Annotated in this window: 53 protein-coding genes and 1 pseudogene (1 of these 54 running past the window's edge); 25 read left to right on the top strand and 29 right to left on the bottom strand. The window is 48.7% G+C overall.

Annotation, left to right across the window (positions count from 1 at the left end):
- The 6 genes from serS to lrp all read right to left on the bottom strand — a co-directional run.
- On the bottom strand, nt 1–743 hold the 5' portion of the coding sequence (gene serS / locus D9T21_RS03115; RefSeq protein WP_123323680.1) for a serine--tRNA ligase. The gene continues 547 nt to the left of window position 1, outside the view; the window shows 743 of its 1,290 coding nt (coding positions 1–743); its start codon is at nt 741–743; its stop codon lies off the left edge, out of view.
- A gap of 10 nt (nt 744–753) precedes the next feature.
- Nucleotides 754–1,137, bottom strand: a complete 384-nt coding sequence (gene crcB, locus D9T21_RS03110; RefSeq protein WP_123323679.1) for a fluoride efflux transporter CrcB — start codon at nt 1,135–1,137, stop codon at nt 754–756.
- On the bottom strand, nt 1,137–2,453 hold the full coding sequence (locus D9T21_RS03105; RefSeq protein ID WP_123323678.1) for a replication-associated recombination protein A: 1,317 nt from the start codon (nt 2,451–2,453) through the stop codon (nt 1,137–1,139). The genes crcB and D9T21_RS03105 overlap by 1 nt, the downstream gene beginning before the upstream one ends.
- Nucleotides 2,450–3,064, bottom strand: coding sequence for an outer membrane lipoprotein periplasmic chaperone LolA (lolA, locus tag D9T21_RS03100; RefSeq protein ID WP_123323677.1), 615 nt, complete (start codon nt 3,062–3,064; stop codon nt 2,450–2,452). The genes D9T21_RS03105 and lolA overlap by 4 nt, the downstream gene beginning before the upstream one ends.
- Before the next feature lie 13 nt (nt 3,065–3,077).
- Nucleotides 3,078–5,612, bottom strand: a complete 2,535-nt coding sequence (locus tag D9T21_RS03095; RefSeq protein WP_123323676.1) for a DNA translocase FtsK — start codon at nt 5,610–5,612, stop codon at nt 3,078–3,080.
- Between the two features lie 131 nt (nt 5,613–5,743).
- Complete coding sequence (gene lrp, locus D9T21_RS03090) at nt 5,744–6,229, bottom strand: leucine-responsive transcriptional regulator Lrp (RefSeq protein ID WP_105935280.1); 486 nt, start codon at nt 6,227–6,229, stop codon at nt 5,744–5,746.
- A 133-nt stretch (nt 6,230–6,362) separates the two neighbouring features.
- Between lrp and ald the strand changes: the two genes are divergently transcribed.
- Both ald and D9T21_RS03080 read left to right on the top strand, forming a co-directional pair.
- Complete coding sequence (gene ald / locus D9T21_RS03085) at nt 6,363–7,490, top strand: alanine dehydrogenase (RefSeq protein WP_123323675.1); 1,128 nt, start codon at nt 6,363–6,365, stop codon at nt 7,488–7,490.
- Between the two features lie 187 nt (nt 7,491–7,677).
- Entirely contained in the window at nt 7,678–8,784 is a 1,107-nt protein-coding gene (locus D9T21_RS03080; protein ID WP_123323674.1) for a helix-turn-helix domain-containing protein, read from the top strand.
- Here D9T21_RS03080 and D9T21_RS03075 read toward each other — a convergent pair.
- From D9T21_RS03075 to gyrA, 10 genes are all read right to left on the bottom strand, one after another.
- On the bottom strand, nt 8,781–9,623 hold the full coding sequence (locus tag D9T21_RS03075; RefSeq protein ID WP_241155608.1) for a DUF2306 domain-containing protein: 843 nt from the start codon (nt 9,621–9,623) through the stop codon (nt 8,781–8,783). The two genes, D9T21_RS03080 and D9T21_RS03075, sit on opposite strands and share 4 nt — an antisense overlap.
- Nucleotides 9,624–9,801: 178 nt before the next feature.
- Nucleotides 9,802–10,500, bottom strand: coding sequence for an orotidine-5'-phosphate decarboxylase (gene pyrF, locus D9T21_RS03070; RefSeq protein WP_123323673.1), 699 nt, complete (start codon nt 10,498–10,500; stop codon nt 9,802–9,804).
- A 5-nt stretch (nt 10,501–10,505) separates the two neighbouring features.
- Nucleotides 10,506–11,666 (bottom strand): lipopolysaccharide assembly protein LapB, encoded by a 1,161-nt coding sequence (lapB, locus tag D9T21_RS03065; RefSeq protein WP_123323672.1) that lies wholly within the window; start codon nt 11,664–11,666, stop codon nt 10,506–10,508.
- Between the two features lie 4 nt (nt 11,667–11,670).
- A complete protein-coding gene (locus D9T21_RS03060) occupies nt 11,671–11,925 on the bottom strand; it encodes a lipopolysaccharide assembly protein LapA domain-containing protein (RefSeq protein ID WP_105935274.1) in 255 nt (84 codons plus the stop codon).
- Nucleotides 11,926–12,047: 122 nt separating this feature from the next.
- Entirely contained in the window at nt 12,048–12,335 is a 288-nt protein-coding gene (ihfB, locus tag D9T21_RS03055) for an integration host factor subunit beta (protein WP_070176179.1), read from the bottom strand.
- Between the two features lie 86 nt (nt 12,336–12,421).
- Complete coding sequence (gene rpsA / locus D9T21_RS03050) at nt 12,422–14,092, bottom strand: 30S ribosomal protein S1 (protein ID WP_123323739.1); 1,671 nt, start codon at nt 14,090–14,092, stop codon at nt 12,422–12,424.
- A gap of 117 nt (nt 14,093–14,209) precedes the next feature.
- The gene (gene cmk, locus D9T21_RS03045; protein WP_105935273.1) at nt 14,210–14,881 is read right to left on the bottom strand and encodes a (d)CMP kinase; all 672 of its coding nucleotides are present in this window, start codon (nt 14,879–14,881) and stop codon (nt 14,210–14,212) included.
- A gap of 180 nt (nt 14,882–15,061) precedes the next feature.
- Nucleotides 15,062–16,351 carry a 3-phosphoshikimate 1-carboxyvinyltransferase gene (gene aroA / locus D9T21_RS03040; RefSeq protein ID WP_123323671.1) on the bottom strand — a complete coding sequence of 430 codons (1,290 nt, stop codon included), beginning with the start codon at nt 16,349–16,351 and terminating at the stop codon, nt 15,062–15,064.
- On the bottom strand, nt 16,348–17,433 hold the full coding sequence (gene serC / locus D9T21_RS03035; protein ID WP_123323670.1) for a 3-phosphoserine/phosphohydroxythreonine transaminase: 1,086 nt from the start codon (nt 17,431–17,433) through the stop codon (nt 16,348–16,350). The genes aroA and serC overlap by 4 nt, the downstream gene beginning before the upstream one ends.
- A gap of 136 nt (nt 17,434–17,569) precedes the next feature.
- Nucleotides 17,570–20,251: a DNA topoisomerase (ATP-hydrolyzing) subunit A gene (gene gyrA, locus D9T21_RS03030; RefSeq protein ID WP_123323669.1), complete on the bottom strand. Its 2,682-nt coding sequence runs from the start codon at nt 20,249–20,251 to the stop codon at nt 17,570–17,572.
- A 290-nt stretch (nt 20,252–20,541) separates the two neighbouring features.
- Here gyrA and ubiG point away from each other — a divergent pair, with 290 nt between their 5' ends.
- From ubiG to yfaE, 4 genes are all read left to right on the top strand, one after another.
- The gene (ubiG, locus tag D9T21_RS03025; protein ID WP_123323668.1) at nt 20,542–21,255 is read left to right on the top strand and encodes a bifunctional 2-polyprenyl-6-hydroxyphenol methylase/3-demethylubiquinol 3-O-methyltransferase UbiG; all 714 of its coding nucleotides are present in this window, start codon (nt 20,542–20,544) and stop codon (nt 21,253–21,255) included.
- A 428-nt stretch (nt 21,256–21,683) separates the two neighbouring features.
- Nucleotides 21,684–24,005, top strand: coding sequence for a class 1a ribonucleoside-diphosphate reductase subunit alpha (gene nrdA, locus D9T21_RS03020; RefSeq protein WP_123323667.1), 2,322 nt, complete (start codon nt 21,684–21,686; stop codon nt 24,003–24,005).
- A gap of 63 nt (nt 24,006–24,068) precedes the next feature.
- A complete protein-coding gene (gene nrdB, locus D9T21_RS03015; protein WP_123323666.1) occupies nt 24,069–25,199 on the top strand; it encodes a class Ia ribonucleoside-diphosphate reductase subunit beta in 1,131 nt (376 codons plus the stop codon).
- A 10-nt stretch (nt 25,200–25,209) separates the two neighbouring features.
- A complete protein-coding gene (yfaE, locus tag D9T21_RS03010) occupies nt 25,210–25,482 on the top strand; it encodes a class I ribonucleotide reductase maintenance protein YfaE (RefSeq protein WP_123323665.1) in 273 nt (90 codons plus the stop codon).
- A gap of 3 nt (nt 25,483–25,485) precedes the next feature.
- On the opposite strand, the gene D9T21_RS22675 is transcribed toward yfaE, so the two are convergent.
- The 6 genes and pseudogenes from D9T21_RS22675 to dapA form a co-directional block, all read right to left on the bottom strand.
- Nucleotides 25,486–26,457, bottom strand: a complete 972-nt coding sequence (locus D9T21_RS22675) for a flagellin (RefSeq protein ID WP_164464559.1) — start codon at nt 26,455–26,457, stop codon at nt 25,486–25,488.
- Nucleotides 26,458–26,540: 83 nt separating this feature from the next.
- Nucleotides 26,541–26,912: pseudogene (locus D9T21_RS03005) on the bottom strand (flagellin N-terminal helical domain-containing protein); the annotation flags it as partial.
- Between the two features lie 243 nt (nt 26,913–27,155).
- A complete protein-coding gene (locus D9T21_RS03000) occupies nt 27,156–28,001 on the bottom strand; it encodes a DMT family transporter (RefSeq protein WP_123323664.1) in 846 nt (281 codons plus the stop codon).
- Nucleotides 28,002–28,180: 179 nt separating this feature from the next.
- On the bottom strand, nt 28,181–28,894 hold the full coding sequence (gene purC, locus D9T21_RS02995; protein WP_123323663.1) for a phosphoribosylaminoimidazolesuccinocarboxamide synthase: 714 nt from the start codon (nt 28,892–28,894) through the stop codon (nt 28,181–28,183).
- Nucleotides 28,895–28,907: 13 nt separating this feature from the next.
- Nucleotides 28,908–30,023: an outer membrane protein assembly factor BamC gene (bamC, locus tag D9T21_RS02990; protein WP_123323662.1), complete on the bottom strand. Its 1,116-nt coding sequence runs from the start codon at nt 30,021–30,023 to the stop codon at nt 28,908–28,910.
- 9 nt (nt 30,024–30,032) lie between these two features.
- The gene (gene dapA, locus D9T21_RS02985; protein WP_123323661.1) at nt 30,033–30,917 is read right to left on the bottom strand and encodes a 4-hydroxy-tetrahydrodipicolinate synthase; all 885 of its coding nucleotides are present in this window, start codon (nt 30,915–30,917) and stop codon (nt 30,033–30,035) included.
- Nucleotides 30,918–31,155: 238 nt separating this feature from the next.
- On the opposite strand from dapA, the gene D9T21_RS02980 reads away from it, so the two are divergent.
- The 4 genes from D9T21_RS02980 to D9T21_RS02965 all read left to right on the top strand — a co-directional run bounded on the left by D9T21_RS02980 (nt 31,156) and on the right by D9T21_RS02965 (nt 34,363).
- Nucleotides 31,156–31,689, top strand: a complete 534-nt coding sequence (locus D9T21_RS02980; RefSeq protein ID WP_123323660.1) for a glycine cleavage system transcriptional repressor — start codon at nt 31,156–31,158, stop codon at nt 31,687–31,689.
- Nucleotides 31,690–31,693: 4 nt separating this feature from the next.
- Complete coding sequence (bcp, locus tag D9T21_RS02975; RefSeq protein ID WP_105933244.1) at nt 31,694–32,164, top strand: thioredoxin-dependent thiol peroxidase; 471 nt, start codon at nt 31,694–31,696, stop codon at nt 32,162–32,164.
- A gap of 111 nt (nt 32,165–32,275) precedes the next feature.
- Nucleotides 32,276–33,154, top strand: coding sequence for a dienelactone hydrolase family protein (locus tag D9T21_RS02970; protein ID WP_123323659.1), 879 nt, complete (start codon nt 32,276–32,278; stop codon nt 33,152–33,154).
- 603 nt (nt 33,155–33,757) lie between these two features.
- Nucleotides 33,758–34,363, top strand: a complete 606-nt coding sequence (locus D9T21_RS02965; protein WP_123323658.1) for a PEP-CTERM sorting domain-containing protein — start codon at nt 33,758–33,760, stop codon at nt 34,361–34,363.
- A gap of 306 nt (nt 34,364–34,669) precedes the next feature.
- On the opposite strand, the gene D9T21_RS02960 is transcribed toward D9T21_RS02965, so the two are convergent.
- Nucleotides 34,670–35,731, bottom strand: coding sequence for an AI-2E family transporter (locus D9T21_RS02960; protein ID WP_123323657.1), 1,062 nt, complete (start codon nt 35,729–35,731; stop codon nt 34,670–34,672).
- A 305-nt stretch (nt 35,732–36,036) separates the two neighbouring features.
- Here D9T21_RS02960 and bepA point away from each other — a divergent pair, with 305 nt between their 5' ends.
- Nucleotides 36,037–37,506: a beta-barrel assembly-enhancing protease gene (bepA, locus tag D9T21_RS02955; protein WP_123323656.1), complete on the top strand. Its 1,470-nt coding sequence runs from the start codon at nt 36,037–36,039 to the stop codon at nt 37,504–37,506.
- Here bepA and D9T21_RS02950 read toward each other — a convergent pair.
- Complete coding sequence (locus tag D9T21_RS02950; protein WP_164464561.1) at nt 37,492–38,004, bottom strand: TlpA family protein disulfide reductase; 513 nt, start codon at nt 38,002–38,004, stop codon at nt 37,492–37,494. The two genes, bepA and D9T21_RS02950, sit on opposite strands and share 15 nt — an antisense overlap.
- A 72-nt stretch (nt 38,005–38,076) precedes the next feature.
- On the opposite strand from D9T21_RS02950, the gene arsC reads away from it, so the two are divergent.
- The 4 genes from arsC to D9T21_RS02930 are packed head-to-tail and all read left to right on the top strand — an operon-like array spanning nt 38,077 to nt 41,412.
- On the top strand, nt 38,077–38,430 hold the full coding sequence (gene arsC / locus D9T21_RS02945; RefSeq protein WP_123323654.1) for an arsenate reductase (glutaredoxin): 354 nt from the start codon (nt 38,077–38,079) through the stop codon (nt 38,428–38,430).
- A 2-nt stretch (nt 38,431–38,432) separates the two neighbouring features.
- Nucleotides 38,433–39,047: an NAD(P)H:quinone oxidoreductase gene (wrbA, locus tag D9T21_RS02940; protein ID WP_123323653.1), complete on the top strand. Its 615-nt coding sequence runs from the start codon at nt 38,433–38,435 to the stop codon at nt 39,045–39,047.
- A 5-nt stretch (nt 39,048–39,052) separates the two neighbouring features.
- A complete protein-coding gene (locus tag D9T21_RS02935; protein WP_123323738.1) occupies nt 39,053–39,472 on the top strand; it encodes a DUF2069 domain-containing protein in 420 nt (139 codons plus the stop codon).
- Nucleotides 39,445–41,412 (top strand): hypothetical protein, encoded by a 1,968-nt coding sequence (locus D9T21_RS02930; RefSeq protein WP_123323652.1) that lies wholly within the window; start codon nt 39,445–39,447, stop codon nt 41,410–41,412. The genes D9T21_RS02935 and D9T21_RS02930 overlap by 28 nt, the downstream gene beginning before the upstream one ends.
- Here the strand turns inward: D9T21_RS02930 and hda are convergent.
- On the bottom strand, nt 41,409–42,164 hold the full coding sequence (gene hda / locus D9T21_RS02925; RefSeq protein ID WP_123323651.1) for a DnaA regulatory inactivator Hda: 756 nt from the start codon (nt 42,162–42,164) through the stop codon (nt 41,409–41,411). The two genes, D9T21_RS02930 and hda, sit on opposite strands and share 4 nt — an antisense overlap.
- A gap of 2 nt (nt 42,165–42,166) precedes the next feature.
- A complete protein-coding gene (locus D9T21_RS02920; protein ID WP_164464560.1) occupies nt 42,167–43,441 on the bottom strand; it encodes a DUF2066 domain-containing protein in 1,275 nt (424 codons plus the stop codon).
- Between the two features lie 313 nt (nt 43,442–43,754).
- On the opposite strand from D9T21_RS02920, the gene purM reads away from it, so the two are divergent.
- The 4 genes from purM (at nt 43,755) to fadE (ending at nt 48,792) form a co-directional block, all read left to right on the top strand.
- Nucleotides 43,755–44,792 carry a phosphoribosylformylglycinamidine cyclo-ligase gene (gene purM, locus D9T21_RS02915; protein ID WP_123323737.1) on the top strand — a complete coding sequence of 346 codons (1,038 nt, stop codon included), beginning with the start codon at nt 43,755–43,757 and terminating at the stop codon, nt 44,790–44,792.
- A 4-nt stretch (nt 44,793–44,796) separates the two neighbouring features.
- Nucleotides 44,797–45,444 carry a phosphoribosylglycinamide formyltransferase gene (purN, locus tag D9T21_RS02910; RefSeq protein WP_123323649.1) on the top strand — a complete coding sequence of 216 codons (648 nt, stop codon included), beginning with the start codon at nt 44,797–44,799 and terminating at the stop codon, nt 45,442–45,444.
- Nucleotides 45,404–46,171: a DUF3108 domain-containing protein gene (locus D9T21_RS02905; RefSeq protein WP_123323648.1), complete on the top strand. Its 768-nt coding sequence runs from the start codon at nt 45,404–45,406 to the stop codon at nt 46,169–46,171. Before purN ends, D9T21_RS02905 begins: the two co-directional genes overlap by 41 nt.
- Before the next feature lie 197 nt (nt 46,172–46,368).
- Entirely contained in the window at nt 46,369–48,792 is a 2,424-nt protein-coding gene (gene fadE, locus D9T21_RS02900) for an acyl-CoA dehydrogenase FadE (RefSeq protein ID WP_123323647.1), read from the top strand.
- An 80-nt stretch (nt 48,793–48,872) separates the two neighbouring features.
- Here fadE and add read toward each other — a convergent pair whose 3' ends face one another.
- Both add and D9T21_RS02890 read right to left on the bottom strand, forming a co-directional pair.
- Nucleotides 48,873–49,874 carry an adenosine deaminase gene (add, locus tag D9T21_RS02895; RefSeq protein ID WP_123323646.1) on the bottom strand — a complete coding sequence of 334 codons (1,002 nt, stop codon included), beginning with the start codon at nt 49,872–49,874 and terminating at the stop codon, nt 48,873–48,875.
- 6 nt (nt 49,875–49,880) lie between these two features.
- On the bottom strand, nt 49,881–50,513 hold the full coding sequence (locus D9T21_RS02890; RefSeq protein WP_123323645.1) for a response regulator transcription factor: 633 nt from the start codon (nt 50,511–50,513) through the stop codon (nt 49,881–49,883).
- 173 nt (nt 50,514–50,686) lie between these two features.
- On the opposite strand from D9T21_RS02890, the gene cmoA reads away from it, so the two are divergent.
- The 6 genes from cmoA (at nt 50,687) to D9T21_RS02860 (ending at nt 57,284) form a co-directional block, all read left to right on the top strand.
- Nucleotides 50,687–51,415: a carboxy-S-adenosyl-L-methionine synthase CmoA gene (gene cmoA, locus D9T21_RS02885; RefSeq protein WP_123323644.1), complete on the top strand. Its 729-nt coding sequence runs from the start codon at nt 50,687–50,689 to the stop codon at nt 51,413–51,415.
- Between the two features lie 16 nt (nt 51,416–51,431).
- Nucleotides 51,432–52,409 (top strand): tRNA 5-methoxyuridine(34)/uridine 5-oxyacetic acid(34) synthase CmoB, encoded by a 978-nt coding sequence (gene cmoB, locus D9T21_RS02880; protein WP_123323643.1) that lies wholly within the window; start codon nt 51,432–51,434, stop codon nt 52,407–52,409.
- 158 nt (nt 52,410–52,567) lie between these two features.
- Nucleotides 52,568–53,446 carry a kinase gene (locus tag D9T21_RS02875; RefSeq protein ID WP_123323642.1) on the top strand — a complete coding sequence of 293 codons (879 nt, stop codon included), beginning with the start codon at nt 52,568–52,570 and terminating at the stop codon, nt 53,444–53,446.
- Nucleotides 53,446–54,270, top strand: a complete 825-nt coding sequence (locus D9T21_RS02870) for an HAD-IIB family hydrolase (protein ID WP_123323641.1) — start codon at nt 53,446–53,448, stop codon at nt 54,268–54,270. Before D9T21_RS02875 ends, D9T21_RS02870 begins: the two co-directional genes overlap by 1 nt.
- Nucleotides 54,271–54,278: 8 nt before the next feature.
- Nucleotides 54,279–55,502: a glycosyltransferase family protein gene (locus D9T21_RS02865; protein WP_123323640.1), complete on the top strand. Its 1,224-nt coding sequence runs from the start codon at nt 54,279–54,281 to the stop codon at nt 55,500–55,502.
- Between the two features lie 3 nt (nt 55,503–55,505).
- Nucleotides 55,506–57,284, top strand: coding sequence for a sugar phosphorylase (locus D9T21_RS02860; protein WP_123323639.1), 1,779 nt, complete (start codon nt 55,506–55,508; stop codon nt 57,282–57,284).
- A 28-nt stretch (nt 57,285–57,312) separates the two neighbouring features.
- On the opposite strand, the gene D9T21_RS02855 is transcribed toward D9T21_RS02860, so the two are convergent.
- Nucleotides 57,313–57,642, bottom strand: coding sequence for a hypothetical protein (locus tag D9T21_RS02855; protein ID WP_123323638.1), 330 nt, complete (start codon nt 57,640–57,642; stop codon nt 57,313–57,315).
- Nucleotides 57,643–57,671 lie beyond the last annotated feature (29 nt).

The raw sequence follows: 57,671 nt of genomic DNA, 5'->3' as shown, positions 1-57,671 counted from the left end.
TCATCACGAGCAAGGTTGGTTAACGGTACCTCTGCAGTAGGGATCAAAGACAGGCCCTGGCCCTCTTCTGTGGCTGGCTGGGTGTGAAATAAATCCTCACCAAATTTAGGTAGCTGACCGGTGCCGTAAAGGCTGTCTGCATTCACCAGGTACGGCACATACATTTCGGTATAGCCGTGTTCCGCAGTATGTGTATCCAGCATGAACTGAGCCAGAGCACGGTGTAAGCGAGCAAACTTGTCGCGCATCACCACAAAGCGGCTGCCAGTTAATTTAACTGAAGCTTCAAAATCCAGCCCTTTATTAAGGCTTTCGGCAATATCAACATGATCTTTCACTTGAAAATCAAAGCTTGGGATCTCGCCCCAGGTGCTGATCTCAACGTTTTCGTCTTCGTCTTTACCTACCGGCACACTTTCGTGCGGCAGGTTAGGAATACCTTGCATGAGCGCGGTAACTTCAGCCAGTACTTCATCTAATTCAGCTTTTGCAGCATCCAGCTTGTCACCCAGATCAGAGACTTCGGCCAGTAGAGGCGCAATATCTTCACCTTGTGCTTTGGCTTTACCAATGGATTTACTTCGCGTGTTGCGTTCATTTTGCAAATCTTGGGTTTTGATTTGTAATGCCTTACGTTTTTCTTCGAGGGCATTAAAAGCGTCAACATCCAGAGAAAAACCCCGGCTGGCCAGTCGTTCAGCCGTTGTTTCGATGTCGCTTCGCAAACACTTTGGATCTAACATGTTATTTTCTTTATCCTTTGGTTAATTCCACTGCCAGCCATGCTGCAAGCAGGCAGGCACACACATTCAATAAAATATTGGCCAGCGCCTTTATCCACAAACCGTTTTCCAGCAGTGTTAAGGTTTCTATGGTAAAGGTTGAAAAGGTTGTCAGCGCCCCTAGCATACCTACCCCAATCAGCGCCCGGTATGGCTGTTCGGCTATCTCGCCCCGCTCAATAAAGCCGTATAACACCGCCAGTAAAAACGAGCCGATAATATTGACGGCAAGTGTACCAAAGGGCAACGCTTTTCCAAACCAGGAATCCACTAATCCGGTACAGAAAAAGCGCAAGCAGGCCCCTACGGCGCCGCCGGAGGCAATAAACAGGTAAATTGAGAGCGTGTGTGACATTAGCCGTTCCGTTTTTGTTGGCTTTGATTATTTAACTGGTCAAGGTAGTCGCGTTTGGCTTTAAGCTGTTTTTCCAGGCCCCGTTCACTGGGCTCATAATAACGGGCATCAGCAATTTCCGGAGGTAAATAGCATTCTCCGGCGGCAAACGCATTTGGTTCATTATGGGCATAACGGTATTCAGCTCCGTGGCCCATTTCTCTTAATAACTTGGTCGGTGCATTCCGCAGGTGTACCGGTACCGGATAATCGGGTTTATCCCGTGCATCCTGCTTAGCCTGGCTAAAGGCCATATACACAGCGTTACTTTTGGCTGCCAGCGCGCAATAGACTGCCGCCTGAGCAATCGCACGTTCACCTTCTGCTGGCCCTACACGATGATATACGTCCCAGGCATTCACACACAACTGCATGGCCCGTGGGTCGGCATTGCCGATGTCTTCAGAAGATATTGCCAGAAGACGGCGTGCCACGTAAAGCGCATCACCGCCACCATTTAAAATTCGTGCATACCAATAAAGGGCTGCATCGGGATCAGAGCCCCGAACGGATTTATGGAACGCCGAAATGAGATCGTAAAATGTATCGCCCTGCTTATCATAACTGGCAACCTTTTCACCCACCGCCTGCTCAACATCATTAAGGCTTATCTGCGATGCATTGGTAAAATCACTGGCCAGTTCAAGATAGGTTAACAACCGTCGTCCGTCGCCGCCGGATAAACCAATCAGCGCATTTCTGGCATCGTCAGCCAGGGTCAGGTTACGTTCGCCGAGTCCACGCTCAGTATCGGCCAGAGCTCGGTCGAGCAACGCATCGAGAGCTTCATCATCAATGCCTTTTAGTACATAAACCCGAACCCGGGATAACAATGCATTGTTAAGCTCAAAAGACGGGTTTTCAGTGGTAGCGCCAACAAAGGTTACCACCCCGGACTCCACAAAAGGTAAAAAGGCATCCTGCTGCGATTTATTAAAACGATGTACTTCATCAACAAACAACAGCGTGCGCTCGCCCATGGATTTATTTTGCTCGGCCTCATCCATGGCTGCACGTATTTCCTTCACCCCGGAAGTAACCGCAGAGAGCTTTATCACCTGCGCATTGGTATACACCGCAATCAGTTCTGCCATGGTGGTTTTACCGGTGCCCGGTGGCCCCCATAACACCATGGAATGACAATGAGACGACTCGAGCATTTTGCGTAACGGTTTGCCCGGCCCCACCAGGTGGCTCTGGCCTACGTATTCATCCAGAGTAACCGGCCGCATACGGGCCGCCAGCGGCGCGTAGGTTTGCTGACTAAACAAACTCATGGGCGCTGGTCATCTACCATAAAGCTTTCCGGCACGTCAGCAATAAATGCGGAAGGGAAAATCGGCGTATTAAATTCGCGCTCACTAAAGTTAATGGCACTTTGCTGGCCCTGACTGTCGAGCATGATCAGGTTGGCCAGGCCTTTATCATCAAAACTTAAACTCAGCGTACGGATCTGACCGCCCTCGGCTTTTGCCGAAACGGTATAGCTGTTGGGTTGGGTTGCATTAACCGTATATTGTTGCCAGGTAGCGTCGTCGTTACTGGTTAACAACACCATAGGATTATTATCAATCGCCTGGGCCTGTGACATCACCGTGACCTGCTCTACCCACTCATCGATATGCCAGACGGCCGAACCATCGGCTATCAGCACGGTTTCATCCGGCGACAGTGTTTCCCAGCGCAGTTTATCCGGCCGGGCCATGGTTAGATTACCTGTAGCTTCATGAACGACTTCACCGTTTTCATCGGTGACTGACTGAGTAAATGCAGCCTTGAAGGACTCCAGTCCGGCTAACTTTGTTTTTAACGCGTCGGCATCATCGGCCAGCGCAGATACAGAGAAAAATGACAGAGCGACTAAAGCTCCGCTAAACAATGATTTCATAAACGACTTCCTGTTAGTCTCTCGGTGGCGGTGGTGCCAGCACTTCACGGTTACCGTTATGGCCCGCGGGGGTAACGACACCACTTTGTTCCATTTGTTCAACCAGACGCGCTGCGCGGTTGTAACCAATACGGAATTTACGCTGAACACTGGACACCGATGCACGGCGGGTTTCGGTAACAAACGCCACGGCTTCATCGTAAAATGCATCCACTTCCTGATCGCCGCCTTCCGGTTGTTCACCAGGTAACAGTACTTCAGCGGTGGACTCAGGGTTAAGGATCTCATCGATGTATTCCGGTTCACCGCGTTTCTTCCAGTCGGCAACTACGGCGTGTACCTCATGGTCGTCGACAAACGCACCGTGCACACGGGTAGGTACCGGACTACCCGGTGGTAAATACAACATATCACCCATACCCAACAGCGTTTCAGCGCCCTGCTGGTCGAGGATGGTGCGCGAGTCAATTTTACTCGACACCTGAAAAGCAATTCGCGTGGGGATGTTAGCTTTAATTAAGCCGGTAATAACATCAACCGACGGGCGCTGGGTAGCCAGCACCAGGTGAATACCCGCAGCCCGGGCTTTCTGTGCAATCCGGGCAATAAGCTCTTCTACTTTTTTGCCCACAATCATCATCATGTCGGCAAATTCGTCAACCACCACCACAATAGATGGCAGTTTTTCCAGATCCGGCGCTTCTTCCAGCATGCTGTCTTCAGTACGCCATAGCGGATCCTTAATTGGCTCACCGTCGGCAATAGCCTGCTTGATTTTAGCGTTATAGCCTTTGAGGTTTCTTACACCTAAAGCCGACATCAGCTTATAGCGACGTTCCATTTCTCCCACACACCAACGCAGGGCATTGGCGGCTTCTTTCATATCGGTGACCACTTCGGCCAACAGGTGCGGGATCCCTTCGTACACCGATAATTCAAGCATTTTCGGGTCAATCATGATCATCCGCACGTCTTCCGGCGTGGACTTGTACAATAAGCTGAGGATCATTACGTTAACCCCCACCGACTTACCCGAACCGGTGGTACCGGCTACCAGCAAGTGCGGCATTTTGGCAAGATCCACCACGACCGGGTCGCCGCTGATATCGGCACCCAGTACCATAGTAAGTGCCGAGGCATTCGACTGAAAAGCTTCGCACTCAATGACTTCACTCATGCGCACCATTTCGCGCTTTTTATTCGGTAATTCAAGGCCGATCACCGACTTACCCGGGATAACTTCTACCACACGAACAGACGTGGCCGACATTTCACGGGCTAAATCTTTAGAAAGGCTGGTGATTTTGCTTACCTTCACACCCGGTGCCAGGTCAATTTCAAAACGGGTGATCACCGGGCCGGGATAAACCCCAACAACAGCGGCATCAATATTAAAGTTTGCCAGCTTTTCTTCTACCAGACGGGACACAATATCCAGTTCTTCCTGGGTGATAGGGTTTTCCTTTTTGTCTGGTCGGTCGAGCAACTCAAACGATGGCATCGGGCCAATGTCTTCATCACCATCTGACTCACCACGTGGCGGCCGGATTTGTTTCGCCCCTCTGGCAGCAGGCTGTTGCGGCAGTGGTGGCATTGGCGAGGACGTTTTATTCGGCTCAGTGGTAGTCGCCTGCTCAGCGGCCGGATCAGCTACCGCTTCATTTACAAACCGGGGCCCATCGGCACTAAAGGACTCCCCTGCCCCATCGTCGGTATCCACAATAAAGGGTGGTAAATCGTCTTCTTCGTCGTCATCCGTGGCGAATATTTCATCAGGGATTGAAAATGTTGGTTCGCTGCGTTCAGTTTTAACCTGTTGGCTTTGCTTAGGCGGCGTTTTCTCCGCCGGTTTTTCCGAAGGTGGCTCGGCACGTAAACTGGTAATGTTCAGCTCATCACTGTCTTTCTCTTTATCAGCCGATTTATTAGGTAACGATAAGGCAGGCATATTCAGCGCCAGCAGCTTTTGCGGCGCAGCAATGGATTTACGGCCTATCCACAGCGTACTTTCACCGAGTTTATCAACAATAAGCAGCCAGGAAATGCCGGTCAGCAACGTAAAGCCCACGCAACAGAAGCACAGCAGTAACAGTACTGTGCCAGCTACATTAAAGTAAGGGATTAGCGCTGAGCTGATTACATCGCCAATCAGGCCGCCAGCGGTGAAGCTGAACAGGTCGTCAAAATTTATACTGAAGATGCCGGTAAGGCCCAGCAATATCAGGATCGCGCCAATCAGGCGCAAACCTATGGTCAGGTAGTCAAGCTCCCGCCAGGTTTTAATATTATGGAAAACAAACCAGCCAATAAACGCACAGCAAAATGGTGTGGCATAGGCCAAATAGCCGAAGGTAAAGAAGAACAGATCGGCAGTCCAGGCACCCGTTGGGCCAACCCAGTTATGGACATCGTTCTGCAGGCCAGCCTGACTCCAGCCCGGATCGCCCGGGTGAAAAGAGGCTAACGCCAATAATAAAAAGAACGCCAGAGCACAGGCAATAATAATACCTGTCTCCCATATGCGTTGAACGCCAGAAAGTCGCACCATATCCCTAAATATCTCTCTTTGCCGCTGTTATTAATACACCGGTCATTGGTTTTATTTTTGCGCACGTACCCGGGTCACAGAAGCGGCTGGCTTCAGCGGGTGACCCAAAAGTTTATCATACCATCCTGACCTTATTTTGTATTAATTCGCAGGCTATTGGTACTTTTAACTTCTTCCATTACCACGTAAGTGCGTGACGCACTGACGCCAGGCAGCCGCAATAAGGTATCACCCAACAATTTGCGGTAGCTCGACATATCAGCCACCCGGGCTTTAAGCAGAAAATCAAAGTTGCCCGATACCAGGTGACACTCTTGTATATCATCGTGCTGCTGAACCGCAGCTGAAAATTCGGCAAAAATATCTACCGAAGTTTTAGTTAAGGTAATCTCGACAAACACCAGCATGGCCGCGCCTAGCTGATGCGGATCCAGATGCGCATGATAGCCTTTTATATAGCCCTGGGTTTCTAGCCGCTTTACCCTTTCCAAACAGGGACTTGGACTTAATCCCACCTGTTTTGCCAGCTCAACGTTAGAAATCCGCCCGTCTTTTTGCAGCATCGAAAGTATGTTGCGGTCTATTCTGTCAAGGTGTTTGGGCGTTTTTACCAGCATATTAAATTCTCCAAAAGGCCATTTTAGAAGAATATTACACTGGCATTGAAAAAACTACAGCAGATATATTTTAAAACCTTCCGATATACTAGCATCATTAGTAACTCAATTATTTAAACAGGCAGAGATAACTATGTTAGTGGGTGTACCAAAAGAAATTAAAAACCACGAGTACCGTGTAGGCTTAACCCCGGCAGCGGTTAAAGAGTTCGTGATGCACGGTCATAAGGTAATGGTAGAAACCAATGCCGGTACCGCCATTGGCTTTACCGATGAAATGTATGTTGAGGCTGGCGCCAGCATTGCTGCCAGTGCTGAACAGGTTTTCGCCGAAGCGGAAATGATTGTAAAGGTAAAAGAGCCACAGCCACAGGAATGTAAGCAACTGAGCCGTGGTCAGACACTTTATACCTACCTGCACCTGGCACCCGATCCAACTCAGACTGAGTTACTGATTGAATCCGGCGCTACCTGTATCGCATATGAAACGGTTACCGATGCTCGTGGTGGCTTGCCATTACTGGCACCAATGAGTGAAGTGGCTGGCCGCATGTCGGTTCAGGCCGGTACGCATTATCTTGAAAAAGCCCACGGCGGTAGCGGCACCCTGCTTGGTGGCGTACCTGGTGTTGCACCGGGTAAAGTGCTGGTTATTGGTGGCGGTGTGGTTGGTACTCAGGCTGCTAAAATGGCATTAGGCCTTGGCGCGGATGTAACTATTCTGGACCGTTCACTACCACGTTTACGCCAGTTAGACGATATCTTTAACGGTCAGGTAAAAACCGTGTACTCAACGGTTGATGCTATTGAGCATTATTCAGCGTCTGCTGATTTGGTGGTTGGTGCTGTACTTATCCCGGGTGCGGCAGCGCCAAAACTGCTTAATGAGCAACATATTGCCAATATGAAAAAAGGCTCTGTAGTTGTAGACGTAGCTATCGACCAGGGCGGTTGTTTTGCTACCTCAAAAGCTACCACTCACCAGGATCCGGTTTATATCGTCGACGGCGTGGTTCACTATTGTGTTGCGAACATGCCTGGCGGCGTGGCCCGTACCTCTACCATGGCACTGAACAATGCAACATTGCCATTTGGCTTGGCGCTGGCCAACAAAGGACCTAAACAAGCCATGATGGAAGATATCCACCTGTTGAACGGCCTGAATGTTCATGAAGGTAAAGTCACCTATAAAGCGGTTGTTGAAGCTTTGGGTGATCAGTTGGGTATTCAGTACACCCCTGCTATGGATGCACTGGCTTAAGTCGCTAAATTTATGGGGTCAGAGTTAATTAATTTACTCTGACCCCATGATTGACGTAAATAAACGGGACCAGATGGTCCCGTTTTTATTGAAACAAAGACTAACAATTGCTCGCTTGCAAGCACCCTGCTTTGCCCTACCATAAGATCATCTTTTATTGTTAACACACTCCTTGTGTGGCCTGCTTATGTGGCTTAATTACGCTTATTACGTACTTTTGTTTTGCACTCTAACCGTGATGCTGGCGCAGCTAAGTTTCAGACCGGTTCGGGTGGAGCACATTCTTACCGCTATTTTCAGTGGCTCCCTCGCCATGGTAGCGCTGCAGGTGTTAACTGCTCAGGCAGATAGTCCCTATCAGTATGTGTTTGCATTAGGCACCTGCGCTACCTGTAATGTGATCTGGCTCATCTCCCGTGCGTTGTTCCGCGGTGGCGAGTCACTTGCTATTCAGCATTATGCGCTGGCCGCCTCTATTGCTTTGCTGGTTATGACAAGCCGTAGTCTGGAGCTGATGGAATCGGTTAACTGGTTAACAGCTGATAACACTGGTTGGATTAAAGGCGCAGTTTCAGAAATCACTCAGTTGCTGTCCTCCACTATTCTGGCACTGGCCTTTTGGGAAGCTGTGCGCGGTTTTACTCAGGCAAGCAAAACCTCACAGTACCAGCGATTATTGTTTGCCGGCAGTTTTTTTACCGGTGTATTTAGTTGCACCGTAGTGGCCGAAGGTATTTTGGCCAGCGATGTCAGCCGTCAGGTTAAACCCTGGCTTGTGGTGAGTTCCGCACTGCTTAATACCCTGGTAACTTTTATTATTTTACTCTGGCAACATCACTCACGCAGGCATACCAGTAATATATCCCAAATCAGTTCTGGCACCGAAAACTTAGCCGGGACAATCCTCGCAGATGATGAGAAGGTGTTTAAGCAAATCAGGCAGTTGATGGAGCAGGACCAACGCTTTTTACAGCACGACTTAAAAACCATTGATATTGCCAATGTCCTACAGGTATCTGAATACAGAATAAGCCGGGCAATAAGGGCTATGAGCGCTGCGGCCAATGTGAATCAGTTTATCAATAGCTACCGAATTAGTTACGCCAAGCAACTGCTCACCTCCAGGCACAGTGAACAATGGACAATACTGGTTATAAGCATGGAGTCCGGGTTTGCCTCACTGGCACCGTTTAACCGAGCATTTAAAGCCAGTGAGGGCTGTACGCCAAATCAGTATCGTCTGCGTTATCTGAATAAAGAAGCCGTTACCAGCAACCCGGTTGTGCCAAATTAATAGCCAACAATCCGTGGCCCCCACATCATCATAGTAGCCGCGGCGGTACCAATCAAAGTGATTAGTATGGCAATGCACACTGCAATGGTGGCAGTAACGCGGCTGCCTACCGTATCACGTGCGCGGGCCCTGAAAATAAGCTCTGCAATAAACATGGGCAACAGGTAAGAAGCAAACGACAGAATAACATCAGCCGGCCCATCCAAATTTGCACTGTTCCCCTGTGGTCCCTGATTGAGCATAAACCAGCCCATCAGAAGCAATCGAAAGGTCCAGACTCCGTTAATTAAAATAAACGCATGCACGGCAAAACGCTGATGACGCGAGAAATCCCGTTGCACTGCATAGCGCCAGGCAAAATAAACCATTACCGGAATAAGCAGACCATTCACGGTAACCCCCAGCGCGCCTAAATCACTAAGGCGACTGCCTGTTACCCAGGTAAGATACAGGCCACCAATGGCGCCCAACATGCCAAAGGTCAGATATACACGGCCATTGATACGGTGGAACCGCGGGAAATGCTGCCTGATTGCGGGAAATAGCTGGAAGGTGCCGCTCAGACTAATCAGCATCACGGGTATCACATGGAGCAAAAGAATGGCGTTATTAATGGTGTCGCCATTTACGTATCCCCTGATCATATAAGCGTAACGAGACTCATCCAACTGCCCGGTTATCAGCGGCAGCGTAAATTGTACGAGGATGTATAATGCAAATATCCACTGCCCGGTGAGAATAATCCCCACCCAGGCTTTTACCATTAAATCGAACTTATCATTTAGCCTCAATTGGTATGATGGCTGTGAGTTCAAATCAGAAGAGATAACTCGTGACATATAAAGCCCTTTCAACATTAAACAGGCTTTAAGCATGCCAATTTCGACATAAATCGCTTATTGAATTTGGAATCTGATCGTCAAAAGTTAAAAAATGGATGAATAAATATTTAAGTTCAAGGGTCAGAGTAAGTTTACTCTGACCCCTTGAAGATTTATTGATTTGTTCTTAGGTGATTCAGGCCAGGCTCTGATTTACCGCCTGCAAAGCGGCTAATGGGTTTTCGGCCTGGGTAATTGGCCGGCCCATTACCAGGTAGCTTACACCGGCGTCGATGGCATCAACCGGTGTCATCACCCTTTTCTGATCGCCCACATCTGCCCCGGCAGGACGAATTCCAGGTGTTACTAACAGAAACTCGTCATTATGCGTTTCGCGTAACATTACGGCTTCTTTGGCAGAGCAAACAACACCATCCAGGCCACTGTCTGCGGTTAACTGCGCAAGCTTTTTAACCTGCCCGGCTGGTGACACCTCTGGTACCACATCATTTAACTGCGCCTGGTCCATACTGGTCAGCACCGTTACCGCAATCAGCTTGGTTTGCGGATGAGAAGAGCCGGCAATAGCACTTTTAGCCGCCTTCATCATTTCCATTCCGCCACTGGCGTGAACGTTTACCATCCACACGCCCATTTCCGCGGCCGCTTTACAAGCTTTGGCTACGGTGTTGGGAATATCATGAAATTTTAAATCCAGAAAAATATCAAACCCTTTGGCGATGAGCGATTTTACAAACTCAGGCCCGAACAGGGTAAACATCTCTTTGCCGACTTTAAGCTTACAGGCAGCAGGATCCAGTTGATCTACCAGGGCCATAGCCTTATCGGCATCATCGAAATCCAATGCGACTATCACACGGGCTTCTTGGTTCATTCTCTTTACTCTCCGTCTAGACCTCTAATGGGGTTAACAACCCCCCACTTTTTACAGGATGGGCACAGCCAATATAATTTACGACCAGAAAAACCGCAGCTTTTACAGCGGTATCTTGGTCGCTGCTCAATTTGTTTGGCAACCAGCTGTCTTAACTGCTGGTAAGTCGCTTTGGCATTGGCATCATCACTTAACTCACAGTACAACTGCATCAGGCGATGGAAGCCACGCATAGTAGGCGTTTTTTGCAGTTGCTCAAACAGATAATCGGCGGCATGCTGCACTTCTCCTTTATTGGAAAGTACATCCACCATAGCCAGGTACAAGGTGGCACTTTGCACCCAGTTATCATTTAACAGTTGTTCGAAATTCTGCCAGTCACCGGTTTCACTGGCAATTTGCTCGAGTAGCGGTACCGCTTCGATAAACCAGTTTTTATCGCGATTAGCGACCTGCACCAGGTATTCACCAGCCTCTTTTAAGCGACCCTGATCAAAGGTGACTTCACCCAACATTAACCATGGTCTGACGGCCTGTTCATCTACATTTACCGCCTTTTGTAACACCTTAAGCGCAGCGGGTATATCATCATTATCCAGCTCAAGCTGTGCTTGTTCACAATAGAAATGGGCCAGCTTGCTACGAATGCTGTCGTTCTCGGCCAGCATTTTTTCAGCCAGCTCGATAGCACGGCCCCACTCTTTGGTAGTTTGATAAATAGCAAACAGCTGCTGCTGAGCAAATTCGAAATGCTTGTCGGAATTTAGCAAACTAACAAACGCGCCTTCTGCACGCTCAAGAAAACCCGCCTGCATATAGTCCCTGCCCAGCTCTTTAAGCGCCAGTTCGCGCTGGGTAGACTGGATTTCATCGCGGCTTACCAGGTTCTGGTGAACGCGGATGGCGCGGTCTATTTCGCCACGCTGACGGTAAAAGTTGCCCATGGCGATATGGGTTTCCACCGTATCGCTATTGACGTTAATCATTTTAATTAACGTATCAACGGCTCGGTCGGGCTGATCAGAAAGCAGGAAATTTAAACCACGAAAATAATGTTTGGAAAGAATACTGGATTGTTTGCGCTGGGCCTGACGAACACTGTTGCGGCCCATTATGTAACCATAACCGGCTGCTACTGGCAGCAGTAAGAATAACAGCTCCAGCATAGGCTTATTCTTTCTGCAGCTTGTTAAGCTTAGCCTGTGCCCGCATGAGCTTAACTCTGAGCGTAAGCCAGCTGCTCAGAATAGCCAGAACGCCAACGACAACGCCAAGTCCTAATGCAATAGCAATCAGAGTGGCGACCGTCATATCAGCCTTAGCAATCAGGTAATTTACTGATATTACAGCATCATTTTGAGAACCAACGGCAATCGCCAGTACCAGAATCGCAATAATGCAGAGTAAAAATGCCAAGCCTTTCAAATGCGTGATCCTAAATGAAGAAATTAAAATCAGGATAACAAAATGTGGATAGTGTTACAGCATTCACATACAAAAAAAGCACTGATAACAGTGCTTTTTATTTCTATCTGTGCAGATAATAATCAGGCGATTGATTCATTCACCCGGTCACGTAACTCTTTGCCAGGCTTAAAGTGCGGAACGTATTTACCGTCCAACTCCACCGTTTCGCCGGTTTTAGGGTTACGACCCACGCGAGGCGCGCGGTAATGCAAAGAAAAACTACCAAATCCGCGGATTTCGATACGGTCACCTTTTTGTAAGGTTTGCGCCATCTGCTCCAACATTTCTTTGATAGCTGTTTCTAATTCTTTTGCCGGGATGTGGCGTGCCTGATCAGCGAGCCGCTCAATTAATTCAGACTTGGTCATGTGTAAACCTCTTTGTCATTCAATCCATCAAACAGCTACATCAACAGGTATACGGCATTTACCGTATACCTGTTGTATCAAAAAGCTTATTCGCCTTTTGCTGCTTTGAAAGCTTCAGCCATCGCGTTAGCAAAACCACCATCATCCTGTTGGTTTACTTTCTCAATCGCTTCTTTCTCGTCAGCCTGGTCTTTCGCTTTAACAGACAGGTTTACGATGCGGTTCTTACGGTCAACACCGGTGTACTTCGCTTCGATGCTGTCGCCAACGTTAGCAACTTCAGACGCGTCTTCGATACGGTCGCGAGAAAGATCAGCTACACGGATGTAACCGTCAACTTCTTCAGCCAGGTTTACAGTAACGCCTTTGGCATCAACTGCTGTAACTGTACCAGTAACGATAGCACCTTTCTTGGTATCTGTCAGATACTTGTTGAACGGATCTTCTTCGATTTGCTTAACGCCTAAAGAAATACGCTCACGCTCTGGGTCGACTTGCAGAACAACCGCTGAGATCTCGTCGCCTTTCTTATAATCACGAACTGCGTCTTCACCAGACTTGTTCCATGAAATGTCAGAAAGGTGAACCAGACCGTCGATGCCGCCGTCAAGGCCGATGAAGATACCGAAGTCAGTGATTGACTTGATCTTACCAGACACTTTGTCACCTTTTTCGTGTGACTTAGCGAAAGTTTCCCAAGGGTTATCGATGCACTGCTTAAGACCCAGAGAAATACGACGACGTTCTTCGTCGATTTCCAGAACCATAACTTCAACAGAATCGCCCAGGTTAACAACCTTAGATGGGTGAATGTTCTTGTTAGTCCAATCCATTTCAGAAACGTGAACCAGACCTTCAACACCGTCTTCGATCTCTACGAAACAACCGTAGTCAGTCAGGTTAGTTACCTGGCCAGTGATCTTAGTGCCTTCCGGGTAACGCTGTGCAATTTCTTGCCATGGATCGTTGCCCATTTGCTTCATGCCCAGAGATACACGTTGCTTTTCTTTGTCGAACTTCAGAACTTTAACGTTGATTTCGTCACCAACATTCACGATTTCACTTGGGTGCTTAACGCGCTTCCAAGCCATGTCAGTGATGTGCAGCAGGCCGTCAACACCGCCCAGATCTACGAACGCACCATAGTCTGTCAGGTTCTTAACAATACCTTTAACTTCGTGACCTTCTTCCAGGTTAGCCAGAAGAGTTTCACGCTCTGCACTGCTTTCTGCTTCGATAACAGCACGACGAGAAACAACAACGTTGTTACGCTTGGCGTCTAACTTGATTACCTTAAACTCAAGCTCTTTGCCTTCCAGGTGAGTGGTGTCGCGTACAGGGCGTACGTCAACCAGTGAACCTGGCAGGAATGCGCGAACACTGTTAACTTCAACAGTGAAACCGCCTTTAACTTTACCGTTGATAACGCCTTTGATAGTGGCTTTATCGTCGTAAGCTTTTTCCAGCTCAACCCACGCTTCGTGACGCTTAGCTTTTTCACGAGACAGGATAGTTTCACCAAAGCCGTCTTCTACAGCGTCTAACGCTACGTCGACTTCGTCACCGATTGCGATTTCTAATTCGCCTTCAGCATTTTTAAATTGTTCAGCTGGGATAGCACTTTCTGATTTGAGACCTGCGTCAACAAGAACGATGTCTTTATCAATTGAAACTACGGTACCCTTTACAATTGAACCTGGACGAGTTTCAAGTTCTTGTAAGCTCTCTTCAAAAAGTTGTGCAAAATTTTCAGTCATATGATTTAGTAAATAATTTAAGTTGACATCCACATTTCTATCCGGATAACGTGGGGTTATTAAACAAAGTCGTCACTCCCTGTGACAACGATTGCGATGGTGAAACCGACTCCGGCCTTACAGCCTGGAATTGATAATTTCCATTGCACTTTCAAAGACTTGGTTAATATCCAAATCTGTTGAATCGATCACTACAGCGTCTTCTGCCGGTACCAATGGCGCAATGGAACGATTCGCATCGCGATCATCCCGGGCTTTGATATCGGTTAAAAGGCGCGCAATATTAACATCCAGACCTTTATCTTTCAACTGATTATAGCGACGCTCCGCGCGGGCTTCAGCGCTGGCGGTCAGGAATAATTTTACGTTGGCATCAGGGAACACTACGGTGCCCATATCACGACCGTCGGCCACCAGGCCGGGATCTTGCTGAAACGCACGCTGGCGGCGTAACAGCGCCTCGCGAACCCTGGCAAGGGACGCAATTTGTGACGCTACAGCGCCGACCTCTTCGGTGCGAATATCGTCAGTGACGTCTTCACCTTCCAGCACTACACGGCGCTGCTCGTTGTCAATTTCAAAACTGACGTCAAGGCCTGAGGCCAGCGGAACAACAGCACTTTCATCGTCGATCGGAAGATCATGATGCATGGCGGCAACGGCCAGTACGCGGTAAATCGCGCCACTGTCCAGTAAGTGCCAGCCGAGCTTTTCTGCGATTAATGCGCTTAGTGTGCCTTTCCCTGCCCCACTAGGACCATCTACCGTTACTACGGGTATTGGATGCATACCTGCTCCAGTTATTTAATAAAATGTTAATAAGAACTCGAAAACGGCGGCAATTATACCCGTGTAGGCTCAATTGGCAATGATACACGTCAATAAATACCCGGGCATAATACCTAAGTCTGTAGCTAATGCGCGCTGGTCCTGAGACCAGCGCGATTGATAGTAGAGGATAAATCTGTCTTATCGATGACAGATTGTGGCAAAGCGGGTGAAATAATCAGGGAATGTTTTAGCGGTACAACCCGGATCGTTAATCGTTACCGGTGTATCACTCAGAGATACCAGTGAAAAACACATGGCAATGCGGTGATCATTATAGGTATCAATGGCAGCGTGTTGTAATGCAGCGCCTGGCGTTACCCGAATATAATCGTGCCCTTCTTCTACTTCCACACCCAGTTTACGCAGCTCAGTGGCCATTGCAAATAACCGGTCGGTTTCTTTAACCCGCCAGTTATAAATGTTGCGGATGCAGGTTTCACCCTCGGCAAATAATGCCGTGGTAGCAATGGTCATGGCAGCATCAGGGATATGGTTCATATCCATGTCCACGCCTTTAAGCGGCGCACCATGAATCACGATACAATCGTCAAACCATTCCACTTTAGCGCCCATGGCTTCCAGCACATCAGCAAAGCGAATGTCGCCCTGGATGCTTTGCTTGCCAATACCCGTTACTTTTACCGTACCGCCTTTAATTGCGCCAGCCGCCAGGAAATAAGACGCAGATGAAGCATCCCCTTCCACCATAAAGGTTTCAGGTGCCACATACTGCTGCCCGGCTTTGATCACAAAGCGCTGATAATCCTGATTTTCTACCGGCACGCCAAATTTGGCCATGGTATCCAGGGTAATATCGATATAAGGCTTCGACACTAACTCGCCTTTAATGGCGATAGTGGTGTCTTCCGCAAATAACGGTGCGGCCATTAACAGCGCCGTAAGAAACTGGCTCGATACACTGCCATCCACAGACAGCTCGCCGCCCTTTAACTGACTACCGTTAATTTTTAGCGGTGGATAACCGGCATTTTTTAAATACTCAATATCCGCACCCGCTTCCAGCAGCGCATCGACTAAATCGCCAATTGGACGCTCTTCCATGCGGGGTTCGCCGGTCAGTTCAACGGTGACATTTGATGCGGCCAGTGCTGCACATAACGGGCGCATGGCGGTACCGGCATTGCCTAAAAACAGGCTAAGCGGTGTATCAACCGAGAAAGCGCCGCCTAAGCCGGTGACCCTACACTCAGTTTTGTCATCACTTAAGCTGTACTCAACACCCAGTAATTTAAGGGCATCCAGCATGTGGCGGATATCGTCACTGTCGAGCAGATTGGTCAGGCGGGTTTCGCCCTTTGCCAGTGCCGCCAGTAATAAAGCCCGGTTAGACAGACTCTTCGAGCCCGGCACGTTGACGGTACCGTCGATTTTGTTGACCGGCTGTAACGTTAACTGCTCTGCACTCATGCGTGATGCTCCTCGAAGTCCTTCATAAAGCTCACCAGGGCTTCTACCCCATCAATGGACATAGCGTTATAAATACTGGCACGCATACCGCCTACCGAGCGGTGACCTTTAAGGGCCATTAAACCGGCTTCTTTGGACTTTTCCAGGAACACTTTATCCAGTGCCGGATCGGCCAGATGGAAAGGTACGTTCATAATCGAACGGTTTTCCGGATGCACGTTATTACGGTAGAACGACGAGTCATCAATGGCTTTATACAATGTATCTGCTTTGTGCTGATTGAGGCTGGCCATGGCTTCTACACCGCCCTGGGCTTTCAGCCATTTAAATACCAGCCCCGCCAGGTACCATGAAAAGGTTGGCGGAGTGTTATACATGGAGTCATTTTTGGCCATCAGTTCGTAATCGAAAATCGACGGCGTGCTTTGGCGGGCCTTACCGACCAGATCTTCACGAACAATCACTACCGATAAGCCAGACGGGCCAATGTTCTTCTGCGCACCGGCATAGATAATACCGTACTTGCTCACGTCTACCGGGCCAGACAGAATGTTTGACGACATATCGGCAACCAGCGGCACATCGCCAGCTTCTGGTAACCATTTATAGGCAATGCCATCCACGGTTTCATTAGGACAGAAATGCAGATAAGCGGCGCTTTGATCGATGTCGGCAGCGGCTGGCTTTGGCATAAACTGATAACCGTTGTGATCAACTACTTCGCCAATCACTTTGGCATTATTATATTTTGAAGCTTCTGCAACCGCGCCTTTCGACCAGGAACCACTCACCAGATGCAGTGAGGTATCGTCCTGATTTGAAATATTCAGCGGTACCGCAGCAAACTGCCCACGACCGCCGCCTTGCAGAAACAGTACCTTGTAGTTATCCGGTACGTTCATCAGGTCGCGCAGGTCCTGTTCGGCCGTTGCGGCAATTTCGATAAAGTCTGCACCGCGGTGGCTAACTTCCATCACCGAGCAGCCACTGTCACGCCAGTTAATAAATTCCTGTTGTGCCTGCGCCATCACTGCGGGAGGCAGCATGGCCGGGCCAGCACTAAAATTGAATACGTTTTTCATGAGCTTCTTAAATACTGTCAGGAAGCATTATCACCTGCCTGCAAGGTTGTTACAGGTGGCATAATGCTTACATACACTAAAAAACAAGCGGCACTAAGAGCCGCTTGCGATGCTTGTTGTATCCTTTAACGCAGGATTATTCGTCTGTCGTTGACTCGTCTGCGCCGTCTTGTGCGGCGTTTGTATCGACGGCTTCGGCTTCATCGCCTTCAGCTTCTATTAATTCGGCGTCTTCGATCTCTTCGATGCGTTGTAATGCTACCAGTTGCTCGTTTTCACCAGTACGGATCAGCCTAACACCCTGGGTATTTCGCCCAACGGTAGACACTTCACTCACACGGGTTCTTACCAGCGTACCGGCATTACTGATCAGCATGATTTCGTCGTTTTCATCTACCTGTACCGCGCCAACAACCTTGCCGTTACGATCAGAGACTTTAATCGACACAACACCCTGAGTTGCTCGGCTCTTGGCCGGGTAATCTTCCAGCGGTGTGCGTTTACCGTAGCCGTTTTCGGTAGCGGTCAGTACCGCTCCTTCACCACGAGGTACGATTAACGACACGACTTTCTGGCCATCTGGCATCTTAATACCACGAACACCTGTTGCAGTACGGCCCATTGGACGCAGTGCCAGTAGCTCTTCACCAGTTTCCGGATCCAGTTTAACGGCGCCGGTTTCAGAATCACGCAGCTTCTCGTTAAAACGAACCACCTTACCGGCATCAGAGAACAGCATGATGTCATCATCGCCATGGGTAATCGCAACACCAATCAGCTCGTCACCCTCATTCAGGTTCACTGCGATGATACCGCTTGAGCGAGGACGTGAGTACATGGTCAGGCTGGTTTTCTTCACCACACCATTGGCCGTAGCCATCAGTACGAACTTGTCTTCCTCAAATTCCTTAATCGGCAGGATAGCGGTGATACGCTCATCATCTTCCAGCGGCAGAATGTTTACAATCGGACGACCACGGGCATTACGGCTGGCCAGTGGTAATTGATAAACCTTAAGCCAGTACAGACGGCCTCGGGTTGAGAAACACAGGATATGATCGTGGGTATTGGCAACCAGCAGCTTCTCAATGAAATCTTCATCTTTCATCTTGGTAGCTGACTTACCGCGACCACCACGACGCTGCGCTTCGTACTCAGACAATTTCTGGTACTTCACGTAACCTTCGTGAGACAACGTGACAACCACTTCTTCACGTTCAATCAGATCTTCTAAATCAATATCGTGGCTGGCTGCGGTGATTTCTGTACGGCGCTCATCGCCAAACTCATCACGCACTTTTTCCAGCTCTTCGCGAATTACTTCCATCAGGCGCTCAGGGCTACCCAGAATGTGCAGTAACTCGGCAATCAGCTCGAGCAGTTGCTTGTATTCGTCGAGGATTTTTTCGTGTTCAAGACCGGTTAACTTGTGTAAACGCAGGTCCAGAATCGCCTGAGCCTGTTGCTCAGTCAGGTAGTATTTACCGTCGCGGATACCAAATTCCGGCTCCAGCCAATCAGGGCGCGCCGCATCATTACCAGCACGTTGCAGCATTTCCGCTACATCACCCAGCTCCCAGCCAGACGCCACTAACGCTTGTTTGGCTTCTGAAGGACTTGGTGAGGCTTTGATCAGTTCAATGACCGGGTCGATATTAACCAGTGCAATGGCCAGGCCTTCAAGGATATGCGCGCGGTCACGGGCTTTACGCAGTTCGTAGACTGTTCTGCGGGTAACCACCTCACGGCGGTGTAAGATAAACGCCTGCAGAATTTCCTTAAGGTTAAACACTTTTGGCTGGTTGTTATCCAGCGCCACCATGTTAATACCAAATACGGTTTGCATCTGAGTATTAGCATACAGGTGGTTAAGCAGCACTTCGGCCGACTCGTTACGTTTCACTTCAACCACAATACGCATACCGTCTTTATCAGACTCGTCACGCAGTGCAGAAACGCCTTCGATACGTTTTTCTTTTACCAGCTCGGCAATCTTCTCGATTAAGCGGGCTTTGTTTACCTGATACGGAATTTCCGTAACGATAATGGTTTCTTTACCGTTGTCTTCGGTTTCGATTTCGGCACGGGCACGCATATAGATTTTGCCACGCCCGGTACGATAGGCATCCACGATACCTTTACGGCCACTAATTAAAGCGGCGGTTGGAAAATCCGGACCCGGGATGTGCTCCATTAACTGATCGACATCCAGTGATGGCTCGTCAATTAATGCAATACAGCCGTTTACAATTTCGGTGAGGTTATGCGGTGGAATGTTGGTTGCCATCCCTACGGCAATACCTGAAGACCCGTTTACCAGCAGGTTGGGAATTTTGGTGGGTAACACATCCGGAATGTGCTCGGTGCCATCATAGTTTGGCACGAAGTCCACGGTTTCTTTGTCTAAATCAGCAAGCAGTTCGTGGGCAATTTTTGCCATACGCACTTCGGTGTAACGCATTGCTGCGGCGGAGTCGCCGTCGACCGAACCAAAGTTACCCTGTCCGTCAACCAGCATGTAGCGCAAGGAGAAAGGCTGCGCCATCCGAACGATGGTATCGTATACGGCAGAATCACCGTGGGGGTGATATTTACCGATGACGTCACCCACTACACGGGCAGACTTTTTATAAGGTTTGTTAAAGTCATTCTTCAACTCATTCATGGCAAACAGTACACGGCGGTGTACCGGTTTTAAGCCATCACGTACGTCGGGCAGCGCGCGCCCAACGATAACGCTCATCGCATAATCCAGATACGACGTTTTGAGCTCTTCCTCTATATTAACGGGGAGAATTTCTTTGGCGTTATCAGTCATAAACTGCTTGGTCCCTTATTATAAGTTTGTCGCAATCCTGCAGATACCTGACGATCCTGCGTCCGGATCCCCTTGGATCACGCATTGGGGGTCTTCTAAATAACCAATGAGTTTATCACCCAAATCAGCATTTATGTAGTGATTAATGCATCCTTACCATCAGTTATCTCCTAAGCGTTTAAATTTTGCGCGATTGCTAAACCCGGCTGCAAATAAGCCATGTGCAGATTGCCGATTTGCGGTAATGTAAAGCGGATTTTTAACTTCAGGTAAGATGAAAACTCACGCTCATGACAGAAACACAGCAAAATGTAGATCAAACGGAAATCGACAAGTTTTCTGAAATCGCTGCCCATTGGTGGGACCCACAAGGCCAGTTTAAACCCTTGCATGCTATCAACCCGCTACGCCTTTCCTTTATAGAGGAAAAGTGCGCAGGCGTATTTGGCAAGAAAATCCTCGATGTAGGCTGTGGCGGCGGCATTCTTGCTGAATCGCTGGCTGTTCGAGGTGCCGAGGTTACCGGCATCGACATGGCCAGTGCCTCACTGGAAATTGCTCAGCTACACAGTCTGGAAACAGGTGTTAAAGTAGATTATCGCTGCGTGAGTGTTGAAACCCTGGCAGACGAACAGCCTGAATCCTATGACGTAGTAACCTGTATGGAGATGCTTGAGCACGTGCCCGACCCGGCCTCGGTGATTAGTGCCTGTGCCAAACTGGTTAAGCCTGGCGGTAAGGTGTTTTTCTCTACCTTAAATCGCAATCTTAAAGCCTATCTTATGGGCATTGTGGCAGCTGAATATGTATTACAATGGGTGCCTAAGGGCACGCACCAGTATCAACGTTTTCTCAAACCATCTGAGCTAATGAAAATTGCCGATCAGGCGGGCCTGTTTACCCGATCTGCCACCGGTTTGCATTTTGATCCCTTCAATCAGGCGTTCGTATTATCGGATCGTAACGTTGACGTCAACTACATATTGCAATGTGAAAAATCTTGACGACACACAATATATAGTGTCCATGTTTATAGCTTGGCACTATATATCGCATATTTATAAAAATTAAATATTCGGAATAAATTGTTTTAAGCGATCGCAAAAAAAATCTAAAGTGCTTGCATTCAGTCAAATCTTGCTTTGTTCAAACCTAAAAGGTTAGTCAATACTAACCTTTTGCCAGCCTTGATTTGATCGTTGATTTAAGCACCAGATATTGGGTTGCATTAAAGCCAAAACCTCACTATCTTGTGGTTATCCGATAGCAGTCTTGTTTAAAAAACCGACTGATGCAGGTATTTCTCAGGCGGATTAAACATTCACGGATCGAAGCGATCGCCGATGGATCCCTTCGAAATTAATAATTTAAAACAAATTGGGCAGTGCAAACTTGCCCCGCGAACAGCGCTAACTGACAAACGGCCACTAAAATGAATAACAATTTATCTGTCACCAAACGCAATGGTGAAAAAGAGCCCATTGATCTGGAGAAAATTCACAAAGTAATTACCTGGGCAGCAAAGGGACTCAACAATGTCTCGGTATCACAGGTAGAAATTAAAGCCCACATTCAGTTTTACGACGGTATCAAAACCGCCGAGATCCATGAAACCCTCATTAAATCAGCAGCAGATCTGATCTCAACTGATGCACCGGATTACCAGTATCTGGCAGCTCGTCTGGCGATTTTCCACCTACGTAAAAAGGCGTTTGGTGAATTCGAGCCACCTAAGTTGTTTAATCATGTGGCCCGTATGGTTGATATGGGTAAGTATGATACTCACCTGTTAGAAGACTACACGCCGGAAGAATTCGCCGAGATGGATAGCTATATCGATCACTGGCGTGACATGAACTTCAGCTATGCGGCCGTTAAACAGCTGGAAGGTAAATACCTGGTTCAGAACCGTGTAACGGGTGAGATCTACGAAAGTGCTCAGTTCCTGTATATTCTGGTAGCGGCCTGTTTGTTTGCCAACTACCCGAAAGAGACCCGTTTACAATACGTTCGTCGTTTTTACGATGCAACGTCTACGTTTAAGCTATCTCTGCCAACCCCGATCATGTCGGGCGTGCGGACCCCTACCCGTCAGTTCAGCTCTTGTGTATTAATTGAAACCGGCGACAGCCTTGATTCAATTAACGCCACAGCCAGTGCCATTGTTAAGTACGTGAGTCAGCGTGCCGGTATCGGTGTTAATGCTGGTCGTATCCGTGCACTGGGCAGCCCTATCCGCGGCGGTGAAGCGTTCCACACAGGTTGTATTCCTTTTTATAAGTACTTCCAGACGGCGGTTAAGAGCTGCTCTCAGGGTGGCGTCCGTGGTGGTGCAGCAACGCTGTTCTATCCGTTGTGGCATATGGAAGTTGAATCACTGCTGGTACTGAAAAATAACCGTGGTGTAGAAGAAAACCGTGTACGTCACCTCGACTACGGCGTGCAGTTTAACAAGCTGATGTATCAGCGCATGATGAAAGATGACTACATCACGCTGTTCAGCCCGTCAGACGTACCCGGCCTGTACGATGCATTCTTCGCCGACCAGCCTAAGTTTGAAGAACTGTACGTTAAGTACGAGCAGGACGAGTCAATCCGCAAAAAACGCATTAAAGCCATGGAACTGTTTGGCTTGTTTATGCAGGAACGTGCCAGCACTGGCCGTATTTATCTGCAAAACGTGGATCACTGTAATACCCACAGCCCGTTCGATCCAAAAGTGGCACCGGTTCGTCAGAGCAACCTGTGTCTGGAAATCGCGTTACCTACCAAGCCACTTGAGCATGTTAACGACGAAAACGGTGAAATCGCCCTATGTACGCTGTCTGCCTTTAACTTAGGCGCCATTAAGTCTCTGGATGAGTTTGAGGAACTGTCTGACCTGGCCGTTCGCGCACTCGACAGCCTGCTGGATTATCAGGACTACCCGGTACCTGCTGCTTACAACGCCACCATGAACCGCCGTACCCTGGGTATAGGGGTAATTAACTTTGCTTATTACCTGGCGAAGAACGGCGTTAAATATTCTGATTTCAGTGCTAACAGCCTGGTACATAAAACCTTTGAAGCCATGCAGTATCACCTGCTTAAAGCCTCAAACAATCTGGCTAAAGAAAAAGGCGCATGTCCTAAGTTTAACGAAACCACGTATTCACAAGGCATTCTGCCGATTGATACGTACAAAAAGGACCTCGACGCTATTTGCAATGAACCACTGCATCTTGACTGGGAAAGTCTGCGCAAAGACATCGTAGAGCACGGCTTACGTAACTCTACCCTGTCGGCACTGATGCCATCAGAGACCTCATCGCAGATCTCTAACGCCACCAATGGTATTGAGCCACCACGCGGCCATATCAGCGTTAAGTCCAGCAAAGATGGCGTACTTAAACAGGTAGTACCGGAATATGAGCGTTTTAAAGACCAGTACGAACTGCTGTGGGATATCCCCTCTAACGATGGTTATCTGCAACTGTGCGGCATTATGCAAAAGTTTGTTGATCAGACGATTTCTGCCAATACCAGCTACAACCCGTCTATGTACGAAAACGGCAAAGTGCCAATGCGCTTACTGTTAAAAGACTTATTAACCGCGTACAAGCTGGGCGTTAAAACCCTGTACTACCATAACACCCGTGATGGTGCAGCGGACGCGCCGGTTGAGTCGACAACCGCAACAGCGTCTAAACCAGCAGCCCAGGAAGTGGTTATCGAAGAAGATGACGACTGTGCCGGCGGCGCTTGTAAAATATAATAATTGTTCATTTGCCCGGCTTATGCCGGGCGTCTTATTGCGCTAGTGAAGTGATAATAAAATATGAAATACACCACGTTTAATCAGCAAAATGTGAATCAGCTCGACGAGCCGATGTTTTTTGGTAATCCGGTTAACGTAGCCCGTTACGACCAACAAAAACACTCGATCTTTGAAAAGCTCATCGAAAAGCAAATTAGTTTTTTCTGGCGTCCGGAAGAAGTGGATGTCACCCGTGACCGGGTCGACTTTCAAAAGCTGACCGAGCCGGAAAAGCACATTTTTATTTCTAACCTGAAATATCAGACGCTGCTTGATTCTGTGCAGGGCCGCAGCCCGAATATCGCATTCCTGCCGATTATCTCGTTGCCGGAACTGGAAACCTGGGTAGAGACATGGTCTTTCTTTGAAACCATCCACTCTCGCTCTTACACGCATATTCTGCGTAACCTGTTTACCGATCCGAGCAGTATCTTTGAAGATATCGTGGTGAACGACGAAATTAAACGTCGTGCAACAGACATCTCCAAGTATTACGACGACCTGATCTATGCCACTCAGCTTTGGCAAACTCAGGGCGAAGGCATGTACACCAACGAAGGTCAGCCCTACCCGGTTAACATGCGCGAGCTGAAGAAAAAGCTCTACCTGTGTATGAACTCAGTAAATGCACTGGAAGCGATTCGTTTTTATGTATCCTTTGCCTGTACTTTCGCGTTTGCAGAGCGTGAGCTGATGGAAGGTAACTCCAAGATTATCCGTCTGATTGCCCGCGATGAAAACCTGCATCTGACCTCCACTCAGCATATCCTGAACCTGTGGGCCAAAGGCAAGGACGACCCGGAGATGGCAGAAATCGCCGAGGAATGCGCCGAGGAAGCCAAATCTATCTTTATGAAAGCGGTAGAGCAGGAAAAGCAATGGGCAGAGTACCTGTTCCAGCATGGCTCTATGATTGGCCTGAATAAAGAAATTCTGTGTCAGTATGTTGAATACATTGCTAACCAGCGTATGGCCGTTATCGGCATGGGTCAGCCCTATGACGTTACCTCTAACCCGCTGCCATGGATGAATAACTACCTGATCTCCGACAATGTTCAGGTGGCACCACAGGAATCTGAAATCAGCTCATACCTGGTAGGTCAGATTGATTCAGCCGTTAGCGAAGACGACTTTGCCGATTTCGAACTCTAAATAACCGGCAATGACCGACCGCGACAACACCTACCGTATCGACATTGTCGATACGGTAACGGTGACCGCTTCTCCCGATAAAACGCTGCTGGAAAGCCTTGAATCTCAACAGATTGACGTGCAATACCATTGCCGCGAGGGATTTTGTGGTGCCTGCCGCACCACCTTGCTGGAAGGCGAAGTGGAATACACTACAGATCCCCTCGCCTTTATTGACGACGATGAAATCCTGCCCTGCTGCTGCAAACCAACAAGCCATTTAAAAATTAAACTGGGTTTCTAGCACCTAGCCATTCAATAACGTTAAGGCTATTTCCGGTTGCTGGTTAGCCTGACTCAGTAGTGACTGACTGGCCTGCTGAATGATTTGATTTCTCGCCAGGCTGGCCGTTTCGTTGGCGTAGTCTGTATCTCTTATTTGTGATTGTGCCGCACGAGTGTTTTCGGCATGAATCGACAGATTCCGTAAATTGGATTGCATGGCATTCTGCACAGCACCATAACCAGCCCGCTTTTCACCAATATCATCAATAGCGCCGGACAGCGCATTCAGAGCAATTTCTGCCTGCTGTTGGGTACTTAACGATAAGCCGGTAAGCCCCAAATCGGCTGCTGTAGCCGGTGTTTTGGCAATTTCATGGTAATCCTGGGGCCTGTTTATTGCTGCAGATGTGGTAATTTTAACGTCTTCTTCGGGATTTTCATCAGCCAGTTCAGCCTCCTGAATGGCAGCACTGGCCACACCGCCCAACCGATCCCAGGATATTCTGCCCTGATAAGAACTCCCTGAACTCTGCCCAGAGACTGCCAGAATGATATCCTGATTAGTTGTACCGGTTAACGTAATGATTTCTACATCAGTCTCGCCGGTGAAAATACGGCCGTCATTATCCAGATCTCCGTCGCCACTATAAGTCACTGTGGTACCCACAGCATTCGCAGCATTAATGTTACTGGCGTCATAAGTGGCTCCGGCATCAAATCCATTACCGGTAGTTAAAAACGTCGAATCAATATTGCTTAAATCAACACCGAGATCCTGCCAGTTGAAATCAGCCAGCGGATCACCGACTGCCGATACTTCTACTCCGGCTAAATGCTCGCCGCCGGTGGTGAACAGGTGAATATCATCATCCAGACTATAAGAATCAAAGGTAAAGCGGATATTTTCGGAATCTGCCGGAATAAAGTAAAAATCATTGCCGCTGCCACTAAAAGGCAGATTATTCACTATTTGCTGACCAGAGCCCAATGTCACATTGTCTGGTGAGTTATCTGCAAATAACAATGTAGTGGGTGATAATAATGGATGACGACCAAACGCTTCTGTCTCGTAAGCTATGCGATCTCGCTTTTTAATTGCTGAAACTCTTTGTCTAATGCCAGGCGATCGCTATCAGAGTGAATACCATTTTGCGCCTGCACGGCAAGTTGGCGCATGCGCTGCGCAGCCATATTGACCTCGTCTAATGCCCCTTCTGCAATCTGCGCGTAGCTAATACCATCATTAAGATTACGCACCACCTGACGGGTTGATATCACATCACTTTGCAACCGATCAGCTATTTGTAACCCGGCCGCGTCATCGGCCGCGCTGTTGATGCGAAAGCCGGAGGAAAGGCGTTCAAAAGACTGGTTCAGTCGGTTTGTTACCGACAACAACTGACGCTGAATATTGAGCGCCGACGAATTGTGACCAACAACTAGAGACATCTTACATGATTACTTCACGACTTCCTGATATCCATATCGGCCAGCCGTCTTTATACTTTAGTGTTAGTTTTATTTAACTTGTTGATAAAAATAACAAAGCTAACAAGTTTCTTAATATTCAGAATTAAAACGTATCACCACTAGCCGTTGAAAGTCATATTGTTAAGTTAGTTTGGAAGTACAACTGACTTTCTGTGCTAGCAGTTAGCCAGAGGAACAATGGGTTTTTAGTATAAAAAGTTATCAATTAGCTATCTTTTTCACCCAAATAACCATGGCAACCCCACCAATAACGGCCAGAGAGCTTAAGATGATCCTCAGCGTGACCGGTTCATCTAAGAACAACCATCCGGCAAAAACCGCCAGCACTGGCACGGATAATTGTAATGTTGCGGCTTTAATCGCCGCTATGTGCACCAGAATGCTGTACCACAAGGCATAACCTAATGCCGAGGCAATAGCACCCGAGGCAACGGCGTAAGCCATGCCTTCAGCATGAAACTCCCCGCCCGGCCAGAATATTACCAGCAATACCAGCGCCAGCGGCGTGGCGCGGATGAAATTACCGGCGGTAGCTTCAATGGGAAATTTGGCGCCCTTACCCTTTAACGAATAAACACCCCAGGCTATGCCTGCCGCCAGCATCATCAGTGCGCTGGAAAGCTGTGGTACTGCCGCATTAGGTAGCAGGAGCAGTATCAGTCCAATCAGGGCGAGCAGAAATCCGCCCCATTGCAACGCGCTCATTCTTTCGCCTTTAAACAACCCCCAACTGATCATAGTCACCTGCACTGCGCCAAAGAGCAGCAAAGCACCGGCTCCTGTAGTCATGCTGACATAGGCAAACGAAAAGCCGGCAGCATACACAAACAGCGCTATCGCCGAAGCCATATTACCTTCCTGTAGCGGTTTTTGGTTACGCATAACCACCAGAAGGGTTAACATCAGCGCACCACTGGTTAATCGCCAGAAGGTAAAGGATGCCGGGTCGATATCGGTTTCTACCAGCGCCATCCGGCAAAGCAGCGAATTAGCGGCAAAGGCTGTCATTGCCAGCGCAGCGAGTAATACCAGTTTAATCAGTGCCATAGGATGTCCTGCTCAGCATTTTTACTCATAGTTACATATTGTTAACTAAATTCAATACCACTTTGCGCCTATTCTGCACCCGGGTAATTTTATGGTTATTAGAGACCATGCCCGGCGCACGACAAAAAAATACCCGCACACTGGCGGGTTTTTAAAATAGCTAGGGTGTCAGAACACGCTTAAAGCTTTAAGCCTAAGCGTTCTGCCACTTCTATATAGGTTTCAACCACTGAGCCGAGGCCCTGGCGGAAACGGTCTTTATCCATCTTCTTGCGGGTTTCTTTATCCCACAAACGGCAACCGTCTGGCGTAAACTCATCACCCAGTACAATGTTACCAGCGATGTCCACACCAAATTCCAGTTTATAATCCACTAAAATCATACCGCCCTGGTCGAACAATGCTTTAAGTACATCGTTTACGGCGAATGTCAGCTCTTTCATGCGGGCTACCTGAGCGGCAGTGGCCCAGCCAAATGACTCAATATGGTAATCATTCACCATTGGGTCGTGCAGCGCGTCATTCTTAAGGAAGAATTCAAACACCGGTGGATTCAGTAACTGACCTTCTTCCACACCCAGACGGCGAACCAGAGAACCTGCGGCTACGTTACGCACAACGCACTCTACCGGGATCATATCCAGCTTTTTAACCAGTGACTCGGTGTCTGATAGCAGTGATTCTACCTGCGTAGCAATACCGGCCTCTTCCAGCTTGGTCATGATAAAGTGGTTAAACTTATTATTGACCTCGCCTTTACGATCTAACTGTTCGATTTTTTCACCATCGAAGGCCGAAGTATCGTTGCGAAACAATAAAATTAACTTTTCACTGTCGTCTGTGTGATAAACAGTTTTCGCTTTACCTCGATAAAGCTCGTCGCGTTTTTCCATTATAGGTCTCGTATTAAATGTCTAAGCCGTCTTCGGTCATTACCTGTTCAAAAGGTTTGAACAGATCAGCAACCTGTTTGGCATCAAATGGTGTGCTTTCATTATCCATAAAGGTGATAGACGTTTTAGGGCCTAATTTTGTCACCTTCAGGCGATAGTCTTCATAATCCAGCAACTGTGCATCGTCTGACGAAAACAGGTCACGCCACCAACTCACCTGCTCATCAGTATACTGCACAAAAATCAATCCGTTCGACTTATCTAAATCTTTTACGTTGAAACCCAGTTTACGCAATACCAGTTGGATACGCGGCCAGGCAATGTCGTAGTTAGCATCTAACACGAAAGCCGGGTTACCGTCGTCATCAAAGCCCATTTCCATATCCAGACCCTGGCGGATTTGGGCAATACGGCGGTTGGTTTCAAGTTGGTTCAGGTATTCGTAGTGGCTGATTACCCGGTTTAACACCATGACTTCATCACGGCGCTTTTCCATGGCATTTAAGTCTTCCACAGACTTATCGCCACGCTCATAATCCATCAGTGCAACGCTCAGCTGCGCAGTACGACCATGGGGCTTTAACTCAACATCAAACTTATAGCGCCCTTTGCCAGCTACTTCACCTTCATCCGAAGACCAGTCGAACCAGCCGCCATTACCTTCTTCGGTGCTGGCCGGGGCAACGTTCATCCAGCCGGTGATTAACTCACCCTGCTCCGGGCTGAAGTTTTCAACACTGATGCCTCGTTCTTCCAGATAACCAATCAGCGAGTTCCAGATTGTTTTATCCAGTGTTTCTGTATCTCTTACCTGATCCAGCAGCACAGTGGCGCCTTTAGAGCCCTCTTCTACGTGTGAACCCTGTACCAGCGGGATCACCAGTGCTGGCGGTACTACTTCAAGGTTACGTCCCACCAGAGTGGAGTCGGCAGACTGTTGTAAAGCCGGAATATTGTAGTCGCTGGTAAATTCCGGCGCATCAAGTTCGGTCGGCACTTGCAACTGCGTGCGTTCTTTAGATTTTAAGTATTCGTAACTACCAGAGGCGGTCACGCGTTCTTGTTGTGAAGCACAAGCAGTAAGAACAAGGCTGGCAATACCGCTGACCAAAGCCAGTTTTTTATTCATAGTTATCTCTTATTCTGAAATTAAAGCGTATTCATGTAACAACGCTTCGATGCTTTTTTGGCTCGCAAGTTCCGGTAAAACCATCGGTAAACGTAAAAATGGGCTTTTCATCATACCCATTTTATACAATGCCCACTTTGGGATCACCGGGTTTGGTTCAATAAACAGTGCAGAATGCAGCTTTTCGATGCTGGCGTTAAGCTCGCGGCAACGGGCGTTATCGCCGGCCAGCGCTGCTTCACACATTTGAGCAATAGCTGCCGGCACCACATTGGCCGTAACAGAAATCACGCCGTGACCGCCTTCGCATAAAAATTCACATGAAGTGCCGTCATCGCCGCTCAGCAACACAAAGTCATCGTCTACCAATGCCCGGGTGGCTTTTAAACGGGCAATATCGCCGGTAGCGTCTTTGAGGCCAACAATTTTAGGGTGTTTGGCCAGTTCTGCTACGGTCTCAGGTAACATATCGGCAACGGTGCGGCCTGGTACGTTATATAGAAGTACCGGTAAGTCAGTGGCGTCGGCTACTGCCTCAAAATGGGCAATCATGCCTTTTTGCTGAGGCTTGTTGTAATAAGGTACAACACTCAGGAAACCATCAATTCCTAGGCCAGCCATCTGCTCGCTCAGAAAAATCGCTTCAGAGGTGGAGTTTGCCCCACTTCCGGCAATAATTTTGGTTCTGCCCGCAGCGGCTTCTACCGTTTGTCTGACAACTTCAATATGTTCATCAAAAGGCAGCGTGGCGGATTCGCCGGTAGTGCCTACCGACACAATACCATGAGTGCCCTGTTGGATATGAAACTCAACCAATTCCCGCAGCGCAGGATAATCAATTTGGCCGTCATCAAACATTGGGGTGACAAGCGCAACGTAACTACCGGTAAACATATTCTCTCCACTTTTTGCGAGCGCACATGGTAATTGCCGCACTGGTTAAAAACAAGCATTTGAACGCGCGGATCGCATATTATTACCAGAAACTGACGGTTTTTATTTTTGCTGCCGGTGTTTTAAAACCGTTTAACTCTCACTGCAGGTTTTCAGGGTGACAAAATCATCCCTGCGGCCGATTCGACTTTGGCCACGGCTATGTTAGAATCTGCGCCCCTTAATATGAGTCAGGTCCATGAAACAACAGTTAATTGCGGTTATCTTAGGTACCGACCAGGTGGGTATTCTCAGTGATATTGCCACACTGGTCAGCGAATCGGATTGCAATATTCTTGACAGCAGACATGCTATTTACGGTCAGGAATTTTCGTTAACGATGATTATCGAAGGCACCCATAACGCCATCACCCGGGTAGAACTCAGCATCCCTGAGATGTGCCAGCGCCGTGATCTGTTATCGATTCTGAAACGTACTCGCGAACACACCAAACAAAATCTGACTCACCTCTACGATGTTGAATTTAATGGTGTGGATAACCCGGGGCAGATCCAGGCCATTACCCGCTTTTTTGCCGACCAGCAGGTCTCTATCAGCGCCTTTCGTCAAACCACCAGTGTGGATGATGAAACCGGCCATAAGATGATGCGGTTTAAGCTGGTGGTGAATATCCCTGACGATGTTGCCATGCCGGAGTTTCGCTACAACCTGAATTTGCTGTGTCAGGTGCTACACCTGACATCCAATATTATTGATAAACATAAGGGATAATAATATGAATACGCTTTCTGCCGGTGATGCAGCGCCGCTTTTTAGTCTGCCCGATCAGGACGGTAACCCGGTTTCTCTGGAATCACTAAAAGGCAAAAAAGTACTGGTTTACTTTTATCCTAAAGCCATGACCCCAGGCTGCACCGTTCAGGCCCAGGGCCTGCGCGACATCCAGAACGAACTGCAACAAAACAATGTCGTAGTGCTAGGTATCAGCCCGGACGCAGTGAAACGTCTGCCAAAGTTCATCGAAAAAGAACAGTTAAACTTTACCTTGTTATCCGATGAAGACCATACCGTTGCCGATGCCTTTGGCGTATGGGGCCCGAAAAAATTTATGGGTAAAGAATACGATGGCATCCATCGCATTACCTTCTTAATTGACGAAGAAGGTAATGTTGAACAGGTCTTTAATAAGTTTAAGACCAAGGAACATCACCTGGTGATCCTCAATTACCTGAATAACGGCGAATAACGCCGCTAATTGGCAGGTCGCCCGGCCTGCCATAACAGTTCCTGCCAGTTCAATCTTTACCCGTCATTTCAACGTATACTGTTCCTCTGCCCCCCTTATTGAGGAAACACCATGTGTGATAATTCAACCGAACAGGATATTCAGCGTTTTACCGAGCAAGGCGGAAAATTAAATCGCCGGCAGTTTAATCAGCTACTGGCACTGGGCACGTTAAGTGCCGTATTACCTCAGTTTGCTGTTGCTGATGAAAGCATTATGCAGCAGGAAGTGACTGTAAAGACCCCGCACGGCAACGCAGACTGTTTATTTACGGCACCGAAAACCGGGCAACATCCGGCCGTGGTAATGTGGCCAGACATCAAGGGCCGCAGAGCAGCCTTTGATCTGATGGGACAGCGCCTTGCTGCACAGGGTTATGCCGTCTTAGTGGTCAATCCTTTTTATCGGGATGTCAGCGGAGCGGCCTTACCTGAAGGGGTAGAATTTCCTTCCCAGCAGGCCTGGCAGGTCCTCTCCCCTATGCGTGAAAAACTCACTCAGCCAGCAGTAGTCAGTGATGCCGAAGCATTCTTTGCTTTTCTTGATCAGCAGTCTGCGGTGGATGCCAAACGTCAGGGTGCATTAATGGGTTATTGCATGAGTGGTTCGTTTACCATGTTTGCTGCCGCAGCCATGCCCAAACGAATTGGCGCCATTGCCAGTTTCCATGGCGGCGGACTGGCAACAGATAAGCAGGATAGTCCTCACCACACTATTAGTGAGTCGGATGCGCTGGCCCTGCACGCTATTGCAGAGAATGACAATGAGCGATCACCGCAGATGCAGCCCATGCTGAAAGAAGCTTATCAGGCAGCCGGACTGACCGCCCATATAGAGGTATACCCCAACACCCTGCATGGCTGGACGCCACCGGACTCCAAGGTATACAACGAAAAACAGGCCGAACGCGCCTGGCAACAAACTCTGGCGTTATTTAAACAAGCATTATAAATTTCTTATTAAATCAAAGGGGTCATGCTGACCCCCTGCTGCAACTCAAAAATTCATTTTTAAATGTGTGCATAAAACATGTGTTGCCAATTTCAGCGTGCTTATGATTATTGCCATAGTTCTTTTCAACATGGTCTGACACTCACTACGTGCTCTTCACATCGATAAAAAACTACGCCTTCTAACATTAATCAACACTAATCGTGACCACGTAAAAGTCTGATTATCCACTTAAACGAGCATTACTATCCCAGGTCTCTCTTTTTATGCGTTCAGCATATATTTGTGGTGAGGCTACATTTATAGAGACAAATTTTATGCATTCTCGACTTTGGATTTCATTTCGACTGAAATGCGATAGCACCTTGTGTCCAGACTAAATTTCAAACGACTTAAAAATTGAAGTTTCATAAGAAGGTGCAAGAGTGACCTCTCATCCCAATACACCAAAAGTATAATGTCAGGTTTATTTACATTAAATAACATATCTAATGACCACAACAATACTTTCTTAATGAATTTCAGAACTTTAAGTTATTGGCATATATTTCGCTTAATCAATCTGGACGTTAATATATAGTTAAAGTTGTAGGAAGAGTGAACATGAGAAGTTTGTTAGTTTTTGTTTGTTGTATCTTAGCCACTTCAGCCAATGCTGGATTAATTACTTATTCCAATGAGACTGATTTTATAACCGATGCAGGCACAAGTGGTACTGTTATTGATTTTGAAAATGCCACTGATGTGATGCCCAGTTTTAGCGAGTCGGGTGTCGTATTTGATACGAATGGATTTGAGTCTAATGATATATTGCTAGGTGATTATGCAGGCACGGGGTCACAGCAGATTTATTCTAACTATTTTGTAAACAACCTGACTATTTCATTTTTAAATACTGGTATCAACGCATTTGGTACTGAAATTTATTCTCTGTATTCAGCGAGTACAATTTCGATTGATTTGTTTTTGTCTGACAACACCATTGAGTCTTTGAGTATAGATTCTTCAGATGGTTATTTTGGCGCTATTTTGAGTGGCGGCACTTACGTTAGACAAATAACGATGTTTTCAAACAGCGACCAAGCAGAAGGCTTGGATAATTTCTACTTCACCACAACTTCTGTTAATTCAGTACCAGAACCATCAACTTTGGGTGTGTTGGCTTTAACACTTGCTGGTATGGTGTTTTCCCGGAAAAGAAAAAGTTGATCAACTCTGATTAAATTAAAAAAGGTCTGCGCATAGCAGACCTTTTTTGGATCGTTTTATCATTAAAGCTAAACTGAAACTGCTACTACTATGTTTAGAATCAAACGGCCCTCTCATCTTGCAAACTGTGAACGTCCTAACTGAGCAAAAGTCCATCATATACTTATTAACGATGTGCACAAATTACTCAAAAACCATCTATCACTCAGCTATAACAAGCGTCTACTTAATGAGGTGATTTAAGTTGGGCAAATAAACACCAGCATCGCATCTGGTTTTATTTTTCATTGCTAATTCAGGCTCTATCTATTGTGTAATTTCAGGCGAGGACGACCAGGCGGTCACCACCGCTTTTACCAGTGTAGCCAGTGGAATAGCAAAAAATACGCCCCAGAAGCCCCATAAACCGCCAAAGAACAACACAGCGATAATGATGTATAAGGGATGCAGACTAACCGCTTCCGAGAATAAAATTGGCACCAGCAGGTTACCATCCAGCGCCTGGATAATGCCGTAGGCGACCATCAGGTACCAGAATTCCGGGGAAATGCCCCACTGAAACATGGCCACTACGCCAACCGGGATGGTTACCACGGCAGCACCGATGTACGGTATCAGCACTGAAAGGCCAACCAGTACACCCAGCAACAAGGCGTAGCGCAGATCCATAATGGCAAATGTTACGCACGACACCGCACCGACAATGATAATTTCAATCACTTTACCGCGAATGTAATTAGCAATCTGTACGTTCATCTCGTTACCCACCTGAGCAATCAGGCGACGTTCCTTGGGCAGGATACGAGAGATGCTGTCGGTGAAATACTGTTTGTCTTTCAGCATAAAGAACACCATCAGCGGCACCAGAATAAAGTAAATCAATAAGGCTGCCACACTGGTGATAGAGCCGATAGACGCCGATAACGCCTGCTCACCAAAATCTACCAGACGCTGATTAGCCCCTTCCATCATTTCGTAGATATGCGAAAACTGTACGTATTCCGGGTATTTATCCGGTAGGGTCAGTAACCAGGACTGGGCGTTTTGCCAGATGGTCGGTAATTCCTGCGCCAGACTAACACTTTGTTTGGTAACCACCGGGACCAGGCCAATGGCCAGTAACACCATGATTAATATAAAACACAATAACACCAGCCCTACCGCGGGCGAACGTCCCAGTCCCATTCGGTTTAACTGTGTTACCGGCCAGTCGAGCAGATAGGCAATCACCGCTGCCACAATAACCGGCATCAGCATGTCGCCCCACAGCAGCAACAATGCACTACTGATTAAAATAAGGATAAGCAGCATCGCTGCATCAGGGTCGGAAAACTTGCGTTTGTACCAGCGCCCAAAAACACTAAACATTCATCATTCCTTCACGCATTTTCGCCAGCAGTAGGGTTACTGCCCGGCGCCAAAGCTAACTACCGGCACTCAACAATAAAGAGCGTTACTATACCGACAAACACTTGAATTGTAACGCATAGAACTTGCACCCGGGCCCACCATGTGGTGTGATCAGACCATCTGCACCATTGCGGTTTTGCCTTATCAGGCTTGTAAGCAATGGCATTAAAAGGGTGAAATCTGAAATATATTATCAAATTCAGGGAACTGAATGCTGTCAGATTGTCGTATATATAGCAGTATCAGGCTTTATTTGAGGGAAAATGAGACAATTTTTTCGATCCGGTATCCTGGGTGTGTCGATGGGCATAGCTACGGCTTTGTTGCCGGTTTCCTCTGTTGGCCAGTCAATCGGTAGCGATAAAAACACGCTGCCGGATATCGGCGTAGTGGCATCAGAGGTCCTTACTCTGGATAAAGAAATGCTGGTTGGCGATGCCATTATGCGGCAAATGCGCGGCCAGGCACCGGTTATTGACGATCCGGTACTTACCGAATACATTCAGGATCTGGGTAACCGGCTGGTCCTGCAGGCCGAAAACACCAAGTTTCCCTTTGAGTTTTTCATTATTAACAACAGCGTAATGAACGCCTTTGCTTTTTATGGCGGTCACGTTGGCGTACATTCCGGCATTATCACCCGGGCCGATACCGAAAGTGAGGTAGCCTCAGTGCTCGCCCACGAGGTAACCCACGTTACCCAGCGCCATCTGGCCCGCAGAGCATTATCGCAACAGCGCAGCTCACCGTTACAGATTGCCTCTATGCTAGGCAGTATCCTGCTGGCCATGGCTAATCCGGAAGCCGGTATTGCTGCCATGCAAACCTCTACGGCTGTAGCAAACCAGCTGAACATTGATTACACCCGCTCTAACGAGCAGGAAGCCGACCGTATTGGCATTGATATTTTGTATCAGGCCGGTTTCGATCCGAAAGCTGCCTCAACCTTTTTTGGTAAAATGGCCGAAGAGTATCGCACCAGTTCCAGACCACCCGAACGGCTGCTCACCCACCCCTTAACCGAAAAACGGATCGCCGATGCCCGTAATCGCATGCGCCGTTACCCGGACGTGAGACTGCGCCCCAGCTTGTCGTTTAATCTGGCCAAGGCCCGCTTGCTGGCACGCTATCAGTTTGAGCCGGACTATGCGCTGGAACACTTTAAGGCTGTGGTGGAAAATGACACCTTCGCCATCCGCGATGCCGGTCTTTATGGCCTTGCCATTGCTTACCTGGCTAATGAGGAAAACCTCAAAGCCAAACAAATCAACGACCAGCTACTAGCCAGAACACCGGGCAATCTGTTTTACGTTGATTTAGCCACCGACATTGCGCTGGCCATGGGTAAAGCGGATGAAGCCATTGCTATGCTGCAAAAAGAGCTGGAACATAAACCACGTAATAGTGTGGTGGTGCTTAACCTGGCCAATGCCTACATGGCCAATGATAATCACGATGCCGCCATTGAGCTTATTCGTGATTATTTGCTGGTTCACCCTCACGATCAGCTGGCTTATCAGTTATTAAGCAATGCTTATAAGGCGCAGAAATCCTATAAAGGGATGCACCAGAGCAAAGCGGAGTTACTGGCGTTGTACGGCGCCTATCCTAATGCCATCGATGAGTTACAGCACGCTTACAACTACACAGGCGACGATCACCTGGAAAAGCAGCGGATCCGGGCCCGGATCCAGCAATTCAGAGACGAACAGGAAAAGCTAAAGCAGTTCTGATTGGGCCTGTTTAATGGCCTTTTGCAGCTTTTGTTGAGTTACTTCGCCGCGAATGGTCATGGTCACCTCGCCGGCGGGAGAAATAATATAAGTAGTGGGCAGCACAATGGGCATGGATACCGGCAAATCCGCTACTGCCTCGCTAATCACTACCGGAAAGCGGATGTTTTGCCGTGCGACAACACCACTGAGTGCTTCGTGATCGAGTTCGTCAAAACTCACGCCCAGCACTCTGTATTGTTGGTCATTGTATACATGGTTGAGTTCGGGAATTTCCCGCAGACAAGGCTGACACCATTCAGCAAAAAAGTTGACCACGGTCCATTGCTCGCTTTGCCAGCTGAAAGGCTGGCCCTGCACCGTGTTAAGGGTTAACGGCTGCAGGCTTCTAAGGGCAATACCGCCTGCCAATGCCAGCAAACCAACCAAAACCATGATGACAACACGGAAAGATCCACGTTGTTGCGTAATTCGTTTATAATCTGCGACAATTTTCAATCTGTTCAACCCGATAACCGTAAGTACAACAACTGGCGCTATCATAACAACACAATGAATAAGTAGAATACTATGTCTGAAATAAAAATACTGCATAACCCGCGTTGTTCAAAAAGTCGCGAAACGCTAAAACTTCTCGAAGAAAAAGGCATTGCAGCCGACGTGGTTGAATATTTAAAAGAGCCATTAAGTGAAGCTGAGTTAAAGTCTCTGTTTTCAAAGCTGGGCCTGGACGACGTGAAAAAAATGATGCGGGTAAAAGAAGCGGAATATAAAGAAGCTGGCCTTAATGGCGCTGATGTGACCGACGAACAGCGGTTTGCGGCTATGGCAGAATACCCGAAACTGCTGGAACGCCCTGTTGTGATTAACGGAGACAAAGCCCGAATTGGCCGCCCACCGGAATCCGTGCTGGACATTCTCTGATAATGGCACCGGTACTGATCCTGTATTACAGCCGTCACGGTGCCACAGAACAACTGGCCAGGGCTATTGGTGTGGGTGTTGAGGCAGGCGGCGCTACAGCGAAAATTCGCACTGTACCGCCTATCTCATCGGATCCGGATGCAGAACAACCGGACGACCCGGCTGTCGGCCCGCCTTATGTCACCCTCGACGATTTAACCGGTTGCAGTGCGCTGGCGCTTGGTAGCCCTACCCGCTTTGGTAATATGGCCGCGCCGGTGAAACACTTTCTCGATTCAACCAGTGGACTTTGGTTAAACGGTGCGCTTATCAACAAACCGGCCTGCGTGTTTACCTCCACATCAAGCATGCACGGTGGTCAGGAGTCGACGTTATTGTCGATGATGTTGCCGCTAATTCACCACGGTATGGTGATCGCAGGCCTGCCGTATTCTGAACCGGCACTTCACAATACAACAACCGGCGGCACGCCCTATGGTGTAACGCACCTGGCGGCCAATAATGTCACCACATTAAGCAGCGAAGAAAAACAACTCTGCCACGCTCAGGGCAAGCGACTGGCAGAGCTGGCCGGCGCGCTGACATCAATGAACATAGAAAAAGGTAAAGCAGTATGATCCCTATGTCCGCAAAGACACAACGTTTTCGCGTTTTAGCTCTGGCCAGCCATCTGGGCTTACTGGCCTGGATCTCTGTGTGGCAACTTTTTTTAACAACCGACCAGCAGTATTCACTGGTCTTTATCTTTCTGTTGTACGTTTTACCCTTATTATTGCCGTTGCATGGCATCATCAAGGCTAAGCCTTATACCCATGCCTGGGCTAATTTTATTGCGTTGTACTATTTACTACATGGACTCACTGTATTCTACGCCGTCGAAAGCGAACGGTGGCTGGCCGCAGTGGAAGTTGTGCTGGTAGTCGGCATGTTTACCGGCTGCAGTGTTTTTGCCCGTTTACGGGGCCGGGAACTGGGCCTGGGGCTGAAAAAGCTGAAAGAGGAGATGAAAGAGGAATGCGAGAGGTTTTCAAAGCGTTCTTAACCACCCGCACCGCGGCCGCTTTATCGGCTGCGTTATTGATCGGTGGTTGTGGCGGTGGTGGCGATAGCGGTGGCAGCACCGTAACCCCAACACCAGGTTCTCCAACGCCCGGATTCACAGAGGTTGAACCGGCCCTCACTGCAGATAACCTGCGCCTGTTCGGCGAACTGGATGCCAGCGTCGGCGCATCGGTTGGATTTGTTGTATTAAGCAACGACAGCCAATCCCTCGATAACATTGACTGGCAGCAAACCAGCGGCCCTGTGGTTGATTTACTGGCAGCCCATACCCAGGCCGTCGGCTTTGATATCCCGGCCGCCGGCAGCTATGAATTTACGGTAACGACCACTACGACAAATGGTCAGCAGCGCTCGTTAAATTTCAGCCTCAATGCCGAAGCAACAACAGAGGATAACCAGGCCAATATTCGCCTCGACCATATGGCAACCGAGCGTGGCCGGGTATCTTTGCGAGTTGATTCACCCACCGCCAAAATCATCACTGATGCACAATGGGAGCAACTTGCCGGGCCAGAAGCCGAAGACATTGTGTATCAGGAAGACAGCACCGGCGGACCGCTACAAAGCGCCTTTTTTGCTGCTCCGGAAGTGACTAAAGACGAAGTGATGGAATTCTCGGTCACCCTGACTTTTGACGATGGCACTACCGCCAGTGATACCGTATTAGTCGGGATCAACGATGCCCCGGTAAGCAGTAGTGGTATTTTCACCCAGAACGACATGTTCCTTACCACCGATCTCATTCCGTACCGGGCCGACACGCCCTGGGCAGATGGGTTGAATGAGTGTGTGTATACCAATCTGCTGGTTAACAGCTGTACCTTTAACGAATTGCCATTAATTGGCATGCAAACCAGTAACCCCACCATTGAAACCATTTTGAATAAAACACTGGTGTCGCACCCGTGGATGGGCGATCGCTTTGCTGAGTTCCTGCAAAATTCGGCTACCTCAGAAGATATGCTGAATTTGCTGCGCGGAGTTACGGCGGTGGTAATTTCTTACGACGTGCGCCCGTCTTTTTACTGGGTCCGCACCGGCGCTATTTACCTTGATGCCCGCAACTTCTGGCGTACGCCCGAGGAGCGGGATACGTTAAATACAGCGCCTGACTACCGCAGTGATTTTGGTAACGATTTGCAGTTTGGTATTTACTGGCGCTACGTTAAGAACGACAGCTATTACTACCCGCAGGCCTCGCTGGCTGCGAGCAACCGCAACAGCCGTAATCTGGAGCAATTGGAAGCGGCCCTGTCCTGGTTGATGTACCACGAGCTGGCTCATGCCAATGACTTCTTCCCGCCAACGTCCTGGGCAAGTATCGCAGATTCGCAAACGCCACTTAGTTTCTTCCAGAACAATGCGCCCCAGTCTACTTTACTGTACAACCAGTACCCGCTGAGCTCATCCGTGCTGGACGCACTGGCAGATGTCTCCTTTGGCGGCGAAACGGCAACTACCGCGCAGCGTAATTACACGGCGAGTGAAGCCGCTGATGAATTCAGTGCAGATACTGCGCCAGCGTTTTATGCTTATTATACCGAGCGTGAGGACTATGCGACCTTATTCGAACGGTTTATGATGCTGCATCGTTTGGGTGTCAGTGCCGATGTGGGCGTAATTGGCAACAATAACAATCCCGATGCCCTAATCACCTGGGGCCAGCGCAACCGGATAAATCAGGATACCCTGCAGGCCAGAACGGCGTTCACGGTAGAACGGGTATTACCCAGCCTCAATGTGGCGCAGATCCAGGCGGAATTACCGGCCACTATTCAACTGCGGGCCAATACATCGTGGTACGATTTTGAGTCACTGACCGATTCGCAACGGGTATCACCATTGCGTCTGGAGGATTCAGACAAGCCTTATCGCCCGGCCCTGCAAATGAGGCACTGGGATAATCACCTGAGATATTAAGACGCGGAGGGATCCGTGTCCTCAGCCAGCTCTCGTTTAACCAGAGCGACTGAGATTTTCTTTTGCTCTTGTAATGAGCGCTGGTCGAGTCGGTCGAGCAGCGCCATTAAACTTGGTAGATCCCGCTGACTGTGGTTGAGCAAGTAATGCAGCGCCTGGGCCGACAAGGATAACCCCCGCTGCTGTGCCCGCGAGCTTAACACTTCACCGCGCTGTTCATCATTAAGCGATACTAACTGGTAAGTTAATCCGGCACTGATACGCGAACGCAGGTCCGGCAGCCGCACATTACTGGCATTCGGGCCAGACTGCGCTGCCACAATCAACAGGCCAATGCGCGTTTCGCTTACGCGGTTAATCAGATCAAACACTGCTTCTTCCCATGCTGCATGGCCGGCAATGGCTTCCAGATTATCCAGACAAATCACCGGCAATTGTTCGAGCGCCTCAAGCAGCTTGGGCGATAAATTAACCACATCCGTAAAATTCACATAGGCATGTGGAATTTCCCGGGCCGCCAGCTGATGGCACGTGGCGTAAAGCAAATGGCTTTTACCACGCCCGGAACTGCCTACCAGATTAATAAGTGGAATGGATGCCGCATCCAGTAACGCCAGAGCCGGTTCGCCACGCCAGTCGGGCGAATGGCTAGCCACACAACTTAATAACGACACCACCTCATCATTCCCGCCGGAAATAAAGCTGTCGAAGGTCTCGTCATCAGGAAGCGTAACCGGTAAAGGCAGCTGCATGGTTACTGACTCCAGAAGTAATGCATGCCTTCCAGAGGCTGACCAAAGGCATCGGTCAACGGCTGTAACTGGCTATCGAGTGATAACACTGAGCGCAGGTCCTGCTCAGTACCCAGCAGATTAAGGCGGAACGTACTCACCATCCCCTGCTGTTTAACCAGCATGACTTTGTCGGTCACGCTAAGGTTCTTTAAGTAGTTTTGTACCGCAACCACACCCGCCAGGCTCGACAGATTACCCACTGAAATTTCAATTGCCTGCGCGGCATTACCATCGGTAGGTAAAATCGAAAAATTCTGACCGAGGTAATTAGCGTAGTCGTTAATAAAGGTGGTTAGCAGCGCTTCGGGCTCATCGCCGATAAGCGTGTCGTGGGTGATCTGATAAGCGCCCTGATTGGCGGCCAGATACAAATAATCCAATGAATAGCGGCCTTTTTTAGCACGCGCCGCAACCGTGGAAAACTCTTCCTGGGTAAACACCGGCCCACTGGCAGATTCTTTTTCTACCCAAGACATTTCAATTGCGTCCATTTCCGCCAGTAAAGGTAGAATAACCTCGCCAAATTCATTGACTCGCAGTGCAGGCACATTAAAAGGTTCAGGAATAAACCGGGTGGATACCGGGCGTTCTGGTTCGCGATATACAATTTCGCGTGTGCGGTTTGGATATAGCCGCGCGGCCAGCACGTAATCTACGTTATAGCGACTGGCTGCATTAACGAGCTGTTCGGGAAACAAGCCCCACACGTCGTAGCCATTAATGGTAAGCGTGTCGTCCAGATCCATCAGCGGTAAGGCTAAAGGCACGCCGCGGGTTTCGGCCTGGCGACGAGTCATCCTTGCCAGTTCACTCTGATTGCCGTCGTCGACAATACGGCGCTCACCGTCGGCATCTTCGATGGCGAGCCATAACAATGCATCCGGGCGTCGGCTTCCCCAGATAGGCAAGCCTTGTTTAACCAGTTCGGTTTCAATAAGTTCGCGGTCGAATTCTGCAACTAAGAACAACTCGCCCTGTTCTTCGGTAAAGCGGTAAGCCCGCAGATAACGGTTGGCATTACGGCGAATGATATCAACGGTTTGATAATCACTGATATCCTGTTGCCCGGTGATTTTTACCAGCAACTGTTCAAGCGCTGCGCGGGTGCCGTTGCTGAGTGCGCGGCTGGACTTGTTGTCTACCGATACCTTGCCGGTACCGAGTTCAACAGTGGAACTGGCGTGGGCCATGCCGAGCCAGGCACTACCTACCAGTAAGGTAATGGCGGCCGTCAACTGCGAGAGTTTTCTCGGTAAATTAAGTAATTCTGCTACGGGCAAAAGCTTCGCAAACTCCATGTTAATCGCAATAAAGGTGCACGCCCCTCGGACGGTTTATTGTTATCTATTTAAACACGTTTTTCACCTTAATTATTGGCTTATCTGCGTTCTGGTAAACAATATGCGGACTGACTGGCGACAATTTATACAGACACGTGATTAAACATTGGTGCAATTTACCAAGTAAACCCTGCATACACGTTGGACTTACCCCCGGATACTGGTAGAATCCGCGCATTCAAACCAGTCCATGCAACAAGGCTTACCCGTGTCTGAAAAAAATACATCATTAAGTTATAAAGATGCCGGTGTCGATATCGACGCTGGAAACCAACTCGTTGAACGCATCAAGTCCGTTACCAAACGCACTCACCGCCCTGAAGTGCGCGGTGGTTTAGGTGGTTTTGGTGCACTGTGTTCACTGCCGGAAAAATACAAAAATCCGTTGTTGGTATCTGGAACAGATGGTGTTGGTACCAAGTTACGCTTAGCCATGGACTTTGAGCGTCACGACAGCGTGGGAATCGATCTGGTTGCGATGTGCGTAAACGACCTGATTGTTCAGGGCGCTGAGCCTCTGTTTTTCCTCGATTACTATGCTACAGGTAAACTGAATGTCGATACGGCCGCAGCAGTGGTATCGGGCATTGGCACCGGTTGTGAGCAAGCTGGCTGTGCCCTGATTGGTGGCGAAACGGCAGAAATGCCCGGCATGTATCACGGTGACGATTACGATATCGCGGGTTTCTGTGTTGGTGTAGTAGAAGCAGATGATGTGATTGACGGCAGCACGGTTAAAGCGGGACAGAAAATTCTGGCGCTGGGTTCATCCGGCCCACATTCTAATGGCTACTCATTAATCCGTAAGATCATCGAAGTCAGTGGTGCCGATGTAAATGCTGACCTGAACGGCTCACCGGTTATCGACCAACTGCTTGCCCCAACACGCATTTACGTGAAATCGGTACTTAAGTTACTGGAAAGCGTGAAAGTTGCAGCCATCTCGCACATCACCGGTGGCGGCTTCTGGGAAAATATCCCGCGCGTACTGCCTGACGACAAAAAAGCCGTTGTAGATGCCAACAGCTGGCAATGGCCCGCGGTATTCAACTGGTTACAGGACAACGGTAACGTAGAAACCCACGAAATGTACCGTACCTTTAACTGCGGTGTTGGCCTGATCCTGGTAGTAGACGAGCAGGATGTGGATGCGGCCCTGGCTGTGTTAAACGACGCCGGTGAGAAAGCCTGGCTGTTAGGTGAAATTGCCGACCTGGACGGCGAAAATCAGGTTGAGATCAATTAGTCACATGAGTACAACACCTAACATTTGCGTCATGATCTCGGGTAATGGCTCTAACCTGCAGGCCATTATCGACTGGGTAGAGGCCGGCAAAATCAATGCGAATATTGCCTGCGTCATCTCTAACCGCCCCGACGCATATGGTCTGGAAAGAGCCCGCAATGCGGGCATCGAAGCCATCTGTTTGGATCACAAACAGTACGAAGACCGTGAAACCTATGATCAGGCCCTACTGACCACCCTGGACAGTTATCAGCCTGATTGCGTTGTGCTGGCCGGCTTTATGCGCATTCTCACCAGTGAGTTTGTCGAACATTTTAGCGGCCGCCTATTGAACATTCACCCATCTTTGTTGCCCAAGTACAAAGGGTTAAATACTCATCAGCGTGCACTGGATAATGATGACGATGAACACGGCCTGAGTGTTCATTTTGTGACGCCCGAGCTTGACGGCGGGCCTGTCATCATTCAATGTAAAGTCCCGGTGTTTGAAGATGATAACGCCGATGCCCTCGCCCAACGGGTACAGGAGCAGGAACGTAGTATTTACCCGCTAGTGGTTCACTGGTATTGCAGTGGCCGGCTTAAAATGAACAACAATAAGGCATTATTAGATGGTAAAGTTCTTCCGGACAACGGTTACGCGAACGACTAAATCTCTGGCCCTGACGCTCCTGTCAGGCTTATTATGTGTGTCGGCACTGGCCGACACCACCCCATCAGACTCCACCAATCTAATCACCCCCTTTGAAGCCGTTTATTACGCTTACAAATGGGACGATAATCTGGGCTCCGCCAAAATATCACTGGAAGAATTATCCGAAGGTCTTTATTCACTGACCTATCAGTCTAAAGTCTCTAAATTCTTTCTGTCGGATAAACGCTTTGAACATTCTATATTTATGGTTGAGGGCGATCACCTGGTGCCGCAGCAATACAACTACTCACGCACCGGCACCGGCCCGGACAAAAGCCTGAAAGTGGAATTTCCTGGCGATGATGGCGGGCAGATCCAAATTAACAAAGATGACGAAGCTTACTCGCTGCCCTGGCAGGGCGAGCTGGATAACCAGCTGTACCGCCTTGATGCGCCTATTCGCCTGTCCCGGGGAGTAGAAGATTTAAGTTACGACTTTATTAATTACCGCGGCCAGCAGCGCCATTACGGTATGCGCGTACTGGGTAAAGAAACCGTTGATTTACCCTATGGCAAAATTGAAGCCATTAAAGTAGAAATCGTGCGCGAGTCAAAAAGCCGCTACACACTGGCCTGGTTTGCACCGGACTTAAACTACCAGCTGGTGCGTTTACAGCAGTTTAAAGACGGTGACGAACAAGGCGACTTACGCTTAAAAGCCTTTTCCACCAAGCGCAGCGATTAATCTTCTGGTGGCATGCCATAGTGCATGCCACTCTCACGTCTTGCCGATATCCACGCCTGTCATGTCATTCGTCATTATTTTATGACACTGCCTCAGCCAGTTGTCATCACACTATAACTTGATTTTTCGCCGCAGCGAGGATAGCTTTAAGGTATCTGGTCAGACCTCAAAACAGAGTACTTGGACGAGGAGAACAAATGTCTGATTTTATTTGGGTGTTACTGGTAATACTGTCACTGTGTGTGGCCGCCTATCAACGCCTGCCCTTAATGAATGCCATTATTGTTGCAGGCGGCATACTGTTAGTTGGTACTATTTTTGGTTCTTTAGGGCTGCTTAGCTGGCTCGTGTTTATTGTTGTTATGGCCCCTTTTGCGGTGCCATCCATCCGTATTCCTTACCTCACCAAGCCGATGCTGGCCTTTTATCGCAAGGTCATGCCGGAGATGTCGACCACCGAGCAGGAAGCCATTGATGCCGGTACCGTGTGGTGGGACGGCGAGATCTTTTCCGGCCGCCCTGACTGGCAGAAACTGCATGCCATTCCCATGGGTCGTCTGACTCCAGAAGAACAGGCATTTCTCGACGGACCGGTAGACAAAGTTTGTAGCATGATTGACGAATGGCAGGTAAATCATAAAGACGCTGATTTGCCGTCGGAGGTCTGGGCTTACCTGAAAGAACACAAGTTCTTCGCCATGATCATTAAAAAGGAATACGGTGGTCTGGAGTTTTCTGCATTTGCCCAGTCCCGTGTTATTCAGAAACTGGCTGGCACCAGTGCCGTGCTCTCAAGTACGGTTGGGGTACCTAACTCGTTAGGGCCGGGTGAACTCCTTCAGCATTACGGTACTGAAGCGCAGAAAAATCATTATCTGCCGCGCCTGGCCAGTGGCGATGAGATCCCCTGCTTTGCCTTAACCAGCCCGGAAGCGGGCTCTGATGCCGGTGCAATCCCTGATCAGGGGATTGTGTGCAAAGGCGAGTGGGAAGGTGAAGAAGTACTTGGTATGCGCCTGACATTCGACAAGCGTTACATTACCCTGGCACCGGTTGCCACGGTGATTGGTCTGGCCTTTAAACTGTACGACCCCGATGGTCTGCTAGGCAGCAAAAAAGAGCTGGGTATCACCTGCGCGCTGATTCCGCATGATACCAAAGGGCTTGACGTTGGCCGACGCCACTTCCCGCTTAATACACCGTTTCAGAACGGTCCGGTAAGGGGTAACGATATTTTTGTACCGCTGGATTACATCATTGGTGGCGCAGACATGGCCGGTAAAGGCTGGCGGATGCTTATGGAGTGTTTGTCGGTAGGCCGCTGTATTACCCTGCCCTCCACCTCTGCTGGCGGCGCCAAATCCTGTGCGATGTCTACTGGCGCTTATGCGCGTATCAGACGTCAGTTTAAGCTCCCTATCGGGCATATGGAAGGCGTGGAAGAGATGCTCGCCCGTATCGGCGGTAATGCCTACATGATGGATGCGGTAACCCGCTTCTCAACCGTGGGCGTAGACCTGGGTGAAAAGCCCTCGGTGATCTCGGCCATTTGTAAATATCATCTCACCGAACGGTCGCGAGTTACCGTGAACGACGCCATGGATGTGCATGGTGGTAAAGGTATTATGCTTGGGCCAAATAACTATCTTGGCCGCGGTTATCAGGGGATGCCTATTTCTATCACGGTAGAAGGCGCTAACATCCTGACCCGTAACATGATGATTTTTGGTCAGGGTGCCATGCGTTGTCACCCCTTTGTGCTGGACGAAATTAAGGCCGCCGCACTTTCTGATGAACAGGAAGCAATCAAGGCATTCGATAAAGCAGTATTTGGCCATATTGGCTTTGCGCTTGCCAATGCGTACCGCAGCATCTGGTTTACGCTCACCGGCGGTTACTTCCACCAGTCTCCGTTCAAAGACAGCACCGCCCGCTATTATCAACTGCTGCAAGGTTACAGTGCTAACCTGGCGTTGCTCACCGACTTATCTATGGGCATTCTTGGCGGCACGCTGAAACGTCGTGAACGCTTATCAGCACGCCTTGGCGACCTGTTAAGTTACATTTACCTGGCCAGTGCTACCCTTAAACGTTTCGACGAAGAAGGCCGTCAACATGAAGACCTGCCGCTACTTCACTGGGCAATGCAGGATCTGATTTATAACCTGGAAACCGCGCTGATGGACTTCCTGGATAACTTCCCGGTTAAGTGGCTGGGACTGGTATTAAAGTTAAAACTGATCCCCTTTGGTCATCGGGTATCCAAGCCGAGCGATGCCACTGAGCATGCAATTGCCAGATTGCTACAGCAACCCGGTACTGCCAGAACCCGCCTTGGACAGGGCCAGTATCTCACCCGCGAGCCTGGCAGCCTGCCGGGAGAACTGGAGCAAACGCTGGAAGATGTACTGGCAGCAGAGCCGGTGTTCGACAATATCTGCCGTGCTCTGGGCGAAAAACGCAGCTTTACCCAGTTAGATCAACTGGCCGAAGAAGCCCTGGCGAAGGATCTGATCAGCGAGGCAGAAGCAGAGCTGCTCAAGCGCACCGAAAAAGGCCGCGCCAAGATTATCGCTGTCGATGATTTTGCGCCGGAAGAGCTGGTTGCTGCAATCAGATAGCCCGGCATTGCCCGTTACTAAAAAAGGCACCAGATGGTGCCTTTTTCGATTCTATCTGCACTAAAAATAGGCTCCAAAGCTTAGCGCTTTAAAGCCATTTCGAATAATTGCTGTTTTTCTGTAGCGGAGATAAACGACTGGTTAACACCATTGATCTGAATTTGCCGCAGTTGCTCATCACTTAACTGAATAACGTCTCTGGCCACCTGGTATTCATCGCCAATATCAATAGCCGATACGCCAGGATCATCGGTGTTGAGAGTCACTTCCACGCCGGCTTCTAAAAAGCCTTTCATAGGGTGATTGGCGGTATCTACCACGGTAGCGGTCTGGTAGTTGGATGTTGGGCAGCTTTCCACACCAATGTTGTGCTCTACCAGATACTCAAGCAGCCTGTCATCGTCTTTAGCGGCTACACAGTGCCCTATCCGACTGGCTCCCAGTAGCTCAATGGCATTCCAGATACTCTGCGGGCCATCGGCTTCGCCGGCATGTACTGTAATCTGCCAACCAGCATCCCGGGCTTGCTTGAAGTGTTCGGTGAACAATGGCGCCGGATAACCCAGCTCATCGCCGGCTAAATCCAGTGCCGTGATATGGTCTTTACGTGCCAGCAAACCGTTAAGTTCCCGGGTGCAGGCATCCGTACCAAAAGTACGGCTCAGGATACCGATTAAATTATGCTTAATCGCAAAATCGCGACTGCCGTCGGCACAGCCGGCTATGGTCGCTTCCACCACATCCGCTATGTTTAACTGATGTGATTGCGCCATGTAGAAAGGGGAAAATCTTAGCTCAACGTAGTCGAGCCCGGCTCGCTTTGCATCCTGCATGTTTTCGTATGCAATACGGTAGCAGGCGTCGGTATCTGCTAGTACGGAAATGCCATAATCCAGCCGTGAAAGAAACGCCAGTAAGTCGGCAGTTTTATCCTGGATTTGGCATAGCGGGCGAAGTTCGTCGAGATCTTTAGCAGGAAGTGCAATGTTATGCCTGGTGGCAAGATCCCATATTGTTTCCGGGCGGATATTACCGTCGAGGTGACGGTGGATATCCACCAGAGGAAGCTGCGGGTCTATCACAGTGGATCAGTTAATCTGAAGCTTGTCCATCAACAGCACCGCTTGCGTACGGGTATTGATATCCAATTTTTTAAGCGCCGCACTGATGTGTGCTTTTACCGTTGCCTCGGTGACATTCATTTCGTGGGCAATTTGCTTGTTCATCATGCCTGCACGTACGTATTTCAGCACTAATACCTGCTTAGGAGTAAGTTCTTTAAAGCGCTCGAGCATGTCGTTCATATTGCCGCTATTGAAGGTCATTTTTTCAGCAATATCAGCAGGCAGCCACTGTTCACCGCTTAAGACAATATCAATGGCTTCAGCGATGGTTTTAGTTGGCGTGGCTTTGGTGATGTAACCTTTAGCGCCCAGAGTGATTGCCTGTGAAATAACATCGATATCGTCATTGGCCGAAACCATCACAATAGGTAACGCCGGATAACGTTCTTTTACCGTAGCGAGCGTTTCAAACCAGTTGGCGCCCGGCATGGATAAATCCAGAAGCAGCAGGTCAACATCTTTGCTGCGAGCCAAAAGTTCAATTAATGCATCCGTCGATTCAGCTTCAAGAACTTCCAGTCCTTCAAACAGCGGGGTTAACGCGCCTGATAAAGCTTCCCTGAAAAGCGGATGATCGTCGGCAATTATAAACTTCATTAAATCGGTGCCTCGGTGGCTGTCATTATTATCAATGAGTATAGGTTAATACTAAAGATTAAACGATTGAAGTAAAGAATGCCGTATTACCGAATTTTTTTATATACAGGCTTGGTTTTCTGCCGCCACCGGGTAAAATTGCCGCCCAAACTGCTACTAAAGAAGAATTTATCGTGTCGAATAAAGACAATCTGTTTGCTTCGCCTTTAAAACAGGTCAGCGATTTCCAGTTTGATGATGCCGTTGCGGATGTATTTCCCGACATGATTAGCCGCTCTATTCCCGGTTACCAAACCATTATCGAAACCATAGGTCAGCTGGCAGCCAGCCACGTAAAAGCCAATACCAACGTGTATGATCTGGGCTGCTCTTTAGGTGCAGCGTCATTTTCGGTGTCACGCCATTGCCCTGAAGACCACTGCAATATTATTGCCGTCGACAGCTCAGCGGCCATGGTTGAGCGTTGTCAGCGCAAAGTTGAGGCCTTTCAGTTGCCCAACCCAATCACCGTAAAGCAGGGATTTGCGCAATCAGAAGACATTAAAAATGCGTCTATGGCGGTGATGAATTTTACCCTGCAGTTTATTCCCCCACCGGAACGCGCTGCTATTATTAAGCAAATCTACGACGGCCTGCTACCGGGCGGTATTTTTGTTATTTCTGAGAAAATTCGCCACGATGATGACCGGGGCAACGAAGTGATCAATGATTTGCACCTGCAGTTTAAACGCCAGAACGGTTACAGCGAGCTTGAGATCAGCCAGAAGCGGGCGGCGCTGGAAAATGTAATGCTTATCGACACCTTTGATATCCATCAGGCACGGCTCAAAGAAGCGGGCTTTGCTGATGTGGTAATGTGGTATCGCTGTTTTAACTTTATGTCACTGGTGGCAATTAAATAACCCGGGTTAACTATCTATGTCTGCATCTGAACTCTTTCACAGCTGTTATAAAGATCTGCTAAACGGACCTTTGTCACACTGGCTCAATACCCTGCCCCGGCAAATGGATGAGTGGCACAGTACAGCGCTACATGGTGAGTTTAAAAAATGGCAAAAGCTGGTTGCCAAATTACCAGCCACTGAAAGTAGTACACTCGACTTTAAAGAGTCTGTCACCATAGGTTCTGAAGCAGACATCGATACCTACACCCAAAAGCAGATTGAAGGGTTACTGCGCCAGTTTATGCCATGGCGTAAAGGGCCTTATCATGTTCACGGCATCCACATTGATACGGAATGGCGCTCCGACTGGAAGTGGGATCGGGTGTTACCGCATCTGGCACCACTGGGCGGCAGACAGGTACTGGATGTAGGCTGCGGCAGTGGCTACCACCTGTGGCGCATGTATGGCGAAGGCGCCGCAGGCGTTTACGGTATCGACCCTACCCAGTTATTCCTGATTCAGTTCTTAGCAATAAAGCATTTTATCGGCCAGGCTCCAGTGCACTTTTTACCCCTGGGTATTGAACAGATGCAGCCGGTGGGCGCATTCGATACGGTCTTTTCGATGGGCGTACTTTATCATCGCCGCGACCCCATGGAATTTTTACAGCAGCTTAAGTCACAATTACGCAAAGGCGGCCAGCTAGTGCTGGAAACCCTGGTGGTTGATGGTGACGAACAAACCGTATTAATGGCGGGCGAGCGTTACGCGCAAATGCGCAATGTCTGGTTCCTGCCCAGCTCGAAAGCACTGTTAGTGTGGCTGCAGCGGCTTGGCTTTACTGACTGCCAGGTTGTGGATGAGTGCGTCACCAGCACTGAAGAGCAGCGCGCTACCAGTTGGATGACCAACCATTCGCTGGTGGATTTTCTTGACCCGGATGACCCTTCTAAAACGATTGAGGGTTACCCCGCCCCCAAACGGGCAGTGATTATAGCGAATAAGGGATAAACCGCTTCTTAAAGCATGCTGACACCTGTATTCGATCGCTTTTTGTGCAATCATAACCAAAAGGGATCGTTAAGCAGTAATTATCGACTGAATTGGCACAAATGTTGTAACAAAATTACAAGTATGCTGTGCGAATCATCAATAACTAAGGCAGCTTTATGGACATTTCTACATTTCTTGCGGCGCATCAACTTCCAGAGAGCTACCGCGACATTGCACAAAAATGGTTCATCCCATTAGCAGATGAAATCCATGGGCACCAAAATAGTGCAAAAAAGCCATTTTTCGTTGGTGTGAATGGTTGCCAGGGCTCGGGAAAATCTACGCTGTGTGACTTTTTAGTGTTTTACCTGAGCGAGTTTAAAAAGCTCAATGTTGTGTCGTTATCGCTCGATGATTTTTATCTGGATAAATCGAGTCGCAACGCGCTGGCTATAAAAGTTCACCCGTTACTGGCTACCCGGGGCGTACCCGGCACCCACGATGTGTCACTGGCCCAGACTACCTTCGACCGCTTACGAGGCTATGGCACTGTCTCGATTCCACGCTTTAATAAAGCCATCGACAACCCTTTTCCGGTAGTTGACTGGCCGGTTATTCATTCGCCGCCAGACATTGTTTTGGTAGAAGGCTGGTGTTGGGGCGTAAAACCACAAACCAAAGCCCAGCTGGCTGAACCGGTTAACGCACTGGAGCGTGATGAAGATCCATTAGGCACCTGGCGCAACTACGTTAATAAGCAACTGGCAGATTCATACCAGGCCCTGTTTGAACAAATGTCTTTCTGGGTAATGCTCAAAGCGCCCTCTTTTGATCAGGTATATAGCTGGCGAAAAGAGCAGGAACACAAACTCGCTGCTAAACTGGGTTCATCTGAAGCGCACAGTGGCATTATGACCGACCTGGAAATCGAACGGTTTATACAGCATTATCAACGCTTAACAGAGCAGAGTCTGGAAACATTGCCGCAGCAGTGTAATTACGTTTACCATCTGGACGAAACCCGTCAAATCACTCATGTAGAAAAGGCTGTTTAATGGATCAATCAAGTACTGTGATCTTTACTGACATGGACGGCACGTTGCTGGATCATCATACCTATAGTTTTGCCGCCGCCCAGCCCACGCTGGATGCACTGGCGGAGCGCGGGATACCGGTGATACCCAATACCAGTAAAACCTTTGCAGAGATGACCGAGCTACGGGAAAAGATCGGTTTGAACGGCCCGTTTGTGGTGGAGAACGGCGCAGCGGCTTATATTCCACACGGCTTTTTTAAACAAAAACCGGCCGGTACTATCTGGCAGGACGGTTTTTGGTGTAAGTCCTTTATTTCGTCAAAGGGCTACTGGTTAAAATTACTTGAAATTGTTAAAGCTGATTTCGCCGGTGAATTTACTCACTTCAGCGAAATGAGCACCGAAGATTTAATGGCTGCCACCGGTTTGAGCGAGGATGAAGCCCGCTTAGCAGCCAAACGCCAATTTGGCGAACCGGTAATGTGGCTTGGTAGTGATATTCGCAAAGCCGAATTTATCGAGTCAGTCAGAGAACGTGGCGCGACACCGCTGGAAGGCGGGCGTTTCATCCATATTTCCGGAGACTGTACTAAAGGTAAGGCACTAAGCTGGTTTATGGAGGAGTATCGGCGTCAATCGGCGGTTACTGCAACGTCTATTGCATTAGGTGATGGCAAAAATGACATCGCCATGATGGAAGCTGCCGATATTGCCGTGCGCATAGCGTCACCCACGCATGAGCCTCCCCCACTGGATAAAAAAGATAACGTATATACCAGCACAAAACTTGGCCCTGAGGGCTGGACAGAAACGCTTACACAATTGCTTTCATTGAAAGATTAGGAGGACACATGGCCGATTTTTACCAAAATGGTGTCGTGACAACGCTACACAATCTCGCCAGCCGCTCGACTGAAGCACTCGAAGCTGAGCTGTTACGCTTTTCTCAGAAACGTCCGATGGCACTTATCCTGCCATCCTTGTTTTCAGAGCTTGAAGGACCGGCATTAGGCCACATCGTTGACGAACTAACGAATGTACCTTACCTGTCTGAAATTGTTATAGGACTGGACCGGGCCAACCTGGACCAGTACCGCCATGCCCAGGGCTTTTTCAGCCGCCTGCCGCAACACCACCGTATTTTATGGAATGATGGCCCACGATTAAAAGCCATTGATGAAGAGCTTCAGGCTCTTGATCTAGCACCAAAGGAACTGGGTAAAGGCCGCAATGTGTGGTATTGCATGGGCTATATTCTGGCCTCAAACAAAGCCGAATCCGTGGCCTTACACGATTGCGATATTATTACCTATAACCGTGACTTACTGGCTCGTCTGATTTACCCGGTAGCCAACCCGCAATTTAACTATGAGTTCTGTAAGGGCTATTACGCCCGCGTCGCCGACGGTAAGATCAACGGCCGCGTATCACGCTTACTGGTTACACCACTGCTGCGCGCACTCAAGCGCACGCTGGGTGACAACGAATACATCGAATTTATGGACAGCTTCCGCTACCCGTTAGCCGGTGAGTTCTCTTTCCGTCGCGACGTACTTAACGATATCCGCATCCCGAGTGACTGGGGTCTGGAAATTGGCGTACTGTCGGAAATGCACCGTAACTATTCGCACAACCGTTTATGTCAGGCGGATATCGCCGAGACCTACGACCATAAACACCAGGATCTGTCGCTGAATAACGAACAAGGCGGTTTATCTAAAATGTCTATCGACATTACCAAAGCCCTGTTCCGTAAGTTAGCAACCCAGGGGCAATCATTCAGTAATGAAATGTTCCGCTCGATTAAAGCCACTTACTACCGTATCGCACTGGACTTTATTGAGACCTATCACAACGATGCGGTAATGAACGGCCTGTCACTGGACATTCACAGCGAAGAAAAAGCGGTGGAAATGTTTGCCAGTAACATTATGAAAGCCGGTCAGCATTTCCTGGAAAATCCAATGGAAACGCCATTTATTCCAAGCTGGAACCGAGTAACCAGTGCGGTACCCGACATTCTTGATCGCCTGCTCGAAGCGGTTGAAGCTGACACAGAAGAATTTAAAGGATAATCAATGACAAAACGCTGGGATTACTTACACGAAAAAATTAGTCATCATCTTCAGTTTATCTATGCAGATGTGGTAACCAGCACGCCGATTGGCGAACTGGCCACAGAGCTGATGAACACGATCGGCCTGAACCAGGAAGATGACATAGTGATCCCCGAGCCGCACAGAAATTACTGGGATGAGCAGGATATCGTGATGATCACCTACGGTGACAGCGTGATCAACGAGCACGAGTCACCCTTGTTTACGCTGTTCAGGTTTTTACATACCTATTGCAAAAACACCGTTAACAAAGTCCATATCCTGCCCTTCTTCCCGTTTAGCTCTGATGACGGCTTTTCGGTAATAAACTATTCAAGTGTAAACGAATCACTGGGTACCTGGTCAGACGTACACCGCATTGCGGCGGAATACGGCCTGATGTTTGATTTGGTAATTAACCACTGCTCCTCGCGCAGTATGTGGTTTGACAACTTTATCAAAGGCGAAGGCCCGGGCAGCGACTTCTTTTTAACTGCCGATCCCACGGCAGATTTAACCGATGTGACCCGCCCGCGAACCAGCCCGTTACTGCGTGAAACAGAAACGGCAAACGGCACCCAGCACGTATGGTGTACATTCAGCCACGACCAGGTGGATTTTGACTTTAGAAATCCCAAGGTACTGATCACCTTTATTCAAATCATCAAGCATTACATTGATAACGGCGCCAAGTTATTCCGCCTGGATGCGGTGGCCTTTTTATGGAAAATCATTGGCACTAAATGTATTAACCTGCCGCAAACTCATGAAGTAATTCGCCTGATGAGAACGCTGATTGAGCATGTGGATCCCAGTATCATTATTATTACTGAGACCAACATTCCCAATCGCGAGAACCTGACCTATTTTGGTAACGCTAACGAAGCCCACGCGATTTATAACTTCTCGCTGCCGCCGCTGTTGGTGAATACCATGGTCACCGGTGACTGTACTTACCTTAAGAGCTGGATGATGAGTATGCCACCAGCGCAGAACGGCACCACCTACTTTAACTTTATTGCCTCCCACGACGGCATTGGGTTACGCCCGGCAGAAGGCCTGCTGAGTGACGAGGAAATTGGTACGCTGGTGCAGTCGATGCAAAACTTTGGCGGCCGCATTTCGTGGCGTTCCAGTGAGCATGGCCAGCAAAAGCCTTACGAAATCAACATTACGCTGTTTGATGCCATGCAAGGCACGGTAAAAGGTCCGGATAAATTCCAGGTCGACCGTTTCCTGTGTGCTCACGCAATGATGCTTGGTATGGAAGGTATTCCAGGGCTTTATATTCACAGCTTACTGGGTACTTCCAACGACTACGATAAAGTGGCCAATACCGGCCAGAACCGTTCGATTAACCGCAAACGCTGGGATTACTCTGAACTGGAATCACAGCTCGACTCACCTTATTCGCAACATCATAAGGTGCTAACACGGTTGTCGCAGTTGATCCGCATCCGTAAGGCGCAGGAAGCTTTCCACCCTAACGCTACGCAGTTTACCTTACAGCTGGGCCCTTCTCTGTTTGGTTACTGGCGTCAGAGCCTGAATCGCAGGCAGAGCATTTTCTGTATTTCTAACGTGACTGATGAAGAACAATCTATTTTGTTATCCGATCTGAATCTGATTGGCACCGACAACTGGATTGATTTGATCACCCGCGACCAGATAGAAGATGTACTGGGCTTTGTGCAATTAAAGCCATACCAAACGGTTTGGCTCAGCAACATGGATTACGAAGAATACCGTAAAAGCCAATAAATAAACAAAGGCTCCTCAGGGAGCCTTTTTAATGCTCAGGCGAAAACCACCTGGACTTGATTACAGCGTACAGTGGCATGACTATAAGTAAAATATTGACAGACAGTATGAATATAAACAGGGTTGGCGAGGACTCATAAGTGTACTCTCTGCCTCTTCGGCCACTGATAGAGCCGGACTGTATTGCAGTAAATGCAAACCATGAAAAGAAAATAGCAACCAGCACAGAAACAAACTCTTCCACAGGCCCCAGTGGCTTTTCTTCCTCCTTGGGCAGCTCTAACACTTCATCAACATATTCCAGCGGCTCGGAATAGCCCTTAAGTTTTAATACCAATCCGCATAGAAGTTTGCCCACTCAGCAAGACTGTCAGGCTTTCTGGCTAG

The sequence above is a fragment of the Marisediminitalea oceani genome, assembly GCF_003731635.1.
GTDB classification, from domain to species: Bacteria; Pseudomonadota; Gammaproteobacteria; order Enterobacterales; family Alteromonadaceae; genus Alteromonas; species Alteromonas oceani.
This window is presented reverse-complemented; position numbering and strand designations above follow the sequence as displayed.

Bases quoted from the DNA above. Each gene is read 5' to 3' on its own strand.
- crcB (WP_123323679.1), bottom strand. From the start codon at position 1,137: ATGTCACACACGCTCTCAATTTACCTGTTTATTGCCTCCGGCGGCGCC.
- D9T21_RS03105 (WP_123323678.1), bottom strand. From the start codon at position 2,453: ATGAGTTTGTTTAGTCAGCAAACCTACGCGCCGCTGGCGGCCCGTATG.
- lolA (WP_123323677.1), bottom strand. From the start codon at position 3,064: ATGAAATCATTGTTTAGCGGAGCTTTAGTCGCTCTGTCATTTTTCTCT.
- D9T21_RS03095 (WP_123323676.1), bottom strand. From the start codon at position 5,612: ATGGTGCGACTTTCTGGCGTTCAACGCATATGGGAGACAGGTATTATT.
- lrp (WP_105935280.1), bottom strand. From the start codon at position 6,229: ATGCTGGTAAAAACGCCCAAACACCTTGACAGAATAGACCGCAACATA.
- ald (WP_123323675.1), top strand. From the start codon at position 6,363: ATGTTAGTGGGTGTACCAAAAGAAATTAAAAACCACGAGTACCGTGTA.
- D9T21_RS03080 (WP_123323674.1), top strand. From the start codon at position 7,678: ATGTGGCTTAATTACGCTTATTACGTACTTTTGTTTTGCACTCTAACC.
- D9T21_RS03075 (WP_241155608.1), bottom strand. From the start codon at position 9,623: ATGTCACGAGTTATCTCTTCTGATTTGAACTCACAGCCATCATACCAA.
- pyrF (WP_123323673.1), bottom strand. From the start codon at position 10,500: ATGAACCAAGAAGCCCGTGTGATAGTCGCATTGGATTTCGATGATGCC.
- lapB (WP_123323672.1), bottom strand. From the start codon at position 11,666: ATGCTGGAGCTGTTATTCTTACTGCTGCCAGTAGCAGCCGGTTATGGT.
- ihfB (WP_070176179.1), bottom strand. From the start codon at position 12,335: ATGACCAAGTCTGAATTAATTGAGCGGCTCGCTGATCAGGCACGCCAC.
- rpsA (WP_123323739.1), bottom strand. From the start codon at position 14,092: ATGACTGAAAATTTTGCACAACTTTTTGAAGAGAGCTTACAAGAACTT.
- cmk (WP_105935273.1), bottom strand. From the start codon at position 14,881: ATGCATCCAATACCCGTAGTAACGGTAGATGGTCCTAGTGGGGCAGGG.
- aroA (WP_123323671.1), bottom strand. From the start codon at position 16,351: ATGAGTGCAGAGCAGTTAACGTTACAGCCGGTCAACAAAATCGACGGT.
- serC (WP_123323670.1), bottom strand. From the start codon at position 17,433: ATGAAAAACGTATTCAATTTTAGTGCTGGCCCGGCCATGCTGCCTCCC.
- gyrA (WP_123323669.1), bottom strand. From the start codon at position 20,251: ATGACTGATAACGCCAAAGAAATTCTCCCCGTTAATATAGAGGAAGAG.
- ubiG (WP_123323668.1), top strand. From the start codon at position 20,542: ATGACAGAAACACAGCAAAATGTAGATCAAACGGAAATCGACAAGTTT.
- nrdA (WP_123323667.1), top strand. From the start codon at position 21,684: ATGAATAACAATTTATCTGTCACCAAACGCAATGGTGAAAAAGAGCCC.
- nrdB (WP_123323666.1), top strand. From the start codon at position 24,069: ATGAAATACACCACGTTTAATCAGCAAAATGTGAATCAGCTCGACGAG.
- yfaE (WP_123323665.1), top strand. From the start codon at position 25,210: ATGACCGACCGCGACAACACCTACCGTATCGACATTGTCGATACGGTA.
- D9T21_RS03000 (WP_123323664.1), bottom strand. From the start codon at position 28,001: ATGGCACTGATTAAACTGGTATTACTCGCTGCGCTGGCAATGACAGCC.
- purC (WP_123323663.1), bottom strand. From the start codon at position 28,894: ATGGAAAAACGCGACGAGCTTTATCGAGGTAAAGCGAAAACTGTTTAT.
- bamC (WP_123323662.1), bottom strand. From the start codon at position 30,023: ATGAATAAAAAACTGGCTTTGGTCAGCGGTATTGCCAGCCTTGTTCTT.
- dapA (WP_123323661.1), bottom strand. From the start codon at position 30,917: ATGTTTACCGGTAGTTACGTTGCGCTTGTCACCCCAATGTTTGATGAC.
- D9T21_RS02980 (WP_123323660.1), top strand. From the start codon at position 31,156: ATGAAACAACAGTTAATTGCGGTTATCTTAGGTACCGACCAGGTGGGT.
- bcp (WP_105933244.1), top strand. From the start codon at position 31,694: ATGAATACGCTTTCTGCCGGTGATGCAGCGCCGCTTTTTAGTCTGCCC.
- D9T21_RS02970 (WP_123323659.1), top strand. From the start codon at position 32,276: ATGTGTGATAATTCAACCGAACAGGATATTCAGCGTTTTACCGAGCAA.
- D9T21_RS02965 (WP_123323658.1), top strand. From the start codon at position 33,758: ATGAGAAGTTTGTTAGTTTTTGTTTGTTGTATCTTAGCCACTTCAGCC.
- D9T21_RS02960 (WP_123323657.1), bottom strand. From the start codon at position 35,731: ATGTTTAGTGTTTTTGGGCGCTGGTACAAACGCAAGTTTTCCGACCCT.
- bepA (WP_123323656.1), top strand. From the start codon at position 36,037: ATGAGACAATTTTTTCGATCCGGTATCCTGGGTGTGTCGATGGGCATA.
- arsC (WP_123323654.1), top strand. From the start codon at position 38,077: ATGTCTGAAATAAAAATACTGCATAACCCGCGTTGTTCAAAAAGTCGC.
- wrbA (WP_123323653.1), top strand. From the start codon at position 38,433: ATGGCACCGGTACTGATCCTGTATTACAGCCGTCACGGTGCCACAGAA.
- D9T21_RS02935 (WP_123323738.1), top strand. From the start codon at position 39,053: ATGTCCGCAAAGACACAACGTTTTCGCGTTTTAGCTCTGGCCAGCCAT.
- D9T21_RS02930 (WP_123323652.1), top strand. From the start codon at position 39,445: ATGCGAGAGGTTTTCAAAGCGTTCTTAACCACCCGCACCGCGGCCGCT.
- hda (WP_123323651.1), bottom strand. From the start codon at position 42,164: ATGCAGCTGCCTTTACCGGTTACGCTTCCTGATGACGAGACCTTCGAC.
- purN (WP_123323649.1), top strand. From the start codon at position 44,797: ATGAGTACAACACCTAACATTTGCGTCATGATCTCGGGTAATGGCTCT.
- D9T21_RS02905 (WP_123323648.1), top strand. From the start codon at position 45,404: ATGGTAAAGTTCTTCCGGACAACGGTTACGCGAACGACTAAATCTCTG.
- fadE (WP_123323647.1), top strand. From the start codon at position 46,369: ATGTCTGATTTTATTTGGGTGTTACTGGTAATACTGTCACTGTGTGTG.
- D9T21_RS02890 (WP_123323645.1), bottom strand. From the start codon at position 50,513: ATGAAGTTTATAATTGCCGACGATCATCCGCTTTTCAGGGAAGCTTTA.
- cmoB (WP_123323643.1), top strand. From the start codon at position 51,432: ATGTCTGCATCTGAACTCTTTCACAGCTGTTATAAAGATCTGCTAAAC.
- D9T21_RS02875 (WP_123323642.1), top strand. From the start codon at position 52,568: ATGGACATTTCTACATTTCTTGCGGCGCATCAACTTCCAGAGAGCTAC.
- D9T21_RS02870 (WP_123323641.1), top strand. From the start codon at position 53,446: ATGGATCAATCAAGTACTGTGATCTTTACTGACATGGACGGCACGTTG.
- D9T21_RS02865 (WP_123323640.1), top strand. From the start codon at position 54,279: ATGGCCGATTTTTACCAAAATGGTGTCGTGACAACGCTACACAATCTC.
- D9T21_RS02860 (WP_123323639.1), top strand. From the start codon at position 55,506: ATGACAAAACGCTGGGATTACTTACACGAAAAAATTAGTCATCATCTT.